The organism is Bacillus sp. MMSF_3353, assembly GCF_030733445.1.
GTDB lineage: Bacteria > Bacillota > Bacilli > Bacillales > Bacillaceae_G > Bacillus_A > Bacillus_A wiedmannii.
Window position 1 is genome coordinate 1 of record NZ_JASHJA010000025.1, and the last position, 51,361, is coordinate 51,361.

Consider the following 51,361-nt stretch of genomic DNA (forward strand, 5'->3'; position numbering starts at 1 on the left):
TGCAATTGAAGTAGCGAAAGTTGCCGTTGCAGAAGGTGTTGCTAGAGAGAACTTAAGTGATAACGATATTAAGATTGCAGTGAAAGAAGCAATCTGGGAACCAGAGTATCGCCAAATAAAAGCGGTAGAAAAGGTTAGAATATAGAGAAAAAGCCCGTATGTAATAAGGGGTACTGTCACTTAACCATTAAGCTATTTTGAAAAGTAACTGAACAATTAAAGCATCCAGAGGGGTGCTTTTTTTACGGATTGATTAACAGGAACGTACCAGGAGCTGTATCAGATAACAAAATCCATGCCATATTATTCAATAGGGATCGATGAAGAAGGTACCTTAGGATATCTTTTCTATTAATTATTAGTTACATATTATTTTTTGTGTACTTTTGTTGGATATGATGATGTCTAAAGTACTTCCTTTGCTAAAAATAAACACCACTTATAAGGAAGCGAACCCGAATAGTGGTACATGAAAAAAACACCTCCTGAATTCGCATACTAAGTATGCAAATTCAATGGAGGTGTTTTTGCACCACATTGCCATCAAGCTAAGAAAAGAGATTAACCCAAAACTTCGCATAATATGTGAGAAAAAAGGAGAGATAAAGGTATTTTAACCTTATCTCTCTTTTTCTATATTAAGGTATTTCTGATAAGGAGTTGATTAGTTATTGCTATTTATAAGAACGTGAAGAAGTGTTGATATCGGTTGGAACTGTGGTAAAGGTTGAAGGGGGAATCCAAGGATATATCAGAGATGTGCATGATGATTTGGCGCAGGGTTATTAATCCATCTTCTATGAAATCGTGGGATTATATAAGAATTTATTATCCTAGAGATTTTAAAATAAAACCTACCTAATTATAGACGTGATTTGAACGTAAGGAAATTGTAAGAAATGCATAAGAAAAAAGAAATTTTTATTATGTAGGATACAAATATAGAGAAGCACAAAAGAGGGGGGATAAATAGGATTTATTTATACGAAAACCAAACTAGTAATAAGTGCATTCTAAATAAAAAATCATTTATGGTACTAACATACATGTGAAAAGGAGAGGTTTTACCGTTTGTTGCGACAGAATGGTGCTTGTAAAAATAATCAATATGAAGATGATTTCTGTGTAATTAGTAAGAAATAATATACAACCGCCGATACTATATGAATAGAGGGGAAGAGTGTCTTATCAAAATATATAATTAACTCCCATTTGCAGATTTAGCACTTTTCATTGCCGGAACTCCTTATTATACCTAACACCAACCGCAATGATAAAAACAGGTTCCACTCAAAATATACTTAGTTCATTACAAATAAGTACTCAACGAGATCGTACCTCTGTCGAACAAGCAATGCGAGATACATTGCAACTTGGATATCCAGGGATACTTGCTAAAACTTCCGAGGGTAGAAAAATATGGGGTATGCAGCTGGTATAGCGGATATAAGAACTAAGAAACCCATGAAAACAGATTTTTGCTTTCGTATATGAAGTGTAACGACTTAAACAAATTATTTTCTTATTTGCTTAGTGGCAAATTACAGAAAGAACAGCAACTAAAAAAATACTCACTACAGTTCCTACAGGAAAGGGAGGAATCAATGGATATGTTCTAGGAATCTATGAAACTATACTTCCTAACTGTGTCCCGATATGGGGACATACAGGTGTATCCCAGGATTTGATACTTTTGCTGGAGGGACACATGGAGGTAGGCATATGTTGACCGTCAATTTGAACAGTATGGGTAGAGCCGAGAATCCTGGTCTTTTTAAAAGTATTCTACTTGTTGAATTTAGACAATAGGGATAAAGGCGGAATAGTAGTTTATGTGATGTTTGTAATTGAACAAATAAAAGATGAAATTGATCATTTATCTAAGGAGGCATTTTTCTTATGGAAAATAAATTATCTGGGGTGTTAGCAGCTACCTTGGCTCTAACGATGAGCCTACCAACAGGAGCGATAGCGTCTTCTAGCAGTAAGACTTCGGTTGTAGCTAGCCAAGAAGTTGCTAGCAAAGAATTGGAGAAGATTGCTGCAGAGGACGCCGCACTGCTCACGAAGTCCTATGAGACGACTAGCGTACAGTATGCGCTGATTGATAATGGTAAACTTATTTTGTCGGGGCAGACAGGTAAGAACGACATAGAAGGGAAAGAACCACTAACCAAAGATACTCTATACGGAATAGGTTCAACCAGTAAAGTATATACGGCTGCGGCTGTTATGAAACTAGTAGACGAAGGAAAGGTTGATTTGGATGCTCCTGTTGCCCGCTATATTCCTGATTTCAAAATGAAAGATAAACGATATAAGCGTATTACAGCGCGTATGCTGTTGAATCACTCCTCGGGTTTGCAAGGTTCCACGTTCAATAATGCATTTTTATTTAAAGATAATGATGCTTATGCCCATGATATCTTGTTGCAACAATTGTCCAACCAAAACTTGAAGGCAGACCCTGGCGCGTTCTCAGTATACTGTAATGACGGTTTTACAATGGCTGAGATCTTGGTAGAAAGAGTCAGTGGTATGAGTTTTACTGAATTTCTACATCAAAAGTTTACAGAGCCATTAGAATTGAATCATACGATAACATCGCAAGACAAATGGGAAGACGAAAAGCGGGCGGGGCTGTATTCTCCGACATACCAGGGACAGCTTCCAAGAGAAATGGTGAATGTGATTGGTACGGGAGGAGTCTCTTCTACTGCAGAAGATGTGGTGCGATTCTCACAAATATTTATGGGACAGGGAAAAGAAATTCTCTCTAATAAAGCAGTCAAGGCGATGGAACAAGAAGAATATAAAAAAGGAATGTGGCCGGGAGATAGCGGAAGTGTGTTCAACTATGGTCTTGGCTGGGATAGTGTGAAACTATACCCATTCAGTGAATATGGGATAAAAGCGTTGACTAAGGGTGGGGATACGATACTGCAACATGCTACATTGGTCGTGCTTCCAGAACAGAAGATGGCAGCAGCTGTATTGTCCTCCGGCGGCTCCAGCATTACAAATCAACTGTTGGCAAACAAATTACTGCTAGCTAGGCTTAAAGAGAAGGGGACAATTAAGGATATAAAACCAGATAAATCCTTCGGCAAACCAGTCAAGGCTAAAGTACCTCAAGACGTGGTAAAAAAAGCGGGTTTTTATGGAAATAGCCGCAGCCATTTTAAAATAGAAATTACGAAGAAGGGAGAACTGTTTTTACCAACTAAGCCGGAAGAAAAATATGTATATACGGCGGATGGAAGCTTTATAAATGAGAAGGGTACCTCCAAGCTTAACTTCGTTACTGAGAAGAATGGAAAAGTTTATTTAAGAGAGAGCACATATGAATTATCGCCGGGATTGGGGCAAAATGTGCTGACTCAATATTTAGCCCAAAAATTAGAAAACAATGTGTTACCGAAGAAAACGGCTGCTGCATGGGTGAAGCGTGAGGGTGGCAAGTTCTACCTCGTTAACGAAAAATTTAATTCTATGAACTATCTAGGACAACTAATGCCTCTTAACACAAAAATTACGATCAAGGATGGGTATTGGGACGGCAAGAAAATTACGGGTCCAAATTCGGCAATGCATCAAATTCAGATTCCCGTGATGAATGGGCGGGATACGAAGGAAGCTCATTTCTATACAGAGAATGGTGATGAATATATGGAGATGGCCAGCTTTTTATACGTCAGTGAATCTAACGTGAAATCCCTTGATGCAGGTCAATTATCGAAAGTTGCACTGCAAGAAAATGGGCATGCCAAATGGTTTACGATTCCGCAAACGGCAGCAGGGAAAACAATGACTGTGGAGTTGCCATCAGGAAGTTCATTCGCGGTGTATGATGAAAATGGAGTATGCGTCAATTTTACCGTTGTTAGTGACAATAACAAAGTGAAACTACCAGAGAACGGAACGGTTGTATTTGCTGGCGCACCGAACGCAGAATTTACAGTCGCATTGAACTAGCTACAACTCGGGGTAGACTTTAATAAAACAGTATGACTTGGAAAAGATATTTTATTTGTATCTTAAGTATTCCCTTAAATGATATCACACTTAAATTCTTAACTTAATAGCAATGGGATAGCACCACATGCTCATCAAGCTAGTAAAATTAAATACCCTCAAAATAGTAAAATTGACATGCCTAGAGTAAAAATGTAAAAAATTATTGTTTAGGGGGCAGGATAAAGCCTTAGCTCGATAGTGATGTGGTGCTACCCCTATATCATCATGATAAAACTGTATTTAATTAATAAATAGGATAAGTGAGGCATCCAGAGGGATGCTTTTTCTTTTGACATAGAAATCCCCTTGGTGACTATATTTTAAATATAATTAATAAATGAGATACGTGAAATTTTATAATGTGTGTAGAGATAAGATTGGATTTAATACAATTAGGGAAGAATGGCACATAAGATGGTGGATTAAAAATATTTATTTTTATACAAATGGAGGAGTGTTATGAACGCAGTTTTTAAAGAGTTTAAGCAGACCTTAGACGCATTAAGTGCTGCCAACATATATTTAGATTGCTTAGTGCAAACTAAAACGTATCTGCAGTTTCTAATACTTGTCATATTTTGTATTATTACAGTTTACATACCTTTCCCTTCATTTACGCTTAATTATATAAATGAATTAGATCTACTAATGCAATACATAATTAAATCCGTTTATTTTTCTTTTCCTATTTCACTAGTTTTCCTATTTATAATGAGAGATCAACGATCCTTGTTTTCTAAAAAAATCACTTTCCAGCAGCTAAAAATTTCTTTTTTCTGTGCTTTCATTATTTATGCTATTATGTTGTTATTTTTAGCCGTACTAATATCTTTTACAACATTCAAAGGAACATCTAATCCTATTGGAAATGAAGGGATTACTAATATGCTTCACAAAACGCCTGGGATTGTAATTCAATTAATCGGAGAAAACATTATGTTTGTATCTATATTGTTCTTTTGGCATAAGATCATACGCTCCTTCAAAATAAGCCCCATAGCTTCTATTACAGCCTCTTTAATATTGCCTGGAAGCTCATTTGGATTACTCCATCTCTCTACGTATAACTATAATTGGGTACAATGTTTAACTATCATTGGAATACCAGCTATCGCTCAAATGATTTTCTTTCTAATATTTAAAAATATTCATATGGGATACATACTTCACTTCAATTACAATTTAATCATTATACTTTTTAACTATATAGCTTCAATTTAAAATAATTTACCACTAAAAATAAAAGAAAAGGCACCCCTGCTGCAAGGTACCTTTTCTAAGGGGTATAACTCATTAGCTAAGCGGCCGTTGGTTAAGTATACCGCTTAATCTATTACATGAGTTATAATTTTATTATACATTGATCATAACAAAAATATTAACAATGGTGAAATTAACTTTAATTATTTATCATTTTAGGGGGAGCACCACATGCTCATCAAGCTAACATTTTGAAGTGCCCCCAAAGTGAAAAATTTCATCTTTTCATAGGTGTCCATAAGAATTGAGCCCATTTTTTACATTTTGTGGGTATTTGTATTTCTTAGCTTGATAGCGATGGAACGTTTCCCCTTTTAGAACAAAAAAATAGGATTCCCCTGGCTAGGAGAATCCTATTATATACCTTAAAATTATAATAAATAATGGCATAAATAAATTATTTTATCAAGTGAAAATCAGTGATCACAGCTTTTTTCGTACCAATATTGACACCTAGCAAGCGTTAAATGAATATAAAGGCTTTTCTTTAAGTAGCTCAAAAAAGAAGGAATTCTTGCCGTACCCCTTTTTGAATTCCGTTTCTATAACTTGGGAATCCCATGATTATGGAAAAATTCTATAATTCTACTTATTTGAATGCTTTTCCGATGGGATATTCCGCTGCAACTCATTAATAAATTTATAAGTTAATGGAGCTTTTTCTTCTAACTCAGCCTTCGTGTCTGGACCAGCATAAAAATAGGAAAAGGCTTCGGCGAAATATTCTTCCTTGTAATCGAAATATGGATTGTCATTAAAATCATCATGCTCCAAAGCGTGAATTTCAGTAAACTTATTTGAATAACTAATATTGTCAAATACATAACGATCAATGGAATGGGCCGTTTCATGCAGCTCAAGGCTTACAGAACTATGCATCTTTTTATAGCTGTAACCGATTCGAGCAACAACCGTCTGCCCACCTGCACCTGGCACATCATCCCACGTATATGGAGTATGTTCCCATCCCCTAGGAACGGTTCCCCTTAAATATTCATACTCCGGCAAATCAGTAAGAGGGAAATTAATCAGTTTAACCTGAACTCCCTGTTTATGCATGGTGATCAATATATTAGTTGGGATGCTCCAGAGACGATCAACCATATTATGGGTCTCTTCACGATCAAATTCACCCTTTGTTTCAACCGTCACAATCCTTTCAAGAACATTGTTCATTTTAAGTGATTGGGTAGTTCCGGATTCTCCAAATGCAGCAGTAGAAAATGAGAATGTTAAAACTGTGGTCAATAATAACGCGGAAAATACTTTTTTCAATAAGTTCCTTTTCATAAGCTCCTCCTAAATTTAGTATTTTATAGTTAAATATTTGACAATTAATTCTTTTTCCCTTTATAGGGTACGACACATGCCCATCAACTTAAGAAAACAAATCCACCCCAAAACGAAAAAAGAGCTTTTTTATTACAAGTTAGGACAAAATCTCGTTCTGGGAGAGTTGTATTTTCTTAGATTGATAGCGATGGGGTAGTATCAAAAACACGAATTTCGTACGCTAGGCAAAACTTCATAAAGAAAAATTCGATTTTCTAGATGGGTAAGAATTATACAGTGTTGTAGGTAGAAAACATATCCAGATAATTTAAATCCGCTCATATTAATTTGGTCAATAATCTTTAAGGGAATCCACTCTAGTAAGTTGGGTAATGAAGAAAAGCCTTGAATCTTATTAAAATATAAAAGGAGTAGAAAAAATTTTCTACTCCAATCTCTTTTTGGTAATTTGTATTTTATTTCATTTTAAAAATGTACTTTATACTTTGATATTCAATATCTTTAATGCTATGATAATTTTTTTAATAGCTATGACCTATTAATCCTCATAATCTTCAATTGCACTTTTCAATTTTCTAGATAAGAACTCATAGAAATCTTTAGCTTCGAGTACTGTCTTCTTACTTACAAAATCCCACGTTACCACTGGGCATTCACTATTTACAAGACTTGATGTATCTAGGCAATATACGTATTCACCTACATCCCATATCACAACATAACTGTTAGGAAGTCCCATTTTACGATGCACTCCAGTTTCTGAAAGTAGTGGTGAATTATCTATGTAACCTGCACATGTTAAATCTATTCCGAGTATACATCCGCCACCGTAATGCTTTAAAAATCAGCGATAGCTATCTGGAAATTTACAATCTAATCTTTTTTCAAGTTGGTTAATAAATTCATCTTCAACTCCTCCAAAAAAATTTCCTTTTTCCTCCCGTTCGGAAAAAATGTTAGCAATCCATTCCTTCTTTTATTTTTGATAATCTTGTGCTCTTTGTTTCCAGTAATACTCACGAAATCTCTCATACTGAGCTGTTAAAACTGGATCATTTCTAAAACTATCTCCATCCTCAATTGTACCATGAAGCTGCTTTGAGTATTTCCGATGTTTACTAGCCGATAATTCAACCATGCTTCCTGGTTCTCGCTGAGTCGTATGGTGCAGTTGAATTTGTGTATCATCCTTGTAAAAAGGATTCCTCTCTTTTTTTGCTAGTTCTAAATTTGATAAACCTTTCGCTTGCGGGTTTGATGATACATAATTCCAATCAATATCTTTCATCTGATATACACGTCTATCTAAATTTTCGTTATAAAGGAATAGATGGAAAAGAGACTGTAACGAGACATGGCTATGAGGAGTATATCTCAACTGATAAAAATAAAGTTATTTCACACGTAGCAGTTCTTGCCTTCCCAAATGTAAATTTACATTGCATAATGCCTGTATTTTTAATAGAAATACAAGCGAGTAAGTTTACACGAAAAACAAACGAAGAAGGAGCGGATTCTTCATTACTTAAAAAAGAACAAGTGTCTCGTTGTGGACACTTGTTTTTCTTTTCTACTAGAGAAATATATGTACAAAGTACAAATTGGTACGAGATTAGAGGAATATATACTTTACATTAAGTAATATATAAGTTACATTTATATAGGAGGTTGCATATGAAAAATCACGTGAAGCTTGCTCGAGTAAAAGCAGATATGACCCAGCAGCAATTAGCTGAGGCAGTTGGGATTACCAGACAAACTGTTAGCCTTATTGAAAAAGGGAAGTACAATCCTTCATTAAAGTTATGTTTACAAATTTGTTATGCGACAGATGCAACATTAGACGAAATCTTTTGGATAGAACAGGAGGATTATGAATGAAGAAAATTACAGATGAAAGACTTGTACTAAGGAATCTACAAAATATCCGTATTCTATTCTTTGTACAAACTATGGGTATACTCTGCATTCTTGGATATGATTTGATACATGGCGGTTTTGAACATATGCGTGATAATCCGCTATGGATGCTATTTATTATCACTTCGGTCGTGTCAGGTTATTTATCCATGAGCATCAATGTGCAGCAAGAACATACGAAAAAGAATCCTAAAAAATCACTCCTTACAAGTTTACTCGTATTGGTAGTGATTGTACTTGGCACATCTTACCTTACATCGATCAGCCCAGAATCTAGTACAAGAGATGGGCTACTGTTAGGCATTATCTTATTTATTTGCGGACTCATTCCAATATTGTATGTTTATAAGTTACGAATGAAACAACTTGCTGATTTAGAAGAGGAATAATACATATTTATATACTTTTACTCGTACTACCAAACCACTTGGACACTTGTCTAAGTGGTTTGTTTTTTGTGAAATTTGTTGCAACTCGACTAGTGAAATCGAAAACAGTACAGTAACAACATGTTTGAATGATAGACTCGTAATTACAATTATGACTTCTTATATTTATACAACCCTTCTGAAAATTCCCAGAAAACATAAATTTCTATTCACTAGCAGTTTATGTTTAATCAGCAAGAAGCATATACAATAAATAATTCTATTTTAGATAACACCCAACCACTCAAAAAATCCAGTCATAAAAAAAGAGGGAGAAGGCATCTTTTATTGAAGTTTGTTTATAATAGTTTTTTAATTTGTTAGGGGGAATCGTAAAGGAGATTAGTGATCTCTTTGATAATTTTTATTTTCCTTATAGTATTTGGCATATTGTATTAAAAAATTCAAATTTTGAAGGGAGAAAGAGATTATCAAGTTCAATCAAAAATCGAAATTCCTCTATGGAAAGAACAATTAAAAGAACGAGGTCACGTTGATTATCGACTATATCCAAAGTTAAATCACTTCTTTACAGAAGGAGATGGGGAATTAAGTAAACCGGATGAATAGTATAGTCCTGCTAAAATCCCTGAGTATGTTATAAATGATATTGCTGCTTGGGTGCAAGGAAGATTGAAATAAAATTAGAAACCATATTTTTTAATAGAGGTCACGATACATGCTTATCAACTTAAGGATGGAAATTAAATATGTTTTTGTTCAAATAAACTAAATAAAGGGGTGTTCTTTATGTGTACTAGTTTGACATTACAGACAAAAAGCGGTCAGCATCTTTTTGCAAGAACGATGGATTTTACATTAGATTTCAATCAAGAAGTAATAATAGTTCCTCGAAGTTATCAATGGAACAATATAACTGGTGAAACCATCGAGGCGAAACAAGCTGTTGTCGGGATGGGGATTAACCATCAAGGAAGGATAATACTGGCGGACGGAGTAAATGAATCAGGTATGACATGTGCAACACTCTATTTTCCAGGATTCGCTACTTATAGTAACAGTATAGATGATAATAAAACGAATCTGGCTCCATTTGATTTTGTGGCATGGAGTCTCACACAATTCAATTCTGTCGAAGAGTTAAAGAAATCTGTAGATAGTATTTCTTTTTTGGATGTACCATTACCTGTTTTAGGAGTTGCTCCACCGCTACATTGGATTTTAGCGGATAAATGGGGAGATTGTATTGTGCTAGAGCCGACAACTGAAGGACTAAAAATATATGATAATCCTCTTGGGGTAATGACCAATAGTCCTGAGTTTAACTGGCATTTACAAAATTTAAGACAATTTATTGGTCTTAAATCGCATCCATATGCACCAACACAATGGAGTGATTTGCCGTTAAGTGCTTTTGGACAAGGATCAGGTTCGATGGGACTACCTGGGGATTTCACCCCACCATCAAGGTTTGTGCGGGCAGCATTTTGGAAACAAAATATTCAAGGTATAGATAACGAAGAAGAGGGGGTATCGGCCATATTTCATATCTTATCAACTTGCGAGGTTCCAAAAGGTGGAGTGATAACGGACGAAGGTACATTAGACAATACCATCTATACAAGTGCAATGTGTATGGAATCCGGTACATATTATTACCATACCTATGATTGTAGACAAATTATAGCTATTCATTTATTTCATGAAAATTTAGATACAGAAGAAATAAAAACATATCCGTTCCACAGGAAGCAGAAGATATTTTATGAAAACTAATTAGATTTAGAAGAACATTTAAAAAAGCAAACTTAATTAAGTTTGCTTTTTTATAATAGACGATACCCCGTTACCCTCAACCTAAGAAAATAAGTCACCCCCAAAACGATTAAAATAAATTTCATATAAAAACATAAAATTTCCATTTAGAGGGTACTTTAAAATCTTATCTTGATAGCAAAACATATCCTTATATATAAGGGTTTTACCTAAAATAGTTCGCCAGTCATTACAGTCATAAACTCCTTAAAAAACTGTTCATAATTCATTTGTATTGCAATCCTGTGTTTTGGACGATTACCGAATGTTTCTGGTTCAAAGGTAGATCTAAAATCTCCTATACTTTGTCCTCTTACAGTATCAAGTACATTAACTGTGACTGCTGATTGATGGTAGGTAAAAATATCATCACGATTAATCGCAATTAAAGTAAGTGCATCATGAACCGGGCTACCTTGTATTCCAGGAACTTTTTTTTGATAAAATTGATAATAGTAATAGTCTAAAAGAGGCTTTAAAAATTTTGTTTTCCCTTTAGAGTGGATATAATTGACCATTTCCGGTGTTACAATAGCCGATTGTGTAACATTCAAAGGATAAATTGATAGATTCTTTGCGTATCTCATTACAATATTGGCTGATCCCGGATCGCCATAAAAGTTAGCTTCAGCAATGGGAGTAACATTTCCTGGATATAGAAAAGCTCCTCCCATAATATAATAAGAATGTACATATTCCATCACATCACCATAAAGGAGAAATAGAGTTGCAAGTGAAGTGAGCCGTCCGGTATTCACGATAATAAGTTCATTTTTATGCTGCTTAATAAGTGTGAGAACCTCAAAAAAATTCTCAAATGTCTGTATCTCTAGTCCTGGATAAATGGGCCCTATCCCAAATTTACCGTGAACTTCTGGATAAAAAGTTTCAGCTTCTGAAGACATGGAATGCTCCGCCCCACCAAAAACTTTTACATATTCTTTACCTACACTTTTAAGTAAAAAGCGAACATTTCTAACAACTTCAGCTTTAGGTACGTTCCCATAGTCTGCAACAATTCCTATAACATCAATTTTATCTGTCAAATGAGCATATATGATAGCTATCGTATCGTCAATTCCGAAATCCCCAAAAAACAGTACTTTTCTCCCCATACAAAATTGCTCCTTAATTTTACTAGTTTTCAAAACGGATTATAATTATGTATCGTAGGATAAGATTGTTCTCATGTTTTTTTGTAATACGGTATATGAATGAACTCATCAAGTTAACATACACTTTCGTCAATAATGAGCAAATTCCTTTTGTATGAAATGAAATAGTATGGAATTACTAACCTTAACAAGTTTTTTCTGATATCCTATACTCATTATGTGGTCCTCAAAATGAATAAATTACATTATTCTTTCTGTAGAATTATAGGTAAGGAAAACGTATTTTTGCTATATGGGGTAGCACCACATTGCCATCAACCTAAGAAAACAGGTTCCCCAAAAAACGATAAATAAGCTTTTTCGTTACAAGAAAGCCTAAAAATATCGTTTTGGGGCAAATATTATATTAAATGATGTTGAAAATAATAGATATGTCTGAATCACTAGTTTCAAAAAAGCCTTCACGCAATGATGATTCCATGAAGGCTTTTGATGTTTTCTTATTTTTTTGTCTCATTGACCCATGTAATAATGTCCTGGATGACGTACTCGGGAACATTTGCAGGGATTTCGTACTCACTTGGAAGACTCAATTCCCCGTCACCCTCCGTGAAGAAATGATTCAATTTCGGATATTCTTTGAACTGAACATTCCCGCGGTTTGAAAGTCCTTCCTGCCATTTTGTATAATCTTCTTTTACTGTTACTTGATAATCGCGTGCCCCTTGCAGAATCAGCAAAGGCTCTTTTCGTGATTTTGCCTCCTCAACTGGACGCCACCTAGTAACATCATACATAAAATGAGGAGACGGAAACGGAAAATTGTAGCCAGCTGGCGGATGGTCAGGATCGAAAGTAGGATCCAGGATAAAAGCGAACTGTTTTTTTAGTTCATCGATTACTTCCTTTGGCGCCCCAAGGTATTGACTCACATCAATGGCAGTGTCAGTCAAAGGGCGTGCAGGTGGTGCGAGTAAGATACTTCCTCGAACAAGTGAGGAAGGCGCTTTGCTCAGTATTCGCGGCATTGTGCCAGCTCCTTGGCTATGTCCGAGAATGAAAATATTATTTGGATCAATGCCTTCCTGCTGCGCTGCTGACTTTGCTGCATATATGGCATCGTCTGTAGTATCACGGTCCAACGTAACAGGTTCTGCACTCATCTTTAATGCATGTTCTAAGGTACGTTTTTCATAGCGTAACACTGCAATTCCGTTGGATGAAAGACCCACCGCAAGGTCTCGTAAGATTTTTGTTCCCAAATAGGTAGCATCGCGATCATGGATGCCAGCACCATGAACAAGAACAACAACGGGTACCTTTTCACCAGGCTTATGTTTCGGAACTGTTAATGTGGCTGGTAATGGATAAGTAGAATTTCCAATGACAATTTCACGTTCTTGATAGGAAGCAGGTTGGTCATATCTAGGATGCGGAATGTAAGATTCCTGGGGCGGCCTTTCTCCAACTTCATCTACTTTCCCACCAGGTGTGAATTTAAGGAGTAGCGAGATAGTAGTTCCTTCGATAGTTCCTGGAATTTCCACCGTCTGATGGACCAAGTTTCGTTCTTTTATCACGGGGGTTCCCATGCTTTTTAACCCACTCCAGCCACTTTGTGTCCACCAGTTTTGTAATGTGGTTGCTGTAAATTTGGATTGAAAAGCAGCAGACGTCAACTGGAGTGCCTCTGCATACTTACCTTGCTGGAGATATTCAAAAAATAATGATGTACGCTCCGTTAAAGAGACTAGTTTCTTTTCAGCGGATTGTTCCTCGCGTGTATCTGCGTTAATAGTTGTTGTAAGCGAGAAAGATGAAACGCCTAAAGAAAAGAGTAGGGTAAAGGTAAGTGCCGTTCTTTGTATTTTCTTTTTCTTATTCATGTTTTAACCTCCAATATGTGATGGTAAAAAACAGGTATGGTAATTAGGATTCTGGTGCAAAAACTTCAAAATATTTGCAAGTAATAATCTCCAAAACTTGGACACACTGATATTTTTACTCTAAAAAACCGTAGATTTCCACTTTTTTTCACATGCATATAAACTTCAGAAATGATCTTTCTTCCTTCATTTTATATTTTAATTATAGGGAACAAAGCTCTCGTTTTTCTTACTTGATACTTACAAATTCCTTAATTAGAGGATATTTTAAAATCTTAGGTTGATAGATATGAGGTGCTCCCCCAATAATAAACCGAAATCTCTTGATTAAATAAAAGTGAATTCGGTTTTATTGCTGTATAGTACAAAATCGTTTTAAATTGACAGTAAAACAAAAAAAGATACGTGAAGTTACTGCTAACAGCACCCTTCAAAAGAATTGTTATAACAACACACACCCATTATTGATACAATATAATTATTCATTGAAATAAAGAAAAAAATATAAATTTAGGGGGAGAAAAACTTTGGAAATAGATCAAATAAAGAATATCCTAAGAAAAAGTGCAACTATTTTTCAAACAGGAGGAAAAAGACCCGAGTTTTCTATAAATGAAAGTTGGATTGGAAAGATCCCCTATTCATTACCAAATGAAACTTACCCAATCGACCGCTATGAAGAAAAAATGTATGCGATCATGATGCTTAATTTAACTCAAATACCTTTTGTTCCAGAAGCAGTAAAAGATATGAAAGCCATCGCAGTATTTCTTTCTCCAAACTTCACTAAAGATTTATCAAACTTATCAGGAAATTTTTGTATTAGAGAATATGATTCTTTAGAGGAACTTGTACCGAATGAAATGTCAATTACGTTTCCTAATCTAAAATCTTTTCCCTTAATACCTAAATTAGTAACTAATGAGTTTCCACAATGGGATACAGAAGATTTTCCAAACAATATGCAAGATAGAATTTTAGAACTTGAAAACACAAATGAGATTGACTACTACGAGGATATTTTTGAAGAAAATCATTACATACATAAATTAGGTGGCTATGCTTGTTTTGCCCAATCAGGTATCCAATGGTCCGCGGATTATGAATTTGTTTTTCAAATAACAGAAGATCCAAAAGCACATTTAAAGATTATTCATGGTGGCGGAATTTATTTTGCTAAAAATAGTAAAACAAATGATTGGATCGCACATTGTGATTTCTTATAGGGGTCCCGCCACATGCCCATCAACCTAAGAAAAGCAAATACCCCAAAACGAGAAAATTGACATCTCCAGATGAAAAAAGAAATTTTTATTACATATTAGGACAAAATCTAGTTCTGGGAGTAGTTATATTTTCTTAGCCTGATAGGTATGTGGTGGACCCAAAGAAGGAGATATAGTTGTTGAAGCTCGGATGAATCGATTAGCCAAAAATTTAAAACACATGTTAGAACTCGTTGAAAACTTGGCAAAGCGAAATGTTCATATAGTTAATCTGGATTATAATTTTGATACAAGAATAGCAACTGGAAAAATGCTCTTTCATATTATTGAAGGTGTTGCTGAGTAGGAACGAGAGTTATTGAAAGAAAAGCAAAGAGTCGGATTAGGCATTGTTAAAAAAGGGGGACAGCTGGGTCGTCCTCGTAAGTGCGGGAAGAAGCATGAAGGGATGGAACATGCTATCCATTTATATAAAGAAGATAAACGTACAATAAATCAAATTTGCAATATTACCAAGTGAGTCGTTCAGCGTTTTATCCTGAAATTAATAAGAGAACTTTGAAAATGAATAAATAATGTGTCTATGAATTTAATAGCAAATAAAATTCATAGAACATTGGAAAATGTCATAATTTCAAAAATTACTTTGCTAAATATGGATACTGATTTTTATGGATATCATTGGAAGTGGGGGATGGTGTATGAAATCAATAAATGCAAATGGGAATATATATCATATTGAATGTGTTCCTTTTGAAGATAAGAGTAAGCAGGACGAAGAGGGATACTACGAATATTTTTACAAAGGAGTCAATTTATCGTTTCACTCCGACAAAGAAACAATAAAAGCCCGAATGTATGATGGGGAAGAAGTAATATATTTCTTGAAAAATCCAATTCTTACTTTGGATAAAGATTTTGAAGCGATAAAGGTATATATAATTAAAGAATATGATGTAAAAAAATTTAAGATTCCGGGTGGGAAAAAGGCCTATATAGAGTTATAGCCATAATCGATCTCAGTCTTTACCATGGATATATTAAATGCAAAAGGTAGGTAGTTATATGATTCGTGAAGCTCAACCAAAGGACAGCAATGTAATTGAAAATCTATATAAAAAATTAGCACCACATAGCAAAAATATTAAGGTTTTACCAGAAAGAATTGAGCAGATAAGGAATGATTCTAATAATTTTTTGTTTGTCTATGAGGAAAGTGGTAACATCAAAGGAAGTATATTTATGACGTTTTGCCTTGATCCTGGATATCAATTTAGACCGTATACGGTTTTAGAGTATGTGATTGTAAATGAAGATTTTCGAGGTAATGGGATAGGGGAAAAGTTATTGAATCATGTAGAAGAGATATCAATTGCAAGGGGATCCACAAGAATTATCTTATTAAGTAGTGCAACTAGAATAAAAGCACATAAATTCTTCACTAAAAATGGATACAATGGAACCATAAGTAAGGGTTTCAAGAAGTATATACCAATTAATTAAATTTTATTTATAGGTGTTTTTTCTTAGAATGCTCCTTCATGATTCTAGACCAAAAACGATTTTCATTTAATGATCGTTCAACAAACATTACAGACGTAACACCCGTATCAGGGTGTAATGAGGTTTCATCCCTATTCATTCTTAATCCCCACTAAATACTAAGCTAGTTCTATTCTTATGAGTAAATATATATAAATACCATCAATAAAAATTTATGATGATAATGATAAATCTCATATACATGTAAAATTAACCTACCTTATCATTATCAGTAATCAAAGTAAGTCTACGCCTTATACACAAATAGATAAGGAGCGGGCTTACTTTTCTTCTGAATTTTTCCTTAATTTATCCCTAGCTGATATTGATGTGGTGGGTCCCTATATAACGAAGAACGAATGTAAATAATACAAATCCCCCCAACATATATAATATATTGAGGGGATTTGTATTAAAACATTTTATTAAATTAAGTCTTGATAAATATTTTTTCAAAACACTTTCTTTTTTTTTGTTAAGTGTTTTTTATTAATAACCAGAGTCTTCTGAAGTAAGATTATCAAGCATTTTATAGTCATACTTTTGTAATGGTTTTTCAGCAGGCCCTTCAAGTACTTCTCCTGTATACGAGAATCGCGAACCATGGCATGGGCAATCCCAAGAACGTTCTCCATTGTTCCATTCAACTTCACATCCAATGTGGGTACAAGTTGTATCTACAATATGAAGTTTGCCTTCTGCATCTTTATAAGCTCCTTTTCTATGTCCATCAATATCAACGACAGCTCCTTCATCGTTAGATAAATCACGAATACATTTTTGAGGAATCTCTAACTTTCCTTTAATTAAGTGTCCAACAACATTGGCATTTTCGACTAAGAAATTCTTTAAACTAGGATTCATGTGGAAACGAGAGGGAGTATATAATTCCCGATATTTGTTTTTTTCTTTTAATATGATGTCTCGAAATAAAAGCGCCGCTGCGGTTCCGTTTGTCATACCCCATTTTCTATATCCAGTAGCAATTAATATATTTTTCTGATCGGATGTAATTTCACCGATATAAGGAATTTTGTCTAGTGTAATTAAATCTTGAGCTGACCAGCGATAGGGGATACTTTCAAGGCCAAAAACTTGTTGCCCGAATATTTCTAGTGCTTCATAATGTTTTAGTGTTTCTCCGCCTTGTCCCGTTTTATGACTTTCTCCAGAGATAAGAATAAATTTTTCACCATTAATTGTTGTAGAACGGAGGGAGCGGGTTGGTTCATCTACACTAATATACATACCACCTGGATAATCTGTTTTTGTCTTAGCGGCAATTATATAGGATCGGTCTGCATGCATTCTTGTAGAGTAAAGTCCTGCGCCTTCATAAAAAGGGAAATGAGAACAAGAGAGAATATACCTTCCTGTAATTTGAGCTCCTCCACGGGTAAGAACTACAGGTTGTTCGCCTGTTTTTATATTTACTGCTGTGGTATTTTCAAAGATGTATCCACCTTTTTCTGTAATTATATTTGAAAGATGAGCTAAATACTTAAGGGGATGGAATTGTGCTTGATTTCTCATAACAAGTGCATTATGTATTTTTAAATCAATAGGAAGTTTGTTTACAAGTTCGCCTTCAATTCGAAGTTCATTATAAGCTTCTGCTTCTTTTTCTAACTTAAATGCATATTCTTCTGTTGTGGCATACAAATAAGCATCTTGTTGAGTAAAATCGCAATCAATGTGATGTTTATTAATTGTGGTTTGAATGAATTTTAAAGCATCTATGTTTGCTTCATAATACAATCTTGCGGTAGTTTTTCCGGTATATCTGATAAGCTCGTCATAAATCATGTCATGTTGAGCCGTAATTTTAGCTGTCGTATGTCCAGTCGTTCCATTTAATAACTTGTCTGCCTCTATAACAGCGACTTTTAGACCTTCATTTACTAAAAGATAGGCAGAAGTAATGCCAGTAATTCCTCCTCCTACTATAATAACATCGACCTGTATGTCATTTTCTAAAGAAGGGTATTCTGGTAATTGAATACTGCTCGTCCAATAAGATTCGGCATTATGGGGTAATATTCCACTGTAATTCTCATTATTCGTCACTATAAATCCTCCATCCAATGTTTTATAGTTTTAGTATTTCCACTTATTGGAGAGGTAAACTTTGAGCTTAGAAAACAGCAAATTGTGGCTGTATGTATGTTCAATTTAGACGTAATTTTATTTGAACAGTGTTTTTGCTTTTAAATGACGCTTATTAAAATTGATACTAATAAGTTTGATAAATAATCATAGAAAAGAGCGTGTTTTGAAAAAAGGTTAATCAAAACACGCTCTTAATATCTTCAGTTGGTTGATTCTGTTATAAAAAAGTTTAATCCTATTCCACTTATATTGCTATACTATTGGACTCTTTTCTTTAATAAGTCTAATAGTCAACTTAGGGAATTCAAATGCTCATAAAGAATACTTAGCTAACTGTTCACCCCAAGATGATAATTCAGTTTCAATAAATCCTGCTTTCTTATATAAAAATTTAGCTGTAAGGTTTTCAGGAGCATATCCAATCATTATTATAGAAATGTTTGCGTTATTATATTTTCTTATCTCATCAATAACTAGATGTATAGCTTGTTTACCTATACCTTTACCTTGAAATTTTTTATCAATCATAAGTCTATAAATCCAATAATTATTATCATCAGAATCTATCCCAAACATAGTAAATCCTATCATTTTTTCAGCAAGATAAATACCTTTTGCATAGAAATTATCTAAAAATTGAACTTCTGCGATAGAATAAAGGTTGGATGCAATTAATGTTTGTTGTTCTTCTTTAACAGATAATCTAATTGCTTCTTCCCAATTACTTTTGTCAATTGGCTGTAAATAAATTTTTTTCAAACTGATACTCTCCTTCTAATATTGAAGGGGAACCACGTAGTTTATGGGCTATTGGAACGTTATCCCCTTATTTTTTCGCCCAATCAAATAGAAATAATGTCTCATCGACAACGCCTCCTTAAAGGTATAGTTAAAAACACGTTATTATACTCAATATAATTATATTCTTTCCTCTATATTTTTTTAAAGACCTTATTATCCATATCCAATTTCACTGTTAACTTAATAACGGTTGCTCTGTAACGGAATAGTTTATTGTCATTCAACTGTTCCTTAATTGCTCTTTCACTACCAGAAGATGCTTTTTTCATTATAAATATGCCCTTTATATCATCAAAAGGGGGGAAGGTGCAATCATAATTCTAAATAACTGTTAATATAGCGATATTTGATAGATTTTGACACATTTAAAGTGTTTAAGGTTTCTTCAAAAAGTGCTCTTTTTTGACTTTTAAACCTTATCTCAAGTTTAAAATTGTTTTGGATTATGAAACATGTATCTTTAATAGCAACATGTTTTTATATTAGTTAATTGCGTTTGATATACTACTTTGGCTCAGTGCAACGGATAATGGGTTCAATTAAAGGGTATTATCAAAAAGAATACTATAAAACAAAACAATTTAAGAAATAGATAAGGGGTGAACAAGTGATGGAAAACATGATAAATGAGGATAACTTTAGTTTACAAAGGCAACCTTCTCAAAAAACGGTTGGTCAATATTTATTCGATTGTTTAAAATTGGAGGGCATTACCGAGATTTTTGGTATTGCAGGGGACTATAATTTTACACTTCTTGATACTTTAGAGTGTTATAAAGGTATCCGCTTTATAGAAGGACGGAACGAACTAAACGCGGGCTATTCAGCAGATGGCTATGCAAGAATTAAAGGGATGTCCGCTCTTATTACAACTTTTGGAGTCGGAGAACTCAGCGCTTGTAATGCTATAGCCGGAGCTAATAGTGAGCATGTACCAATCATTCATATAGTGGGTGCGCCTCCCGAAAATAATCAAAAAGAACATAAGCTGATGCATCACACTTTAATGGATGGGAAATTTGATGTTTTTCGCAACATGTATGAGCAAATTACTGCATACAGCACGGTGCTTACGCCTGAAAATGCTAAAATTGAAATTCCAGCCGCAATTCAAATTGCTAAAGAAAAGAAAAAGCCTGTATATCTTGTTGTGGCCGATGATTTAGTGACCAAACCGATTAAAAATCGTGTAGAGCCAACACAAGAGCGCCCAACATCTAATTTGAAAACTCTTCATGCTGCGGTCAATCATGTCCATAAGCTACTAGATCGTGCACATCGACCAGTTATACTGGTGGATGTAAAAACCATGCGTTTCGGTCTTCAAGCGGCAGTTCAACAACTGGCAGACACCATGAATGTTCCTGTTGCAACGATGATGTACGGAAAGGGAGGATTCGACGAAACCCATCCAAATTATGTGGGAATGTACTTAGGATCTTTTGGAGATTCTGAAGTTCAAAGTAAGGTAGAAAATGCAGATTGTATCATCGCAATTGGTATGGTATTGGCAGATACTAATACCGCGAGTTTTACCGCAAAACTAAACCAGCTGATAACCGTCAATATTCAACCGGATATGGTTAAAATTGCTGAGGCAGAGTATCCGAATGTTCTTGCAGCTGACATGTTACTTGCAATACAGAATGTGGGTTATAAGGGGCAAGGCTTGGTAGAAAAAATGTCATTCCCTTACGACCAATTAAATACTAACACCGATGCCCCTCTAATAGCGGCGAACTATTATCCACGTTTTCAGCAGATGCTGAAAGAGGAAGACATTGTAGTTGTCGAGACCGGTACATTCTATTACGGAATGGCAGAGGTGAGACTACCGAGCGATGTAATATATATTGGGCAAGGTGGTTGGCAGTCCATCGGTTACGCAACCCCCTCGGCGTTCGGTGCTATTATGGCTGTGCCTGAACGCCGAGTGTTTCTGTTTACAGGGGATGGAGCCTTACAACTGACAGCTCAAGAAATCAGCACCATGCTTTATTATGGATGCAAGCCTATAATTTTTGTCTTAAACAATGATGGTTATACGATTGAAAAATATTTGAATGTAAAAACAAAAAATCAAAAGTACAACAAAATTCCTCAATGGTCTTATACTAAGCTAGCGGAAGTTTTTGAAGGCGATGCGCTTACAGCTACAGTCCGTACCTACGGAGAGCTTGATCAGGCAATAAACCAAGCTGAAATAGAAAGTACTGAAAAACTCTGTATTATTGAAATGATTGTAAAAGATCCAATGGATGCATCTAGATATATGAAAAAGATGCGTAATTATATGGAGAAGCAGGAAATGCAGCGTACTCAGCAATAGCCTTGAATAGACCAGGAAGATAAGTCTAATTTTTTTAGAGGAATTCTGAAAAATTCACAGAAAAATTGTTAGGTGTATTTTAAGATATAAAGTTGATGAATGTTCGATATATTAGGAAAAAGCGTGTTTTGAAGAAGATAATCATAACACGCTTTTTTATATTCAATTGCCATCCCTTATTTGATACTAATAGCACATTCCAAATCATATTCTTATAATAGAAAGGGGTGTAAAGTTAATTGATAAAAGTAAAAGTTCGTTTACAACCCATTGTAAGTAAGATAAATCTACCCACTGTTTTAAGAACAACTATACTTCCAGGTGAATCAATTGAAAGATTATTTATTGCAACCCAAATAGGAGAAATCTTTTACATAGGAGACGGAGAAATAAGAACTTTTTTAGATGTTCGTTCTCGAATCATAAAATTAGGGAAGTCTGAACAAGGTGGATATGATGAAAGAGGGTTGCTAGGACTAGCGTTTCATCCACAATTTTATTATAACGGTTTGTTTTATCTTCATTATTCATTAGCTGGAACACAAGGACCGGGCGCTCTGGCTGAACCTTTTAAGCCTAATCCATGTGACCCAAAAACGTTAAATTTAAGATGGATAAACAGGGAAACTCAATATGATCATATTGATACCGTAGAAGAATGGATTTTACAACCGAATGGTCAACCTCAAAAAAGACGTACATTACTTAATATAAGAAGACCATTTCTTAATCATAATGGGGTTAATAGCCTAAGTTTTTCACCTGAAACTGGGGCACTTGTTTTAACAACTGGAGATGGTGGATCAGGCTATGATCCATTTAATTTAAGTCAGGATGATATGGAGATAGCCGGTAAAATAATTGAAATTGATGTAGCTAAGAATACACTTATCAATAATCCTCCTGTAGTCACACGTTTTGATGAACTTCCCTCATCTATTCAGGAAACTCTTAAGGTAATTGCTAAAGGCGTTCGTAATATCACAGGTATTTCATTTCAAAGGTTTTATAATCAGTATATTAAATATGTGGGAAATGTTGGGCAAGATTTGGTGGAATCAATTTTTTCATTTGTTCATTATAGACCTATACCAGTCACTCAACTTGTTCAAGCTTCTTTAATAATGAGATCTACTTCTGACCAAGACGGATTTATTAACTTTGGTTGGCGTGGATGGGAAGGGAATTTTCCTACTTCTTTTATAAGACGCTGTTCTTCAGCCACCACTTTAGATGAGAAAACAATAGCTTATTATAATGAAACAGTTAAAACCTCAATGAAGCGGCTTCAACCATTTATTAGTTATTTTCATAAAGGTTCAGGACCTGATAAGTTTGATGGAACTGCACTTACAGGTGTCCAACCATATATGGGGAATGGAATCCCGAATTTAACAGAAAGTATTGTGTTTATCGATCTTGCTCAGAAGAAACAAACTAACTCCCCAGTTAGAGGGGTTTTAGCCTATACTCGCCCTAGTATAGATGGTAAATTAAATGATTTTAGTGTTATTGAAACCGATTATAATTTTGGATCTCAATCAGCTTATTATGTTAATTTGGGAACAAATCTGAATCAAACTAGATTATATTTAGGGGTTTATGAATCTACAAATGTGACTGATTTGAACAAAGGTACTATTTTTGAAATTGTACTATAAGGCAATGCCGCATAAAATACGCTGTAATGAATAGTATAGAAAGTGACTGTTTGGATATTTTTGGGTGGTGATTTTAATCGAATGGTTTGTCCGTTACTGGTATCAATCGATGAGAGAGATAGGTGAAGACCATATTCACTTGAATAAGAGCTCCTTTGTAGCCAACTTGGTCATTACAGCCTTGCTGAGTACACTTGCCACCATGCTTCAATCAGCAGGAGGCTTTATGCCAGGTATAGGCTACTTAATTAGTTTTTTAGCGACATTACCAATTTTTTTAGTTACGTACCTTTCGATTCGTCAAGGAACCCTCTCTTATATCCTTACAATTCTCCTTTTATTTATCATTCAGCCGAGTGAATTAATTATTTTTCCATTTACAACAGGTTTATTAGGTATAGCTATAGGTGTGGCTTTTTTACAATTGAATAAGAGAATTTTGGTTGTTTCTTTTTCATCAATATGTCTACTGGCGGGGATCATGGTGATACTGTATGTATTCCGTTTCCCAGTACTGGGCCCTACTGTTAATACAATTATAGATGCGAAGGTTATTGCAATAATATTTATATTAAGTTTTTTTTACTCCTGGCTATTCGTTGAAATTTGTAGAATATTTTTGAATAGATTGTATCGTTTTTTATAAATGCTGACTAAATTCTATTGAACGAACAAGTGTTGTAATATTAGATGTTTTAAAAGGAGGGGCAATATGAAGCTAGCTTTTAGTACAAATGCATTTACAACATACACATTACCCGAAGCTATTTCAGAAATTGGAAAGTTGGGGTATAAAGGAGTTGAAATTTTAGCGGATGTTCCTCATGCTTTCCCACCTGTACATACTGCTGCTTGGGTAACTGATGTACGACAAAAAATAGAAAAATATGGCCTCGAAGTCTCAAATATAAACGGAAATACAGCAGCTGGTTTTTTTCCATATTCTACTGGAGAACCTACATTTGAGCCTTCATTATGTAATGCAAGAGAAAAGGTGAGGAATCAGAGAATTAAATATACAAAACAATTAATAGATTTAGCTGTAATAGTAAATGCCAAAAACATCAGTATTACAAGTGGAAAGTGTCTTTCAGGGAATCCACCAGATCAAGCGATTAATCATCTTATAAATTCACTAATAGAGATTATGGACTATGCTGAACGACATGAAATCAACGTAGGGATTGAGTACGAACCTGGCCTTTTAATAGAAAATGGCAAAGAATTGAATGAATTAATTCAAAGAGTGGGATCAAATAGGCTGGGCGCAAATCTTGATCTCGGGCATGCAGATGTAATAAGAGAGGATATTCCCACTTTATTATCAAGTTTAAAGTCTAGGATATGGAACATCCACCTAGAGGATATAGCAGATCACAAACACTATCATCTTATACCTGGTCATGGGAATATAGATTTTAATCAATTATTTAATTATGTAAAGCAAATTAAATATAAAGGATTTATTACAGTAGAATTATATACCTACTGCAATAATCCAGTACTGGCAGCAAAGGAATCTATAGAATTCCTTACACCATATTTTAAGAATAGCCTTTTATGAGGGGAGAAAATTTATGAAATATTTTGATCCGCACATCCATTGTTATTCTCGTACAACCGATGATTATGAAAATATGAGTCTGGCCGGTGTACGCGCTGTTGTAGAACCCGCATTTTGGCTTGGAAGCGAACGCCGTTATCCTGAGACCTATTTTGATTACTTCCAACATTTGCTTACCTTTGAACCTGAGCGTGCTAAGCGATATGGAATCACTCATTATTGTTGTTTAGCTATGAATCCAAAAGAAGCAAATAACATTGATATTGCCTATCAAGTAATTGATGGATTGCCCGAGTATTTGCAACATGAGCGGTGTCTTGCAATTGGGGAAATCGGATTTGATAGGATTACTCCTGAGGAAGAAGATGTGATGCGGAGACAACTTAAATTGGCTAAAGACCTCGATATGTTAGTTATGGTGCATACTCCCCATCAAAATAAGCGGGAGGGAACAAGAAGAACAATAGAAATCCTAAGGGAAGAAGGGCTTGAACCTGATAAGGTATTAATAGATCATAATAATTCAGATACTATTGATCTTTCCGTTGAATATGGAGGCTGGAGCGGAATGACAATTTATCCAACGAAAGTTTCAACTGATGAAGCAATTGAAATAATTGAACATTACAGCATAAATAAGATTATGGTTAACACTGCAGCAGATTGGGGACCATCTAATCCTCTTAATGTTGTAAAAACTGCGCTTGAGATGCGAAAGAAAGGGCATGCGGAAAATATCATTCAAGAACTAGTTTGGAATAATCCAGTTCGTTTTTATGAGCAATCTGGAAAATTAAAACTAGATTCATAAGGGGTGAAAAGATTATGAAACTTGCATATAGCAGTAATGGATTTAAAAGATATGGCCTGTTAGAAACAATAGATATATTATCCGAAATTGGATATGAAGGTATAGAAATCTTACTAGATATCCCGCATGCTTTTCCACCTGAGGTAACGAACGAGAAAATACTCATGATAAAAGACAAGTTGAAACAAAGGAACATGACTATATCAAATTTGAATGCATTCATGCTGTATGGAATAAAAGATAATTGGCACCCGTCTTTTGTAGAGGTAGATGAAACAGAAAGAAGACAACGTATAGAACATACCCATAACTGTATTGATTTAGCTCAAAAACTCGGTGCAAAGACACTATCTACCGAACCAGGGGGGCCACTCATCAATGTAGGGAGGGAATGGGCAAATAAAGTTTTTATTTCTGCAATGGAAGAATTGGCTGATCATGCCGAAAAGTCTGGCGTAACAATCCTTGTTGAACCTGAGCCTGATTTATTAATTGAAACATCAGATCAATTTATAGAATTTAAGAAGGCTGTTCCTTCGCAGGCAATTGCATTAAATTTTGATATAGGACATTTCTTTTGTGTTGGAGAAGATCCAGCTGCATTGGTTTATAAATTGCTACCATATACACAACATTATCATCTGGAGGATATTGCAGCGAATCGCGTACATGAGCATCTGATTCCTGGGCATGGTGCTATTCCTATTCTAGAAGTTTTACAATCTATAAAGAAAACGGGTTATGACGGTTTTATTACCATTGAATTATACCCTTATGAAAATCATGCAATATCGGCCGCCAAAGAATCTTATGACTATGTGCAAAGTATCCTTAACAGCCTATGAGAAGAATTCGTACTTATTTTGAACTGATAAGATTTCCGAATACCTTTACAGCGATGGCAGATATATTGGCAGGCACCTGGATTGCGGGAATAGTTTTGAATCAAAGTTATTTCAGTCAGATTATTCTTCTTATGTTAGCGAGCGCATGTATATATGCGTCAGGGATTATTTTAAATGATTTTTTTGACTTTGAAATAGATAAAAGAGAGCGTCCTGAAAGACCTTTACCATCCGGTCGTATATCAATTCGTTCTGCTTTATGTTTTAGTTTTGTGCTTCTTACTGTAAGTATCATATCTGTATGTTTTGTTTCAGGTATCAGCTTTTTAATTGCTTGTATCCTCATTATGTTGGTATTTGTATATAATCGCTATTCAAAGCATTATGACGTTTTAGGACCATTAACGATGGGGCTTTGTAGAGGAGTTAACTTGTTACTAGGATTGAGTATTATATCAGATAAATTAGTAGAATTTTGGTGGTTAGCGGGATTAGGATTTATATATATTTTCACTGTTACTGTAATGTCTAAAGGTGAGGTTGGATCTGGCCTCTATCCTATACGAGTAAGAATTATGGCAGGAGCGGTCTTAACATGTGCTATTGCTATTTTGCTTTTGCATTTCTATGGTGTATGGGGAACAACAGTTATTACGGTAATAGTTTTTTTATTATGGACTTTTTCAGGGATTTTACCAGCATTAGCAAATCCAATATCATCTAATATTAAAAAAGCAGTAGGAACATGTATAATTGGTCTTCCATTATTGGATGGAGCAATTGCTGCTTCGTTTGGAGGATGGCCAGCTTTCTTTTCTGTATCTTCTTTCCTAATCATAAGTTATATCATGTCCCGTATTTTTCCCGTTACATAGATGAAAGGGTGATACCTTTGGAGAAAAAGAACGTGGTTGTATTAGATATTATTAGTTTGACGGAAGAGCATCTAAATGATGCTGAATTAACCCCAAATATTCGGAATTTGCTAGAGAATGGCCAGCAAGCAAAAATTAAACCTGTATTTCCAGCTGTAACTGGTTCAATGCAGGCTACGTATATTACTGGAACTTCACCAGCTGAACATGGAATTATTTGTAACGGTCTTCCAAATTGGGATACAAAAGAGATAACAATGTGGAATCAAACAATGCTACCAGTTGAAGGTAAAAAGATATGGGAGAAGTTGAAGGAAGAAGATTTGACAGCTGAAACAGCAGTGTTGTTTTGGCAGTTCAGTAAGTTGAGCACAGCAGACTATGTAGTTACTCCTGCCCCAATTCATCTCGATAAAAAAACAATTATGTGGTGTGATTCAAAGCCGAGGGGGCTATATGAAAAATTGAGGGGGAAATATGGGGAGTTCGATTTGAAGAGCTTCTGGGGTCCGTTCTCTTCAGTTAAATCCAGTGAATGGATATTAGATGCAGCAATAGATGTTTTAGAAGAATATAAACCAAGATTATCACTTGTATATCTACCCAATATAGATTATAACGCACAAAGGTTTGGGCCTGAAAGTGAGGCTGCGAAGAGATCCATTAAAGAAATTGACAGTTTAATTGGAAACTTTGTCGAGCAATTGGAAGAGCGCAACTTGAAGGAGCAAACACGGCTAGTTATTTTATCAGAATACAACTTTAAGACAGTTAATAGACCTATATTTATCAATCAAACGTTGAATAAAGAGGGATATGTGGCTATCAAGCATGTCGAAAATATGGATTTTCTCGATTTGGAGATGTCGAAAGCCTTTGCTTTAGCAGATCATCAATTGGCTCATGTGTATATTCAGGACTCACGTGATATTGGGGTAGTTAAAGAAATTCTCGAAAGAACACCAGGTATAGCCGAGGTATGGGGAGAAGAAGAGAAACGGGTTCATAAGATTAATCACGAACTTTCGGGGCAGTTAATTGCTATTGCTGAACCTGACAGTTGGTTTGTGTACTACTGGTGGTTGAACGATGAACAGGCACCAGAATTTGCATACAATGTAGATATTCATAGGAAGCCTGGTTATGATCCAGTTGAGCTGTTTGTAAATTCAAAAACATTCCAAATACCACTAGAACCGGAGCGAATCAAAGGATCTCACGGTTTACCAGCAAAGGACAAAGGAGATTATGTGTCACTTGTAGTAACAGGGAGAGATTTTGAACTTCCAGATACATTAGAAGCAACCGAAGTCCATGACTTGTTGTTAAAACTTGTGGGGAATGGGGAGAGGTGAAAGAATGACATATCAGATGGGTGTATTATTTGTCGGAGTGCTAGGTGCCGTTGCAACAACAACGATTTCCGGACTTTTTGCAGTAAATCAAAATCTTGCTCCACTAAGGGGCGTTATTTCTACAGAGAAAGAATTCGAGACATTACAGCTAACTCCACTCGATCAGATTGCTTTTGGTGGATGGGATATACAAAAGGATTCATTGATAGAAGTAGTACAAAAATATGGTATCATTCAGGAATCTATTTTGAAGAAAATTGAAATGCAACTCAATGATGTTCCTATTTGGCAAGCACCACTGGCTAATGTAAATGATTTTGTTAAAGGGGTCTATAATCTGACAGGAGAGCCTGAGAACTTAATGAGCGCAGTGAATCAAATTCAGGCAGACATTAAAGAATTTAGAAAAAAATATAATCTTGAAAGAATTGTTGTGGTAAATACGGCTTCAACAGAAGAAAAGACAAAAAGTCATTCTTTATATCAGTCATTAAAAGCATTTGAGACTGGATTAAGGGAAAATTCACCTGATATTCGACCAGGTATGCTGTATGCATATGCGGCAATGAAATCAAAATGTGCCTATGTAAATTTTACGCCGAGTGTGACGACTGAGATACCAGCATTACAGGAATTAGCAGAACTGCAGGCTGTTCCGACGGCAGGAAAAGATGGAAGAACAGGTCAGACTTTATATAAACATGTTTTAGGAAAAATGTTTAAACAACGTGGATTGAATATTGTCGGGTGGTATAGTACGAACATCTTAGGGAATCAAGATGGTGCAGTTTTGGAACACCCAACACATTCTTCAACAAAAATTGATTCGAAATCCATTGGGCTAGAACAAATATTGGGGTACAGTCATTTTGATCATAAAGTAAGAATTGATTACTTTTCTGTCCGAGGAGATAGGAAAGAAGCCTGGGATACCATTGACTTTGAAGGTTGGTTAGGAGAACGAATGACAATGAAAATTAATTGGTTAGGTATTGATTCGATTTTAGCTGCCCCTCTAATAATTGATCTGTCCCGTTTTATGGATCATGCACTTAAAGAAGGGAAGGTAGGAATAATGGAACATCTTTCACTCTTTTTTAAATCACCAATTGGAACAGATGAGTATGCCCTTGATAAACAATATCAAATGTTGTTGGGTTATGTGAAATCTTTCGAATAAATTGATAATTTTTGAGTCATCAATGATCTAGGAAAGCAATATTCATCTCTAAACTCAACTATGGTGTTTTTAGCGGAATATATGGTGTGTTTTTTAGGTTTAATTATTATGGCTTATCGGTTTACTCAATCTAGAAAGAACAAAATGATGATTATTCAAGCGATGCTTACTTTTGTAACTGCAGAACTAATTGAGAATTTGGTAGGAAAATGACATTTGGACTATCACCCATTTACAGTATTACCTAATGTTAATAAACTCGTCGATTATGATTATGCAGTAGATAACTCATTTCCTGGCGAATATACAATTCTATTTTTTTGATTTATTTTTCATATTGTTTGTTCGGAAAAAGACTGGGTGCGTATGGGTTATACTTGCATTCTGTTTAGCTATTTCTCGTATCTGAGTAGGAGTTCATTATCCTTTCGATGGTATAACAGGAGTTCTAATAGGAATTTTTTCAGCACTATTTTCGTATTGGGTAACACCCAAAATTACATTTATAAAACAATTGCTTAATCTTTACGGAATAATAGAGCAGAATATAATACCCTCTAAAAATAAATCGAAAAACTTTTGATTATGCAACACAATAAAAAAGATTACATATACTAATGAGTATTCTTTTTCAATATCGTCTATATTAAAGAGTGCTTTTAAAAGCGCTCTTTAATTCTTAAATAAGAATTTTGTTTAATTTTACTAGTTAACCAAGAATATAGACAAATTTATCAGGAGTGTTAGTGTAAATGCACTTGAAGAGATGATGTTCTAAAAAATGTTAACAATAATTAAAATATTTTTAGTAGTAATTTATTTATTGATTCTATACTTTTTGGATTTCTAATAATGAAAAATATTTACAAAAGCTAGATTGGCATCCGTTACATATTGTTAAAATTAAAGTGGTTATCAAGTCGGAAGGAGGCACTTTGGGATGTCTTTTTTTTAGTAAAAAACACCTTAAGTGGCGAATAGTTCAAAAGTAATGACTACTGGATTATATAATATCTCGTAAGATCCATATTAATATTTGAACAACCTAAATCTAGATTCTCCTGATTTTTTCAACACCGTTTTATCTTCTTGTTCTTGCAATTCTAAACTAACTAAAAATTACATATGGGGTCTCGCCAACATAACGCGAATTTCGTACGCTAAGGAATTTCTAAGTTGAAAAACTTGGTTTTACCGTATGTTAACAAAGTACCATAAACGACATTTAATGTTTGTTTTGGTACTCTGTTTTTGATAATGAGTTTTGGAACTGGTTTTTGACCGTATTTCTTTCAGTTATATTAGAACTAAATAGAGTTCCTTAAACGATCGTTTTCGGTTCTTATTATACAATCCTTGTAACATCATTGTAGCCTTAGCGTACAGAATTTGCGATTGGTGCTATCCCATAGTGAAAAAAGCCTTAATATTTAAGGCTTTAAGCAATCACTTCGCTATCAACTCAAAGGCCTACTGTTATAGAAGTATATTAGGTTTTTATATATCAGCCTGAGTAACTGGAATGCTTAGTTCAATAAAAGCCAGATGATAAAAATTACTCCTATAACTGCTAAAGTTCCAAAAAAACCTACCAACATTTTTCCCTCAGGACCATTAATAAGCTCTTTTAAAACTTCTTTTGCTATTCGCTGACCTTTACCACTTAAAGATATCGAAAGAATAAAGAATATTACCACTAATACAAATGAAGAAATTATTAGCTCCATGAATTATGTACCTCCCTAATATATGTGTGCTATTAATTAACCAATAATTGCCTTATACATTATATCAGCTAGGATACACGGAAGTATAACAAATTATTTTTATAATTTAATGTATTAATCAGAACAGCATTAATACAGGATAGTGCAAGTCGGAGGAAGGCACCTTTGGGTGTCTTTTCTTTATTTTCAAAGGGACTTGCTCAATTAATCCGTAAAAACATAAAGTATATTAAATCCGTTAAAAAACATGCGTACACCCTTGTTTTCTCTTCTTATTAAAGGAGGATCTATTATAGGATTTGGTGGTAGTTGCGGCGAAGGCTGCTGTTTTGCTGGAGGATTTGCTTTATTAGTTGTATTGTTTATTCTATTAATCATTATCGGATGCAGTTGCTTCTGCTAAACAAACTATCGGAAAAGACACTCTTATATGGGTGTCTTTTCCTGATGCGTTAAAAAGCCCACCTATTTCCGTAGGTGGGCCTTATCCTTATTACACAATACCGAATTATACTCTCATTTTTTCATAAACTATATGTAATTATACATATTGGTAAAAAATACACCAAATAAATATTACATGTAGTAAAATATAAACCGTGGACACGTTCTATAAAGCAGATTCTTTTGAAAGACGTAACATATTGATCTCAAATCTCTTGAATTTTGTGAACTAACAATCTGGTGTATATAGACGATTCTGTTTTATAGGATGTGTTTACACGTATAACAAGGGGATAATACGGATAGGTTTATACTAAATGAACGTGGTTCAAGTCGGAGAAAGGCACCTTTGGGTGTCTTTTCTTTATGCATTAAAAACCCACCTATTTCCGTAGGTGGGCTACTTGTGATTTTACACTCTTGCATGATGAAATTATAACAAAATCCTCAAGCTTCCAGATGGTTAAATTTATATTAGTCTAAAGTACGAGCAGCTGCATAAAATGATCCAGAACCACCATTTCTGTGAGTAACTTTAAGCTTATATTCACCTTCTGAAAGATTATAGTACGTATTTGTAAAAGCCTTTCCTGCTTCTAACGATCCATTTTCAATAGTATTATCTTGTGAGTCTTTTAAAGACCAGTCAAGCTTGCCTTTAGTATTGTTTGTCATATGAACTCTCATATCCCCATCTTTTACATGCACAAATGATACTTCTCTTTCTCCATTTATCAGACTGAAATTATCTTTAAGTATTTGAGTACGCTGAATAATTGGTGCTGAATTTTTAGTATTATCTATAACTTCCGTACTTGCTGATGCAGCTCCAATTCCTCCAGTTAATGCAATACCAGTTGCTAATACTCCAACTACTAATTTCTTGAACATAATAAATCCCCCTTAAATATTTTTTTATAACTTGCACCTTAAATGTATCACTTTTGTAATTTTTGTAAATATTTTGAATTTGTATAAATATTTATTTAAATCTTGTTAATATTGGTAATATACTTTATCAAATGGAAAATAGAGGTGTTTGTAATGATATGTAATAATGCATGTTCATTCAGGAAAAAATTGTGATAAAATCCAAGTACCTGTTCTTTTTTCAGTTATATTGGAAACCTTACTTCTTATTTACCCCAACACAAAAAGAGAAGGCACCCTAGGGTGCCTTCTCTTTTTTCTCAATATAAGAATTTTAAATGCATGCTATAATTTTTATAGAAATTCCCTTTTATGCAATAAGATAGTAATACTCAATCCAAAAACCCGCTGTCATGAAAATACAGTGGGTTTTTCTTTTGCACATAAAAAAGCCTCTTCATCCTATCGAAATAGATACTACTTTTCTATAGGATCGTTCAAGTCGCGGGAAGGCTCCTTAGAGTTTCTTTTTCATTAAACTAACATGTAACCTGTAGCAAATCCTTTTATTTTTTATCATGTAAACCCCCATCTACAAATAAATCAGAGCAAAAATGACTACCTGTCCAAATTAGTTTTAAGGTAATATATTCCAATAATTACTATTATATCAAATTAAAAACTATTAAAATAGTCTATTAAATATAAATGTTATATTTTACGATTTTAACAAATAATATTATTTTTAGGGGGTATTTTCCAAATGAGTAATAAACAAACCAAAAAAATTATTAGTGCAGTCTTAGCGGGTACATTTATGTTTGGCGTTGCAGCTCCATTAACCTTTAATGTACAAGAAGTGAAAGCTTCAGGATTTGAAACAGTTGATGAAAGATTAAGCCAAGAAGAAATTTTAGATTTACTAAAATTAGAAAAAGAATTGAAAGAAAATAATATTTCAATTGAAGATATTATGACAGGGATTGAACAAGAATTAGCTAAAGAAGTTCCTGGAGAAGCATTACCATTATCAATAAAAAATGTTGATGGTCCACAATACGGTCCTAAGTCTCAAGCGGCAAAGATAGCAGCAAAACAAATGTTAAAAAATCTAAATAGAATTGGGAGAGTTGCTTGGGATAGAAGTGTAAGACAATATGTTGATAAATTACCAATTTCATGGGACAGTAAAAAAGCATTAAAAGGATATTTGAGTTATACTGTAGTTGTTAAAACTCTTAATGTAGTCATTGGTTTTAGCGGAACTATTACAACTGCTATATCAAACCAGCTTAAAAAGATGGGATGTCCTGCATGGTTAGCAGATATGACAGCAAGGGCAATTGTAACGTTGTTATTATAAATTTGAATTTCCAAAGAAGGTGGATATTCTATGAAAAAACTATTGCAAATAGCCATTACCTTTTTTGCAATATACACAATTTTACACATTATAGTAGGTTTTGATTTTAATCCAATTATTAGTTTAGTAACTAGAATTATTCAAGCCTTATTGGCACTTTGTTTATTAATTTATGTTATCAAATTTACAAGAAAAACAAATCGTTAAACTAAATCGTATTGTTCAATTACGTATATTGTAACACTCGCAATTGGACATAGATATGCCGAACAACGAAGATACCCAAAATAAAAAAGGCACCTTTGGGTGTCTTTTTTTATTTTCACAAGGACCTGCTCAATACCTACTTAAAAACATAAGGTAAAGTGAACCCATTAAATGCATGGAATGAACCCTAGTTTTACCCTCTTATCTAAAGGAGGCACTATTGTTATGGGATATGGTGGTAGTTGCGGCGAAGGCTGCGGTTTTGCTGGAGGATTTGCTTTATTAGTTGTATTATTTATTCTGTTAATCATTATCGGATGCAGTTGTTTCTGCTAAAAACTATTGGAAAAGGCACCTTAGGGTGTCTTTTCTTTATGACACAATACCAAATTATACTCTCATTTTTTCAAAGTTTTATGCAATTATACATAGTTGTATAAAATACACCAAATAAATATTACATGTAGTAAAATATAAAATGTGGATACATTCTATAAAGCAGATTCTTTTGAAAGGCGTAACATATCGATCATTACAGAAGGTGTGGCGTCACTCTAATACTGATCTCAAATCTCTTGTACTTTGTGAACTAACAATCTGGTGTATATAGACGATTCTGTTTTATAGGATGTGTTTACACGTATAACAAAGGGGAATACGGATAGGTTTATACTAAATGAACGTGGTTCAAGTCGGAGAAAGGCACCTTTGGGTGTCTTTTCTTTTATACATTAAAAAACTCACCATCTTATAACACGGTAAGACCTTTGCAACAAACAATAATTGCAACTATATTAATTTTATATTACATTAAGGTTAAGGAATATTCTTATACTAATAAAGCGCTAAACAGTAGGTGGAAAAATGGAATTTAACGATTTGGGTATTACCATTAAAGAACTTCGAATGAAAAAAAATATATCACAATCCGAATTATGTCATGGAATATGTTCACAAAGTCAAATTAGCAAGATCGAAAAAGGTATAATTTATCCGTCTAGCATATTGTTATATCAATTATCAGAAAGACTTGGTACTGATCCAAATAATATATTTGCACTAACTCAAAATAAAAAAATAAAATATATAGAAAATGTAAAATACGTAATAAAAGATTGCTTAAAGCAAAAACAATATAAAGAACTTTATGAAATAGTAAAAATAGAGAAAAACTTAAATAATTTTCAAACAAAAGAAGAGAAACAATTTCTACTATGGAATGAAGCAATTGCTATATTTGAAGTAAATAGATCAACAAAAACTGCTTTAACTCTTTTAAATAATGCATTAAAACTAACTGTAACGAATGTTGATTGTTTATCAGAAAGAGAAATAGATATTATGCAGACAATGGCTATATTTCATGCAGAAAATAAAGAATACAAAAAAAGTATTACTATATTAAGAAGATGTTTAACTAATTTTAACAAGTTAGATTTTCCTAGAGATAGAGAAATTAAATTAAAAATCATTTATAATTTATCAAAATGTTTAAGTTACACATGTCAATACGAAGAGGCACTAAAATACATTGATAAGGGCATCCAATTAGCTATTAATCTAAATACTTTATACTTATTGGGTGAACTATACTATGGAAAAGGTTCAAACTTATTAAAGCTTAAACAATCTAATGACGAAAATGTTGCTAATAACATGAAAACAGCGTTATTTATATTTGAATTAACAAAAAACGAAAATAAATTAAAAATAATTCAAAAAGAATATTTCGAAAACAAAAATAACCACTCATAATTTCGTAAAAACTACTTACAAAGCCCACAGGAAAAATCCCTATAGTTTTTTAAATTAGAACTATATTATTAAAATTAAAGTGGTTCAAGTCGGAGGAAAGCACCTTAGGGTGTCTTTTCTTTATTAAAAAAATACCCACACAATATGCAGGTATTCTCACTAAAATCTTTAATTTTCGCTTCATTCAAATAAGACTACAATAAAGCCCCATTATTCCTTAAATTCCTCATAATTTCCGGATTGTCATTTTCTACACTATAAAAATATACTTCATCCATGTAATTTTCAATATCCCATTCTTTTATACTCCATTCATTCGTTGTAATAAGTATAACTTTTTTCGAATTTGTACTCTTCAGTTCATCAAGAAATTTTTTATATCTTTTTTCATTATCTAAAACTGTTTGAACAGGATAAAACAAAGTGAATGTATTTCCATTGCCTCTAGGATCAGACTTTGTATGAGTTACATAACTGTTTATATTAACAAGCATTCTACCTATTTCATAATTTGTTGTTGATTTAACTGTATAAGGCAAAAGATCCTTCGTGAACTACCCGCCACTTAACGTCCTAACGGACTGTTTGAAGTGGGGGCTTCTCGGTTAGTCGTTACTTTTGGTAGCTAACGAATTCGTCCTAAGACAGCCGAGCTAACTCCCTTGTTCCAAGGGTTATTTTATTGCTATCTATGCTAACGCCAATAGGCGTATTGCTTCATTTTTGATATTGATAGCTGCGTTATAATCTCTATCGAGATTTACACCGCATATACAAGAATAGACTCGCTCAGACAATGACATATTTTTCACATTTCCACAACTGCTACATGTTTTTGTGGAAGGAAACCATTTTTCTATTTTCACAAGCTGTTTGCCTTGTTCATTTAGTTTATAAGCTAAGAAAGAAGTGAACATACCCCAAGCATTATCAGCGACGCTTTTTCCAAAATGAAGTGCTTGCGATATTCCCTTCATATTTAGATTTTCAATAGCTACAACATCAAAATGAGTAGCTAACTCTTTAGACTTATGATGAAGGAAGTTCTTACGTTGGTTTGCTACTTTTTCATGCAGCTTAGCTACAAGGATACGTTGTTTATTCCAACGCCCTGAACCTTTTGTACGTCTTGATAATACTCGTTGAGCCTTTGCTAATCGGTCTAACATTTCACGATAGAACTTAGGATAATTGGCTTTCTCATCCTCAGAACTGACGTATAATTGATCCATCGCAAAGTCTAATCCAACAACTGTTTCTACTTCTTTTTGTACGATCTCTTTTTCATATTCAGTCAAAATGGACACATAGTATTTACCAGTAGGTGTCATAGAAATCGTACATGACTTGATTATATGGTCTTGTGGTATTTCTCTATGCTGTTTGATACGTACCATTTTCAGTTTTGGCAATTTGATATGACCGTTAAGCAACATAATATTTCCGTTCACTACATTCGTTGTATAAGACTTTCTGTCTTTTTTACTTTTGAATGTTGGGAAGTCATTTTGACCACTAAAGAAATTTTTATAAGCAGTTTGCAAGTTTAGTTGAGCATTTGCCAAAGCTAATGAATCAACTTCTTTTAACCACTCAAATTCTGCTTTGTATTTTGCAGGAGTGGGAAGCTTTTGTTTCCTTAGTTGATCCTTATCATCTTTATGTTTTTCATACGCTTCTTTCCGTTCAGCTAACATTCTGTTATACACGAAACGTACACAACCGAAGGTTTTACGCATAAGATGTGCTTGGTCTTCTGTTGGATACAAACGGAATTTATATGCTTTATTCTGCTTTGTCATATCATTTCACCTCACTTTTCACTTTGATTTTCAATATATGTTTTTACTATGTCTATTGGCGAACCACCAGTAGTTAGCAAGCAAAAACTTCTTGACCAAAACATCTCTTTCCAAAGTTTCTTTTTCACTTGTGGAAAATCTCTTTTAATAAGTCGAGAACTTGCACTTTTATAAGCATTGATGAATTTTGTCATTTCTGTATTAGGGTGTGCCTTGAACAAAATATGAACATGGTCTACATCATGATTCCATTCAACTAATGTGATGTTATAGTTTTCAGATAGTCGAACAAACATATCTTTTGCATAGTCTGACATATCATCATCAAACAAATTTCTTCTGTATTTCACGACCAACACAAGGTGATAATACAACAAGAATACTGAATGGTTATTACTATCTAATTTCATTTATATACCAGCCTTTATAATTTATAAGACTGATTATATCAGAGGCAAAATAAAAAGGAAAACCTTTTGGCTACGCCAAACCGAAATTCATCTCCCACCTACCGTTGGGCTACGCCCTTCACACGCTTGAGGAAGGAGAATTCTTTCGGGAAATTCGTTAAAAAGTTAAACTTGATGACCATGTAGTGATTAGATATATAAGGTTTTTCCTAAAATAGGTCGCCAGTCATTACACTCATAAACTCTTTAAAAAACTGTTCATAATTCATTTGCATTGCAATCCTATGTTTTGGACGATTACCGAATGTTTCTGGTTCAAAGGTAGACCTGAAATCTCCTATACTTTGTCCTCGTACAGTATCAAGTACATTAACCGTAACTGCTGATTGATGGTACGTAAAAATATCATCACGATTAATCGCAATCAAAGTGAGTGCATCGTGAACCGGGCTACCCTGTATTCCAGGAACTTTTTTTTATAAAATTGATAATAGTAATAGTCTAAAAGAGGCTTTAAAAACTTAGTTTTTCCTTTAGAGTGAATATAATTGACCATTTCTGGTGTTACAATAGCGGATTGTGTAACATTCAAAGGATAAATTGATAGATTTTTTGCGTATCTCATTACAATGTTGACAGCTCCAGGATCGCCATAAAAGTTAGCCTCAGCAATAGGAGTAACATTTCCTGGATATAGAAAAGATCCGCCCATAATATAATAAGAATGTACATATTCCATCATATCTCCATAAAGGAGAAATAAAGTTGCAAGTGAAGTTAGCCTGCCGGTATTCACGATAATAAGTTCATTTTTATACTGTTTTATAAGTGTAAGAACTTCAAAAAAGTTCTCAAATGTTTGAAGCTCTAGTCCTGTTTGGATGGGCCCCATCCCAAATTTACCGTGAACTTCCGGATAAAAAGTTTCAGTTTCTGAAGACATAGAATGCTCCGCCCCACCAAAAACTTTTATATATTCTTTTCCTACACTTTTAAGTAAAAAACGAACATTTCTAACAACTTCAGCTTGAGGTACGTTTCCATAGTCTGCAACAATTCCTATAACGTCAATTTTATCTGTTAAGTGCGCATATATGATAGCTATTGTATCGTCAATTCCAAAATCTCCAAAAAACAATACTTTTTTCCCCATACAATGTGACTCCTTATTTTTAATGGTTTTTTCAACAGATTATAATTATGGGATCGTAGTATAAGGTTATTCCCAAGTCATTTTGTAGTATTGTTTATGCGATAATTTATCTATTTAACATATAATTTCGTTAACAATGAATACATTCCTTTTCTATAAAATAAAATAGTATATAGTTACTAATCTTAACGTATTTTTTCTGATATCCCATGCCACATTAAGTGGCCCCTAAAAAATATAATTGTATATTCCGAACTAAAAAAGCAAACGTTTCATTTGGAAAAATTCGCCTTTCATGGTTTGACTGTGATGCCGTGATAACCTATTAATAAAAATAGATTCCAACAGAAATTTATATTACTCCTTCAAATAAATATAATCCTTGCAGCAAAACCATATATACTATATACACGTATACATTAAACATACTTTAAGGAGAACAGAACATGATAAAACATATACTCAGTTTCATACTCGGAACATTTGTTATGTTAATTGGTTTCTTATGGGTTATTCCCTACACCCTAGAAACCATTGACAGTAATGTAAGCTATATTACTCATGACAAAAAGTATATTAGTAAGCTATACGACTATGACATTAACCTTTGGATGATTGCAATATTTATATTTTCCATTTTTTCTGCGATTTCTGTTTTTATATTAAAGTTACCTAATTATAATAGGAGCAAAAGCACTCATATAAAAAAATATAGTCAAACAAATCAGCGAAAAAAAGCAAAGAGAAGGCGTCGTAAATAATTGTTTTCTTATATAAAGAGATAATAAAGTTATTGTTTAATTCTTTTTAAACTAACTGTGCAAGATAGTTTAATAGGGATGATGATATAATTAAGGGCAGTTTACTTTATATTATAATTTATGAGGTGGAAAATGGACTCTTTAGAATTAAACAAATCTAAATATATTGTCTCTAATATCAAAGATATTTTGCATAAAAAGCTTATTCTTGATAAACCGCTAACTAAAGATGAGATAAAAAAATTAAACTTAGTTAATCCTACTGTATACGAAAATGAGAAGTATCTCATTCAAGAACGGTGGTTTTATAGTATTAATATCGGAGAATGGGAAGATGTAGATATTATTATTGAAGGAAATAATGAAAATCCAAATGTTCAGATTATCGAAATGGCAGAAAAAATATTCGATGAACTCCATCTACATATAAGTTGTGCACTAAAATATTTACAAAAATTCTTCCCTAATCAAGAAATGAAGAACTACTATCTATCCACTATATATTTTGGAAAGATGGTTAATTTTGACGATTATATATTTCCTGGTTTTAGTTTAGCATTTATTTATGAAGGTATCTTTGAGTTTCAGTATAAAGTAAAATTTAAAGACAATGGATGGCCTATTGGTTTTGAAGGTGGGCCACTTTAATAATCATAGATACCTTTTTCTTATTGTGTGGATTTAAAATAAAGATTAACTGTTTATAAAAAAGATGCAACGCTTTAGCCAATTGTAAGGACTACTTTTCCTCTGCCGTGACCACTTTCGATCTCTCGATGTGCGTCTGCGGCTTGATGAAGCGGAAATGACTTCCTGATGTGGATGTGCAATTTCCCTTTGGAGTAAAGCTCTACCAGCTGGGCAAGCCGATTCGTTCTTTGTTTTCGACAAGCCCCAACGATGCGCGCAGAGCATCGTCCCCAGCGGCATCAAGGGCTACGTCCACGCCATCCGGTGCTAGAGCACGAACTCTATCAACAAGACCGTCTCCATAAGTGACAGGGATTGCACCCAGCGATCGAAGGTAATCATGGTTTCGTTCACTGGCCGTACCGATGACAGTTGCTCCCCATGCCTGGGCCAGTTGTACAGCGAATGTACCAACTCCACCAGCTGCAGCGTGAATCAATATGGTGTCTCCCTTGTCAACACGAAGTTCCTGTAATGCGGTGTGAGCCGTTTGACCAGAAGCTGTTATTGCACCAGCCTCCTCCCAAGGCATACTCTGTGGCTTATGCACAATCTGGTCAACGCTAACCACCACATATTCTGCATAGCAGGCCAGTAATGCCCATCCAAGTACTTCATTGCCGATAGAGAAGTCTGTAACTTTATCCCCGACTTGATCAATAATTCCTGCGAATTCGTTACCGAGAATCTGTGGATACTGCACCGAAAAACCGGGTGGTGCCCAGCCACTACGCACCGACAAATCGAATGGCTGGATTCCAGCAGCCTTAACCCGGATCCGAACTTGCCCTACACCAGCATGAGAGGTATCAAATTCCATCACTTTCAAAACATTTGGAGCACCAGAAGTAGAAATTGCAGCAGCTTTCATGCTATATCCCTCCTTAAAGGGTAGGCGTTCCAGCTTATAGTGGAGTGGAATTGAGCATGAATTAGGTAATTATATTTATTAACACCCAGACAGGCGAAATTTAAAATCTCTTTTTCTTGTTTGAAAAGATTAATTGATCGAATCGTTTGATCGTTATTCATAGGTAATCAGCCCTTTACATTATTTTAAAATGTAATCTCAGGATTACGAATTGACATGTTCTGCTATTGAACGATCATTGAATGTCTTTATTCAACTAAGCACCTCGATGGTAAATCCACCCGGGGCCTTAACATAGAATGTCCAGCGATGGGCCCTTTTGGGTGGTTTTACATCAAATCCATCATTCTTCAAGTGTTGATAGATCTCGTTCACCCGTTCTTCGCTCTCCTGTGAAAAACCAATATGAAAGGACTTCGGATAACTGACCTGAGTACCTTTCATCAAAGCGAGCAATAATCCATCTTCGTCTAATAGTACAGCGAACGAATCGCCATGCGTGCTCTTAGTTTGTAGGCTGAAGTATTTCTCCAAGAACTTTCGAGCAGCGTTAACGTCAGTGACCGTTAGGTTGATATGGTTTAGTTTCAAAGGTTCCACTTCCTCTCTTTAGGTATAATACCTTCATCTCCATATTCACTGTTTAAGAATGCCTTCCCAAAATGGGAAGTAGTTAAGAAAAAATACTCATAATTAAAACAGTAGAATCCTTTAAAATCTTTGAAAGTTTTTATTGCTTACATGTTTTATTCTATAATTGATTATTAATAAATAAAAAGACATTTTAATATATCTCTTTATATACTCGAGTATATGAATAAAGGAGTGATGAATGTGGAACTACTGCAACTGCATTATTTTCTAAAAGTCGCTAAGTTGGAGCATATGACGCAGGCTGCGCAAGAGCTTCACATCGCGCAGCCTGCTCTCAGCAAAACCATCGCTAGGTTGGAAGAGGATTTAGGTGTACCATTATTTGATCGCCAAGGAAGGAAGATTCGACTCAACTCATTTGGAAAAGCGTATCTAAAGAAAGTAGAAAAGGCACTCATGTTACTTGAAGAGGGCAGAAGAGAAGTTGAAGATCTTGCGGCAATGGAAAGAGGGCGTGTTTCTTTAGCAACAACAACTCATAAATGCTTTTCTGATGTAATAGGTTCTTTTATATCCTTGCACCCTGATATCAAACTTCAAATCACTCAAGCTTCAGAGAGGGAAAAGGTGCAACAGCTCCGAAGTGGAGATATCGATTTTTGTATCACTTTCCCTCCTATTGAGCAGACGGGGATAGAGGGATTGTCTTTTCTCACTGAAAAAATCTTACTAGCTGTTCCTCATACACATCGATTTGTTAATCGGAGCAACATAGACTTGAGAGAAGTGGCTAATGATCCTTTTATTTGTATAAAGCAAGGGAATCCATTCCGAGAAATGACGGATGAATTTTGTCAAAAAGCAGGATTTACTCCGAATATTATATGTGAAGTTGACGAACATTCTGCAGTAAGTTATTTCATCCGTATGGGAATTGGTATTGCTTTTATGCCAGAAACCTTAATAAAAAAAATAGAGACGTCATTTCATTTAGTGCATATTGATAATCCTATTTGTCAGCGTACCTATCAAATCGCATGGCTTGAAGGCCGTTATATGTCCGTGGCGGAACGTAAATTTCAGGAGTTTTTTGTCCAGAACTTTACTGATTTAAGGAAGTAATAAACCCTTAGTTTAGATTCGAACTTTATCAGCCTATAGCTCTAAATATTAGGACCTGAAGGTAAAAGGTTGAACATGACTGTCTCCTTTCTTAACTTTCAGGCCAATGATGGATTCATACATGATCACACCTCTTCTTACATAAATTAACTAGTAGTCTCTATTTAGTAGTTGATAAATTTAAAGATTATTAATATGAAGTAAAATAATACTTTTAACATACTGGAGCTTTTTTCCCATAACATAAGTAGACATATATCTCAGAAACTTATTGAACGATTTTCCATTAAAGGGCGTGATTGTGGAGTAACACAGGCAGAAAATGTTCAAATTTTTTTATGAAATAATGGACTAAATGAAAATATTAAGAACGTGTTTTGATCAATCTTTTTCAAAACACGCCCTTTTCTATGATTGTTTATCAAGATTATTAGTATCAAATTGATTAAACTTCATTTTAAATCTACAATATAATTCTGTATCAAAACGGTTCGTAGTAAGCTGTACTCCAGTCTTTGTATTATCCTTATCTTATACACTTCAACTTGCAACATGTTTGCAGTACCCTTGCTTAAATCATAATAAACGTAATTTATCCACTATCAAGATAGTATACACTTTCCTTGCACATACTTTCTTCCTACTTATATACTTACCTTCGCTTCTCCAATATCCTGTTTTTTAATTAAATCTAAGTAAAAATGTGAGACAGTTGTATTGTAATAAGGAGAAATGAAAATAAATGATAGATTAAACGTAAACATTCCGATAAATGCGGCTAATAAAAACCAACCAATAAATGATAACCAAAGAACAAATAACTTTAACTTTTGTCCTTTCATTATTCTTTTACTTTCTCTCAATGCTTCACTTGCTGTATAATCAGGATTCTCTACTAATATGTAATACGACATGGAATAAGAAAAATATTTAATAATACCTGGAACAATTAATAAGAGACTCCATAAAAAAAGAAAAATAGCTTGCAACAGGCCCAATTTTACTGATCTAAACAAATTGCTTTTTTTAAATCCTAGAAATACATCGTCCACTTTAGCATCTTCATTTTCACCTAAATGTAAGGTAAAAGCAGAATATCCATAATTAAAGATGCCTTGTATAGAACTGTAAATTAAGAAACAAATAAGTCCTAAAAAAATATAACTTAGAATAAGTAAAACTAGTGCAGTAGGGTCTACTTGGGGTTGCCCACTAATTGAATAAACAAAGATTACATCCAAACCAATTACCCCAATAAACAGGCCAACTATTAAATACATGAATGTCGCAATTGCTGATGCACTAAAAGTAGGTACAAAATAGTTTAACGCTGATACTCCTATACCTCCCCCCCATTTACCATCTAACGAATTCAGTGCTGCTTTCTTTAAATTTCTTGTCATACTTGTATTCCCTCCTTTTTTCTTATTTTCCTATACTGAAAAAACAAAAGAACTTGTAGCAGGCCCCGCTACAAGTTCTTTTAGCCAAACACTTTAACTCAGTAAAAAATCATTTATTCTACACAATCGGGGGTAATGCCTAAAATATGGTTTGTTATCATCATTATATAACATAATTATGAATTTTTGTTAAAAATTATATATATTCAGACAAATATTTCTCCACTTTTTTACTTTTTCCCATGTAGTTTTATCTACTGAAAATAAGTAAAAAAACATTTGGACTAATTGGAACAAAAGTTTTTTTATGAACATGAAAAGACCACCTACACAATTTCATAGGTGATCTTTTTTTTGATTTTGCACTTGTGCACTACTTTTAAAACACATCACAAATTCATCTTATTTGTTAAAGACTTAATTCTACAAAACAATTCTAGGAGCATAAAGTAATTCTTTCAGCATATGAACACTTCGAGTATTATATCATCACTTATTCTTAAATAAAGGTGCTATTTTATCAATCCGATTTGTCCAAATTCCACCTGTATAATCTTCAGGAATACGTTTTATATCTTCGGATGAGTCAAATCCACTTGAAAATCCAAATCCATTTCCACCTACAATGATAACGCGAGTATCTGCTTTATCCATTCTATTAAGAAAACGGTTCGGCCATCCCCAAAGCCAAGGAGCTACTTTGTCTGGAATATGCAACTCTCCATGCTTTAGACTTGAAGGCATGTAACCAGTCCACCCTAACGCAATATAAGTAAGAAGATCCTTTTTCATAGTTGCTTTTGACATTGTTCGTAAACTAGGGATACGCTCCTCAATCGCAGCAATTGGTTTATCACCACCATATACAGTTAGTTGCTCAAGGCGTTTTGCTGGTAGTTTCTTGAGATAATCAGCCAATTGGATTCCTTCATTTTCATCATCACTTTTGATATGAATAAGAAAAGAACGATCTGGAAAATGGTTAAGTACTTCATCGAGTGTTGGCATAAGATTAATCCCTTTACCACGGAACGGGAATGTTTTCCCCCCATCAGCTGTATAACCGTATCCAATATCAAGTGCTTGTAATTCTTTTGTTGTAAAATCTCTTGTAACGCCTTTACCATTAGTACGGCAATCAAGCGTCCAGTCATGAAAAATAACAAAATTATTATCTTTAGTTGGTTGAACATCAAACTCTACTAGATCAGCTCCAGCTTTAAATGCAGCTTCCATAGATGGAATTGTATTTTCTAAATAAGAGTGTTCAGGTTTATTTATACGTTCTGCTGTACATGTATCACCCTCAATCCCATCCATGCTGAATGTTTGTGAAAGTCCTCGGTGAGCAAGAAGAATAGGAGCCCCCTCGTCCCTTTTAGCAAAAAAAGAACTGTTATTTACATAAACAAATACAAATAGGATAAGAATTATCCAAATCGTTTTACGTTTCAGTAACCTTTTTATTTTAATCATTGTATTCTCCTCTTAACTATTTGTTGAAATGATTTAAACAACGTTTGTCATTTAAATACCGGTAAATGTTACAACCTATCTTATTACAATGCAATGGATATCATTGGAAATTAAAGATTCGTACTTTGATATAAAGCGGGAGAAATTGAAAATTAATATAAATATGTTGCTACGCTTTTTCTATTAGGTAATTCTATGTCTTATGCATTGATTTGAAAAAAATCGTAGTGTTTTCCTCTCTTTCAATTAATGAAATTCAATTGATTTTAAATGAAACTATTTAAAAAACGTTTTTTTATTTGCTCTAACAGGGGTCTCGCCACATACCCATCAAGCTAAGAAAAATAAATACCCCAAAATGATAATTTTAAAGACTTATTTGCGGAATACAGCTCGGATTTTCATTTTTGGGAGTATAGGTGGTTGGAATATGGCAGGATCCAATGACAATAAAGTTAATCAAATATCCCTATTTCAATCAACCAGCAGGTTGGTTGAAATAATAGTACGAGAAAAAGTGCTAAAGCGAGTGCGATTAGTTTTTTCATTTTCATTGCGGTAGTCATTCTATGTATGGCGTAAAATAGACATTTACGTTTGTCATGCTCCTATTATGGCAAAGCAATTTGTATTTTCCCTGTAGTCAACCTGTAGTTTGTCTGTAGCGGAGAAAATCAAAAAAGACCGGCAGGAATAACCCTGTCGATCAAAGTGATAAAGCTTGGTTGCTAACATCAGGGGTGCAGACGCCTCATAACAAAATGGCTGAGATAAAACAGATAGGCGAAATATAATACTACGAATACAGTTACTACCAAGGCAAGTATATTTACAACCTTAACAGTCCTATTTTTGAAAATCTTGAACAATAAAGCATAAATACCAATGCCGATTACCCCTCCAAGCGTATTGTCAAGTACATCAGTAATATCGCTTCTTCCTATTGCGAAAATGAATTGTATAGCTTCAAACGCCAATGTCAAAGCAACAATTGGAAGAACTTTCTTCATAAAAGGCCATTTGCTTTTTAGTATACAAATATATATACCTAAAGGGATAAAAATAAGTATATTATCTCTTATTTCTCTAAAATCAATAGTTCCGCTGTCATCGAAAGACCCCTGAAATGGAATCAGATTGATTACTCGTATCCCGTCTGATATTTCAGAAGAAAAAAACGGTAATTTGAAGAGAATGACGCCTGTCAACAGCAGCATATATATTACAAACAATGCAATTGTAAGTTTATTTCGGTTTTCTGATTTCATTATTTTTCTCCTTGTGTTATTTATGCCTTTGGCAAATCCATCCAAAATAGAACGCCATCCGGAACGTTTTCCAAAGCATATTCAATGTTCATTACTTCCAACGTTTTCCGCACGATGGTCAAGCCTAAACCGTTGCGCCCACTTTTCCGCCCCCGCACTTTATCCATACGGTAGAATGGGTCAAATAACTTAGGCAGAACTGTAGCGTCTATCCTTGCATCTGTGTTTAGTATACAAAGGCGATATTGTTTAGCCGCAGGCTCGCTCCATATCCTAATTTCACCGCCTATAGGCGTATTCTGTACTGCGTTCAAAATGATATTGGAAAGTGCTTTTTGAAGCATTTTAGAATCGACAAGGCAGTTTTGTCCGTCAGGAATGTCCATAACAATGCACTGACCGTTTGCTTCAGCTAATATCTGAAAATCAGGCAGTATGTCAGCCACTAATTGCCTAACTTTCAGTTTTTCAGGATCTTGAGAGATTTTCCCATCGCTCAGGTTGACAATCTCCAGTATCTCGGAAATCACATCGTCCTGCGCCTCCATCATCTTCACGCATTCGCGCAGGTATTTGGGATGATCTTTGTAATCACCTACATTTTCGAGCATACCCTCCAGCAAGATACTTGTTGCCGCGATAGGCGTTTTTAGCTCATGTGAAGCCGCCGAAAAGAAATATCGCTGTGCTTCCTCCATTTCCCTTACCCGCAGGATTTCATTTTCTAACCGGGAAATGGTATCTTTCAACTTATCGTACATAGAGTGAATGTCACGCGACAAATCGCCTAATTCATCCCGGCGTATAGGCAGGCTTTGCGGTACATCTTCAAGCCTTGTCATTTTCCCGGCGTCATCCGCCAGTCGCTTGATTGGGTTGGTTATCTGCCGTGCAAAAACATACGCGCACACAAGGCAGAGGGCGAGTATAATGGCAAACGCGACCAATGCCTGTACAATTATTTCATTGTAAAAGGCAGTTAATCCCGGTCTGGTCTGGGCGACGACAGAATAACCGAGGGCTTTATCATTATGCACCACATAGTAAAAGTCACCATTGAAATTATCCGTGGTATCAGCACCCGGCGTAGCGTAAATCACGCCGCGATTATCATCTATAATGCAAAACTCAAATGATTGGTTGTTGTCACGAAACCTTTGCGCTGCTGCGGGAATATCGTTATAATCACTATTTTTTACTCTATTGACCAAAGGCTGATAGGACACTACTATTTGTTCCCTTTCAACTGCTCTGTACAGTGTTAAGAATTGACTTGAAAACAATGCGGCAGTTACGAAAACAATCAACAGCATAGCAACTATCGTATAGGCAAAAGTCTTAACAAATATCCCATTCTTTTTCATGAAGTTTCCTCCAATCGGTAGCCCACTCCGCGTACTGTTTTGATGATATTATCCGGTAGCTTCGCCCGTAGGTTTTTAATGTGAGTATGCACGGTGCTGCCATCACCGTCAAAATCGTAGCCCCACACGCGGGACAAAATAACTTCATGAGATAGTGTTTTTCCGTTTTTTTGCACCAGTAGCATTAAGATTTCAAACTCTTTAAGGGTCAAAAGTAATTCTTCGTCGTCATAAAAAACCTTGAAATCTTCCGGCAAAAGAGTCAGCTTGCCATAGTGAAGTTCCTTTGCCACCGCACCGCTGCGACGGAGCAGCGCCTCCACACGTTTCAGCAATAGCTGAATCTTGAACGGCTTAGTCACATAATCGTCCGCTTCCGCATCAAACGCTCTGATTTGATTCTCATCATCGGAAAGAGCAGTCATCATCAGAACCGGCGTATTATTCAGCTTACGGAACTCCCTTAAAAGCTCATGACCGTTCATTCCCGGCAGCAAGATGTCAAGAATGACAAGCTGATAGGTGTTATCATAAAACTTGGTATGCGCTTCATCCCCGTTAAAACAGGCATCCACCTTATATCCCGCTCCAGATAAAAAGACTTTTACTGCATTGCAAATATGCTCATCGTCCTCGACAAGCAGTATTCGTATATCCATAAATGTATACCTCCGAAAAAAGGATAACACAGCAATCTGTATTTTCCCTGTAGTTTTAAGATTTATTTCATTCGTCCATCAACAAGTTTTACGGTATTCTCTGGAATAGCCCATGTCCAGCCGAGCGATATTCACCTATAATCCTGCCTACTTACATAAAAGCTGTATCCGACGATCTGAAATGCCCCATTTCTCACTGGCTTCTTTCGCTGTCACCAAAACTCATTACCAAAAACAAAGTGCCGAAATGTTGGGGTTACGCCTTCAAATAATTCTTCAATTTCTTTTTCGTTTATTAGAGCTTTCCTCCTATTTATTCAAATCTAAGAATTCATTTTACATCACTTTTAACTTTATTTTTTCGCATGGTAAAAATTAACAAAATAAAAATAAGAGATTTACTTTTGTTTTTAAATGACTTTATTATCAATATACAACACGCACCATTAAAATAAGGGTCAAAACCTTTGCCTATAAGGGGTACTTCCACATGCCTATCAACTTAAGAAAAGTCAACACCTCAAAAACAAAAAAAGAACTAATTTCCTAAAATTAACAACTATAGAGAAATTAATTTTTCGTTTAGAGGGTAATTAAAAACCTTAACTTGATCGCGCGAGACCCCTATTAGCTGAATAGCAATGTGGAGTTACCCCTAACATATGGATAGAAGTGTTTTCAAACAACATTATTTTAAAGCATTCATTTATTTGCAACAAAACAAAATATTTTATGTATTATGTGAAGAACAATAATTTTCAATCAAAAACAAAGGATGAATAAGAATGAAAAAATTTAAAATTAGTATGATGGCATTCGTAACGACGTTGTTAGTATTGTTGGTCCCTTCTTCTACATTTGCAAACACAATAGAGCCTTTTAGTTCTGGATGGGATTACTTAGGAGAAGAAACGCTATATTCAAATGGTGCTGAAAGTTATGTATATGCCTCGACTGGTGGAGATTACAAGATTTGCCGAGCTGCTGAAGTAGGTTCAACTAGTAAGTTAAAAGTTGAATTATGGGAGTACGATCCTGATAGCTATAATGATTATGTAGGCGTACGATATTTAGGACCTGGTGAATGTGGGGTTTTCAGAAATATTGGTGGTTTTGTGGATGGAGGAAATGAAGCGGAATTTTTTGCGAAATCAAGATCTAGCAGTAAGATGCATTTAATCTTTTTTGATTAATTCATTAACAAAATGTTCCGCTCTTTGTTTACTAACTATATTGTCTTCTGTTAACTTAATTCGTTAAACAGCTCTCTCTATTAAATTTATTCTTAATTTTAAAATAGTAATCACATCACTTTTCAAACGAAAATAATTAATTAAGGTTTTACACTTTCTCAATATTACGGTATCAATTTTCTTATATAATTAAATTATTCTTTATTTATTTTATGTATCTGTTCCCTTTGAACCCT

General features: G+C 34.5%; 44 protein-coding genes and 7 pseudogenes. 30 read left to right on the plus strand and 21 right to left on the minus strand.

Annotation, left to right across the window (positions count from 1 at the left end; all coding sequences use genetic code 11):
- Window positions 1–1,270: 1,270 nt before the first annotated feature.
- From RBB48_RS26090 to RBB48_RS26100, 3 genes and pseudogenes are all read left to right on the plus strand, one after another.
- Window positions 1,271–1,809: pseudogene (locus RBB48_RS26090) on the plus strand (serine hydrolase).
- Between the two features lie 90 nt (window positions 1,810–1,899).
- Window positions 1,900–3,975, plus strand: coding sequence for a serine hydrolase domain-containing protein (locus RBB48_RS26095; protein WP_306008341.1), 2,076 nt, complete (start codon window positions 1,900–1,902; stop codon window positions 3,973–3,975).
- 501 nt (window positions 3,976–4,476) lie between these two features.
- Entirely contained in the window at window positions 4,477–5,238 is a 762-nt protein-coding gene (locus tag RBB48_RS26100) for a hypothetical protein (protein ID WP_306008342.1), read from the plus strand.
- A 624-nt stretch (window positions 5,239–5,862) separates the two neighbouring features.
- Here RBB48_RS26100 and RBB48_RS26105 read toward each other — a convergent pair.
- The 3 genes and pseudogenes from RBB48_RS26105 to RBB48_RS26115 all read right to left on the minus strand — a co-directional run bounded on the left by RBB48_RS26105 (window position 5,863) and on the right by RBB48_RS26115 (window position 7,858).
- Entirely contained in the window at window positions 5,863–6,567 is a 705-nt protein-coding gene (locus RBB48_RS26105; protein ID WP_306008343.1) for an anthrax toxin lethal factor-related metalloendopeptidase, read from the minus strand.
- A 541-nt stretch (window positions 6,568–7,108) separates the two neighbouring features.
- Window positions 7,109–7,402, minus strand: a pseudogene (locus RBB48_RS26110) (SMI1/KNR4 family protein); the annotation flags it as partial.
- A 144-nt stretch (window positions 7,403–7,546) separates the two neighbouring features.
- Window positions 7,547–7,858 carry an HNH/ENDO VII family nuclease gene (locus RBB48_RS26115; RefSeq protein WP_306008344.1) on the minus strand — a complete coding sequence of 104 codons (312 nt, stop codon included), beginning with the start codon at window positions 7,856–7,858 and terminating at the stop codon, window positions 7,547–7,549.
- Between the two features lie 386 nt (window positions 7,859–8,244).
- Here RBB48_RS26115 and RBB48_RS26120 point away from each other — a divergent pair, with 386 nt between their 5' ends.
- The 4 genes and pseudogenes from RBB48_RS26120 to RBB48_RS26135 all read left to right on the plus strand — a co-directional run bounded on the left by RBB48_RS26120 (window position 8,245) and on the right by RBB48_RS26135 (window position 10,655).
- Window positions 8,245–8,451, plus strand: coding sequence for a helix-turn-helix transcriptional regulator (locus RBB48_RS26120; protein WP_000788736.1), 207 nt, complete (start codon window positions 8,245–8,247; stop codon window positions 8,449–8,451).
- On the plus strand, window positions 8,448–8,879 hold the full coding sequence (locus tag RBB48_RS26125; protein WP_000724354.1) for a hypothetical protein: 432 nt from the start codon (window positions 8,448–8,450) through the stop codon (window positions 8,877–8,879). Before RBB48_RS26120 ends, RBB48_RS26125 begins: the two co-directional genes overlap by 4 nt.
- Window positions 8,880–9,326: 447 nt before the next feature.
- Window positions 9,327–9,560: pseudogene (locus tag RBB48_RS26130) on the plus strand (alpha/beta hydrolase); the annotation flags it as partial.
- Window positions 9,561–9,668: 108 nt separating this feature from the next.
- Window positions 9,669–10,655, plus strand: a complete 987-nt coding sequence (locus RBB48_RS26135) for a choloylglycine hydrolase family protein (RefSeq protein WP_306008345.1) — start codon at window positions 9,669–9,671, stop codon at window positions 10,653–10,655.
- 209 nt (window positions 10,656–10,864) lie between these two features.
- On the opposite strand, the gene RBB48_RS26140 is transcribed toward RBB48_RS26135, so the two are convergent.
- On the minus strand, window positions 10,865–11,809 hold the full coding sequence (locus RBB48_RS26140; protein ID WP_098146232.1) for a nucleoside hydrolase: 945 nt from the start codon (window positions 11,807–11,809) through the stop codon (window positions 10,865–10,867).
- 500 nt (window positions 11,810–12,309) lie between these two features.
- On the minus strand, window positions 12,310–13,695 hold the full coding sequence (locus tag RBB48_RS26145; RefSeq protein WP_306008346.1) for an alpha/beta hydrolase: 1,386 nt from the start codon (window positions 13,693–13,695) through the stop codon (window positions 12,310–12,312).
- A gap of 527 nt (window positions 13,696–14,222) precedes the next feature.
- Between RBB48_RS26145 and RBB48_RS26150 the strand changes: the two genes are divergently transcribed.
- The 4 genes from RBB48_RS26150 (at window position 14,223) to RBB48_RS26165 (ending at window position 16,424) form a co-directional block, all read left to right on the plus strand.
- Window positions 14,223–14,921 (plus strand): DUF1963 domain-containing protein, encoded by a 699-nt coding sequence (locus tag RBB48_RS26150; RefSeq protein ID WP_306008347.1) that lies wholly within the window; start codon window positions 14,223–14,225, stop codon window positions 14,919–14,921.
- Between the two features lie 220 nt (window positions 14,922–15,141).
- Entirely contained in the window at window positions 15,142–15,267 is a 126-nt protein-coding gene (locus RBB48_RS26155; protein WP_306008367.1) for a recombinase family protein, read from the plus strand.
- A 355-nt stretch (window positions 15,268–15,622) separates the two neighbouring features.
- Complete coding sequence (locus RBB48_RS26160; protein ID WP_306008348.1) at window positions 15,623–15,928, plus strand: hypothetical protein; 306 nt, start codon at window positions 15,623–15,625, stop codon at window positions 15,926–15,928.
- A 58-nt stretch (window positions 15,929–15,986) separates the two neighbouring features.
- A complete protein-coding gene (locus RBB48_RS26165) occupies window positions 15,987–16,424 on the plus strand; it encodes a GNAT family N-acetyltransferase (protein ID WP_306008349.1) in 438 nt (145 codons plus the stop codon).
- Between the two features lie 25 nt (window positions 16,425–16,449).
- Here the strand turns inward: RBB48_RS26165 and RBB48_RS26170 are convergent.
- The 3 genes and pseudogenes from RBB48_RS26170 to RBB48_RS26180 all read right to left on the minus strand — a co-directional run.
- Window positions 16,450–16,563: pseudogene (locus tag RBB48_RS26170) on the minus strand (DUF2935 domain-containing protein); the annotation flags it as partial.
- Window positions 16,564–16,952: 389 nt separating this feature from the next.
- A complete protein-coding gene (locus tag RBB48_RS26175) occupies window positions 16,953–18,530 on the minus strand; it encodes an FAD-dependent oxidoreductase (protein WP_306008350.1) in 1,578 nt (525 codons plus the stop codon).
- Between the two features lie 354 nt (window positions 18,531–18,884).
- On the minus strand, window positions 18,885–19,331 hold the full coding sequence (locus RBB48_RS26180) for a GNAT family N-acetyltransferase (RefSeq protein ID WP_306008351.1): 447 nt from the start codon (window positions 19,329–19,331) through the stop codon (window positions 18,885–18,887).
- Between the two features lie 652 nt (window positions 19,332–19,983).
- Between RBB48_RS26180 and RBB48_RS26185 the strand changes: the two genes are divergently transcribed.
- The 10 genes and pseudogenes from RBB48_RS26185 (at window position 19,984) to RBB48_RS26230 (ending at window position 30,576) form a co-directional block, all read left to right on the plus strand.
- Window positions 19,984–21,702 (plus strand): alpha-keto acid decarboxylase family protein, encoded by a 1,719-nt coding sequence (locus tag RBB48_RS26185; RefSeq protein WP_306008352.1) that lies wholly within the window; start codon window positions 19,984–19,986, stop codon window positions 21,700–21,702.
- Between the two features lie 239 nt (window positions 21,703–21,941).
- Window positions 21,942–23,363 (plus strand): PQQ-dependent sugar dehydrogenase, encoded by a 1,422-nt coding sequence (locus tag RBB48_RS26190; protein WP_306008353.1) that lies wholly within the window; start codon window positions 21,942–21,944, stop codon window positions 23,361–23,363.
- Window positions 23,364–23,472: 109 nt separating this feature from the next.
- A complete protein-coding gene (locus tag RBB48_RS26195) occupies window positions 23,473–24,009 on the plus strand; it encodes a hypothetical protein (RefSeq protein ID WP_306008368.1) in 537 nt (178 codons plus the stop codon).
- 66 nt (window positions 24,010–24,075) lie between these two features.
- Window positions 24,076–24,927, plus strand: coding sequence for a sugar phosphate isomerase/epimerase family protein (locus tag RBB48_RS26200; RefSeq protein WP_306008354.1), 852 nt, complete (start codon window positions 24,076–24,078; stop codon window positions 24,925–24,927).
- Between the two features lie 13 nt (window positions 24,928–24,940).
- Window positions 24,941–25,738 carry a TatD family hydrolase gene (locus RBB48_RS26205; RefSeq protein WP_306008355.1) on the plus strand — a complete coding sequence of 266 codons (798 nt, stop codon included), beginning with the start codon at window positions 24,941–24,943 and terminating at the stop codon, window positions 25,736–25,738.
- Window positions 25,739–25,752: 14 nt separating this feature from the next.
- Window positions 25,753–26,583 carry a sugar phosphate isomerase/epimerase family protein gene (locus tag RBB48_RS26210; protein WP_306008356.1) on the plus strand — a complete coding sequence of 277 codons (831 nt, stop codon included), beginning with the start codon at window positions 25,753–25,755 and terminating at the stop codon, window positions 26,581–26,583.
- On the plus strand, window positions 26,580–27,458 hold the full coding sequence (gene eboC, locus RBB48_RS26215; RefSeq protein ID WP_306008357.1) for a UbiA-like protein EboC: 879 nt from the start codon (window positions 26,580–26,582) through the stop codon (window positions 27,456–27,458). Before RBB48_RS26210 ends, eboC begins: the two co-directional genes overlap by 4 nt.
- A gap of 32 nt (window positions 27,459–27,490) precedes the next feature.
- A complete protein-coding gene (locus RBB48_RS26220) occupies window positions 27,491–28,813 on the plus strand; it encodes an alkaline phosphatase family protein (protein ID WP_371878397.1) in 1,323 nt (440 codons plus the stop codon).
- A gap of 4 nt (window positions 28,814–28,817) precedes the next feature.
- Entirely contained in the window at window positions 28,818–29,993 is a 1,176-nt protein-coding gene (locus tag RBB48_RS26225; protein ID WP_306008359.1) for an inositol-3-phosphate synthase, read from the plus strand.
- A gap of 60 nt (window positions 29,994–30,053) precedes the next feature.
- Window positions 30,054–30,576, plus strand: a pseudogene (locus RBB48_RS26230) (undecaprenyl-diphosphatase).
- 943 nt (window positions 30,577–31,519) lie between these two features.
- Here RBB48_RS26230 and RBB48_RS26235 read toward each other — a convergent pair.
- Window positions 31,520–31,720, minus strand: coding sequence for a hypothetical protein (locus RBB48_RS26235; protein WP_016083229.1), 201 nt, complete (start codon window positions 31,718–31,720; stop codon window positions 31,520–31,522).
- Window positions 31,721–32,012: 292 nt separating this feature from the next.
- On the opposite strand from RBB48_RS26235, the gene RBB48_RS26240 reads away from it, so the two are divergent.
- Entirely contained in the window at window positions 32,013–32,123 is a 111-nt protein-coding gene (locus RBB48_RS26240; RefSeq protein WP_306008369.1) for a YjcZ family sporulation protein, read from the plus strand.
- 515 nt (window positions 32,124–32,638) lie between these two features.
- Here RBB48_RS26240 and RBB48_RS26245 read toward each other — a convergent pair.
- Window positions 32,639–33,055, minus strand: coding sequence for a hypothetical protein (locus RBB48_RS26245; RefSeq protein ID WP_193674225.1), 417 nt, complete (start codon window positions 33,053–33,055; stop codon window positions 32,639–32,641).
- Window positions 33,056–33,797: 742 nt separating this feature from the next.
- Between RBB48_RS26245 and RBB48_RS26250 the strand changes: the two genes are divergently transcribed.
- The 4 genes from RBB48_RS26250 to RBB48_RS26265 all read left to right on the plus strand — a co-directional run bounded on the left by RBB48_RS26250 (window position 33,798) and on the right by RBB48_RS26265 (window position 36,359).
- Window positions 33,798–34,397, plus strand: a complete 600-nt coding sequence (locus RBB48_RS26250) for a hypothetical protein (RefSeq protein ID WP_306008360.1) — start codon at window positions 33,798–33,800, stop codon at window positions 34,395–34,397.
- A gap of 30 nt (window positions 34,398–34,427) precedes the next feature.
- Window positions 34,428–34,604: a hypothetical protein gene (locus RBB48_RS26255; RefSeq protein ID WP_002115188.1), complete on the plus strand. Its 177-nt coding sequence runs from the start codon at window positions 34,428–34,430 to the stop codon at window positions 34,602–34,604.
- A 225-nt stretch (window positions 34,605–34,829) separates the two neighbouring features.
- A complete protein-coding gene (locus RBB48_RS26260) occupies window positions 34,830–34,940 on the plus strand; it encodes a YjcZ family sporulation protein (protein WP_000540371.1) in 111 nt (36 codons plus the stop codon).
- A 528-nt stretch (window positions 34,941–35,468) separates the two neighbouring features.
- Window positions 35,469–36,359, plus strand: coding sequence for a helix-turn-helix domain-containing protein (locus RBB48_RS26265; protein WP_306008361.1), 891 nt, complete (start codon window positions 35,469–35,471; stop codon window positions 36,357–36,359).
- Window positions 36,360–36,553: 194 nt separating this feature from the next.
- Here the strand turns inward: RBB48_RS26265 and RBB48_RS26270 are convergent, their stop codons facing one another.
- The 4 genes and pseudogenes from RBB48_RS26270 to RBB48_RS26285 all read right to left on the minus strand — a co-directional run bounded on the left by RBB48_RS26270 (window position 36,554) and on the right by RBB48_RS26285 (window position 39,724).
- Complete coding sequence (locus tag RBB48_RS26270) at window positions 36,554–36,898, minus strand: hypothetical protein (protein WP_306008362.1); 345 nt, start codon at window positions 36,896–36,898, stop codon at window positions 36,554–36,556.
- Between the two features lie 150 nt (window positions 36,899–37,048).
- On the minus strand, window positions 37,049–38,161 hold the full coding sequence (locus RBB48_RS26275; RefSeq protein ID WP_306008363.1) for an RNA-guided endonuclease TnpB family protein: 1,113 nt from the start codon (window positions 38,159–38,161) through the stop codon (window positions 37,049–37,051).
- Between the two features lie 11 nt (window positions 38,162–38,172).
- A complete protein-coding gene (gene tnpA / locus RBB48_RS26280) occupies window positions 38,173–38,571 on the minus strand; it encodes an IS200/IS605 family transposase (RefSeq protein WP_306008364.1) in 399 nt (132 codons plus the stop codon).
- A gap of 209 nt (window positions 38,572–38,780) precedes the next feature.
- A pseudogene (locus RBB48_RS26285) lies at window positions 38,781–39,724 on the minus strand (nucleoside hydrolase).
- A gap of 446 nt (window positions 39,725–40,170) precedes the next feature.
- On the opposite strand from RBB48_RS26285, the gene RBB48_RS26290 reads away from it, so the two are divergent.
- Window positions 40,171–40,485: a hypothetical protein gene (locus RBB48_RS26290; protein ID WP_088610543.1), complete on the plus strand. Its 315-nt coding sequence runs from the start codon at window positions 40,171–40,173 to the stop codon at window positions 40,483–40,485.
- A 132-nt stretch (window positions 40,486–40,617) separates the two neighbouring features.
- A complete protein-coding gene (locus RBB48_RS26295; protein ID WP_088610544.1) occupies window positions 40,618–41,133 on the plus strand; it encodes a hypothetical protein in 516 nt (171 codons plus the stop codon).
- Window positions 41,134–41,207: 74 nt separating this feature from the next.
- Here the strand turns inward: RBB48_RS26295 and RBB48_RS26300 are convergent.
- Window positions 41,208–42,046, minus strand: a pseudogene (locus RBB48_RS26300) (NADP-dependent oxidoreductase).
- A 252-nt stretch (window positions 42,047–42,298) separates the two neighbouring features.
- The gene (locus RBB48_RS26305; protein ID WP_097859115.1) at window positions 42,299–42,637 is read right to left on the minus strand and encodes a VOC family protein; all 339 of its coding nucleotides are present in this window, start codon (window positions 42,635–42,637) and stop codon (window positions 42,299–42,301) included.
- 243 nt (window positions 42,638–42,880) lie between these two features.
- Here RBB48_RS26305 and RBB48_RS26310 point away from each other — a divergent pair, with 243 nt between their 5' ends.
- On the plus strand, window positions 42,881–43,762 hold the full coding sequence (locus tag RBB48_RS26310) for a LysR family transcriptional regulator (RefSeq protein WP_097859116.1): 882 nt from the start codon (window positions 42,881–42,883) through the stop codon (window positions 43,760–43,762).
- 644 nt (window positions 43,763–44,406) lie between these two features.
- On the opposite strand, the gene RBB48_RS26315 is transcribed toward RBB48_RS26310, so the two are convergent.
- The 5 genes from RBB48_RS26315 to RBB48_RS26335 all read right to left on the minus strand — a co-directional run bounded on the left by RBB48_RS26315 (window position 44,407) and on the right by RBB48_RS26335 (window position 49,932).
- Window positions 44,407–45,165 carry a DUF975 family protein gene (locus RBB48_RS26315; RefSeq protein WP_306008365.1) on the minus strand — a complete coding sequence of 253 codons (759 nt, stop codon included), beginning with the start codon at window positions 45,163–45,165 and terminating at the stop codon, window positions 44,407–44,409.
- 489 nt (window positions 45,166–45,654) lie between these two features.
- Complete coding sequence (locus RBB48_RS26320; protein ID WP_306008366.1) at window positions 45,655–46,641, minus strand: glycerophosphodiester phosphodiesterase family protein; 987 nt, start codon at window positions 46,639–46,641, stop codon at window positions 45,655–45,657.
- 734 nt (window positions 46,642–47,375) lie between these two features.
- The gene (locus RBB48_RS26325; protein ID WP_106101816.1) at window positions 47,376–47,909 is read right to left on the minus strand and encodes a VanZ family protein; all 534 of its coding nucleotides are present in this window, start codon (window positions 47,907–47,909) and stop codon (window positions 47,376–47,378) included.
- A 20-nt stretch (window positions 47,910–47,929) separates the two neighbouring features.
- On the minus strand, window positions 47,930–49,273 hold the full coding sequence (locus RBB48_RS26330; RefSeq protein ID WP_098961726.1) for a sensor histidine kinase: 1,344 nt from the start codon (window positions 49,271–49,273) through the stop codon (window positions 47,930–47,932).
- The gene (locus RBB48_RS26335) at window positions 49,270–49,932 is read right to left on the minus strand and encodes a response regulator transcription factor (RefSeq protein WP_097890038.1); all 663 of its coding nucleotides are present in this window, start codon (window positions 49,930–49,932) and stop codon (window positions 49,270–49,272) included. Before RBB48_RS26335 ends, RBB48_RS26330 begins: the two co-directional genes overlap by 4 nt.
- Before the next feature lie 785 nt (window positions 49,933–50,717).
- Between RBB48_RS26335 and RBB48_RS26340 the strand changes: the two genes are divergently transcribed.
- Entirely contained in the window at window positions 50,718–51,125 is a 408-nt protein-coding gene (locus RBB48_RS26340; protein WP_088092077.1) for a hypothetical protein, read from the plus strand.
- The last annotated feature ends 236 nt before the right edge of the window (window positions 51,126–51,361 follow it).

What these genes read in the sequence shown, in the direction of transcription:
- RBB48_RS26095 (WP_306008341.1), top strand. Translation starts at nt 1,900, where the DNA reads ATGGAAAATAAATTATCTGGGGTGTTAGCAGCTACCTTGGCTCTAACG.
- RBB48_RS26100 (WP_306008342.1), top strand. Translation starts at nt 4,477, where the DNA reads ATGAACGCAGTTTTTAAAGAGTTTAAGCAGACCTTAGACGCATTAAGT.
- RBB48_RS26105 (WP_306008343.1), bottom strand. Translation starts at nt 6,567, where the DNA reads ATGAAAAGGAACTTATTGAAAAAAGTATTTTCCGCGTTATTATTGACC.
- RBB48_RS26115 (WP_306008344.1), bottom strand. Translation starts at nt 7,858, where the DNA reads ATGAAAGATATTGATTGGAATTATGTATCATCAAACCCGCAAGCGAAA.
- RBB48_RS26120 (WP_000788736.1), top strand. Translation starts at nt 8,245, where the DNA reads ATGAAAAATCACGTGAAGCTTGCTCGAGTAAAAGCAGATATGACCCAG.
- RBB48_RS26125 (WP_000724354.1), top strand. Translation starts at nt 8,448, where the DNA reads ATGAAGAAAATTACAGATGAAAGACTTGTACTAAGGAATCTACAAAAT.
- RBB48_RS26135 (WP_306008345.1), top strand. Translation starts at nt 9,669, where the DNA reads ATGTGTACTAGTTTGACATTACAGACAAAAAGCGGTCAGCATCTTTTT.
- RBB48_RS26140 (WP_098146232.1), bottom strand. Translation starts at nt 11,809, where the DNA reads ATGGGGAGAAAAGTACTGTTTTTTGGGGATTTCGGAATTGACGATACG.
- RBB48_RS26145 (WP_306008346.1), bottom strand. Translation starts at nt 13,695, where the DNA reads ATGAATAAGAAAAAGAAAATACAAAGAACGGCACTTACCTTTACCCTA.
- RBB48_RS26155 (WP_306008367.1), top strand. Translation starts at nt 15,142, where the DNA reads ATGTTAGAACTCGTTGAAAACTTGGCAAAGCGAAATGTTCATATAGTT.
- RBB48_RS26160 (WP_306008348.1), top strand. Translation starts at nt 15,623, where the DNA reads ATGAAATCAATAAATGCAAATGGGAATATATATCATATTGAATGTGTT.
- RBB48_RS26165 (WP_306008349.1), top strand. Translation starts at nt 15,987, where the DNA reads ATGATTCGTGAAGCTCAACCAAAGGACAGCAATGTAATTGAAAATCTA.
- RBB48_RS26185 (WP_306008352.1), top strand. Translation starts at nt 19,984, where the DNA reads ATGGAAAACATGATAAATGAGGATAACTTTAGTTTACAAAGGCAACCT.
- RBB48_RS26195 (WP_306008368.1), top strand. Translation starts at nt 23,473, where the DNA reads ATGAGAGAGATAGGTGAAGACCATATTCACTTGAATAAGAGCTCCTTT.
- RBB48_RS26200 (WP_306008354.1), top strand. Translation starts at nt 24,076, where the DNA reads ATGAAGCTAGCTTTTAGTACAAATGCATTTACAACATACACATTACCC.
- RBB48_RS26205 (WP_306008355.1), top strand. Translation starts at nt 24,941, where the DNA reads ATGAAATATTTTGATCCGCACATCCATTGTTATTCTCGTACAACCGAT.
- RBB48_RS26210 (WP_306008356.1), top strand. Translation starts at nt 25,753, where the DNA reads ATGAAACTTGCATATAGCAGTAATGGATTTAAAAGATATGGCCTGTTA.
- eboC (WP_306008357.1), top strand. Translation starts at nt 26,580, where the DNA reads ATGAGAAGAATTCGTACTTATTTTGAACTGATAAGATTTCCGAATACC.
- RBB48_RS26225 (WP_306008359.1), top strand. Translation starts at nt 28,818, where the DNA reads ATGACATATCAGATGGGTGTATTATTTGTCGGAGTGCTAGGTGCCGTT.
- RBB48_RS26235 (WP_016083229.1), bottom strand. Translation starts at nt 31,720, where the DNA reads ATGGAGCTAATAATTTCTTCATTTGTATTAGTGGTAATATTCTTTATT.
- RBB48_RS26245 (WP_193674225.1), bottom strand. Translation starts at nt 33,055, where the DNA reads ATGTTCAAGAAATTAGTAGTTGGAGTATTAGCAACTGGTATTGCATTA.
- RBB48_RS26250 (WP_306008360.1), top strand. Translation starts at nt 33,798, where the DNA reads ATGAGTAATAAACAAACCAAAAAAATTATTAGTGCAGTCTTAGCGGGT.
- RBB48_RS26255 (WP_002115188.1), top strand. Translation starts at nt 34,428, where the DNA reads ATGAAAAAACTATTGCAAATAGCCATTACCTTTTTTGCAATATACACA.
- RBB48_RS26260 (WP_000540371.1), top strand. Translation starts at nt 34,830, where the DNA reads ATGGGATATGGTGGTAGTTGCGGCGAAGGCTGCGGTTTTGCTGGAGGA.
- RBB48_RS26265 (WP_306008361.1), top strand. Translation starts at nt 35,469, where the DNA reads ATGGAATTTAACGATTTGGGTATTACCATTAAAGAACTTCGAATGAAA.
- RBB48_RS26275 (WP_306008363.1), bottom strand. Translation starts at nt 38,161, where the DNA reads ATGACAAAGCAGAATAAAGCATATAAATTCCGTTTGTATCCAACAGAA.
- tnpA (WP_306008364.1), bottom strand. Translation starts at nt 38,571, where the DNA reads ATGAAATTAGATAGTAATAACCATTCAGTATTCTTGTTGTATTATCAC.
- RBB48_RS26290 (WP_088610543.1), top strand. Translation starts at nt 40,171, where the DNA reads ATGATAAAACATATACTCAGTTTCATACTCGGAACATTTGTTATGTTA.
- RBB48_RS26295 (WP_088610544.1), top strand. Translation starts at nt 40,618, where the DNA reads ATGGACTCTTTAGAATTAAACAAATCTAAATATATTGTCTCTAATATC.
- RBB48_RS26315 (WP_306008365.1), bottom strand. Translation starts at nt 45,165, where the DNA reads ATGACAAGAAATTTAAAGAAAGCAGCACTGAATTCGTTAGATGGTAAA.
- RBB48_RS26320 (WP_306008366.1), bottom strand. Translation starts at nt 46,641, where the DNA reads ATGATTAAAATAAAAAGGTTACTGAAACGTAAAACGATTTGGATAATT.
- RBB48_RS26325 (WP_106101816.1), bottom strand. Translation starts at nt 47,909, where the DNA reads ATGAAATCAGAAAACCGAAATAAACTTACAATTGCATTGTTTGTAATA.
- RBB48_RS26330 (WP_098961726.1), bottom strand. Translation starts at nt 49,273, where the DNA reads ATGAAAAAGAATGGGATATTTGTTAAGACTTTTGCCTATACGATAGTT.
- RBB48_RS26335 (WP_097890038.1), bottom strand. Translation starts at nt 49,932, where the DNA reads ATGGATATACGAATACTGCTTGTCGAGGACGATGAGCATATTTGCAAT.
- RBB48_RS26340 (WP_088092077.1), top strand. Translation starts at nt 50,718, where the DNA reads ATGAAAAAATTTAAAATTAGTATGATGGCATTCGTAACGACGTTGTTA.